Genomic DNA, 57671 nt, shown 5'->3' with positions numbered 1-57671 from the left:
ACTCAGGTTTCATTTCCTTATTCCTTCCTGGTGTCTCACTGTCACTTCCTGAGCTGTCAGTATCGCCATTGGGCTTTGTGGGCAAAGGATCAAGTTCTGATTAGGCTTCATAAATTTTCTTGATTACCTTCTATGTCTGACAGCGAGATAAGAGTCACAGGCAGCTCCTTGCTGTTGTGATCGCCTTTCTTGCACCACCGGCCACGGCTGAATCAATTTAGTGTTATATGAGAACAGTTCCTTTTCTGAAAAAAACTCTATCTGCCTGGTTTAGTTCATTGGTGTTCTTCTGCTGTCTTGCCAGGGAGCGCAAAAAAGTCCTAGAAGCCGACAATAAACTCCTAACTCTTTCTGTTAGCCCCTGACTAGGATTCAGTCAGGCGGCACAAATACTGATCGCCTTGAAGCAACTTTACTTATATGAGGTGAACAAGATGAACCTGCAAACAATCAAAACCTCGGTACTGGCCTTCATCGCAGACGAAGATGGTTTGACCATCGTGGAATATGCCGTGGCCGGTGGCTTGATCACTCTGGGGGCCGTTGCCGCGTTCGTGACTCTGGGCGGCAACGTGGCCACCGCCATTACCAGCCTGGGTTGTGCTGTTCAGGGCCAGGTGTGCTAACGACAGTCGTTGTGCCGAGTCCTCGGTCCTGGGATGGAGCTGTTTGTTGCTCCTGCACAGCCAGACTTCTCGGGTCTGGCTGTGCAGAGCGGTTCCCCCCGGGCTGAGGCCGTACCTGTGGTGCATGTGTGTTCCCGCCGTTTTTCTGTCTGATCTCGCCTGGACAGGATGGGGCCTTCTCAATCGGTATGTGCAGTCAGCGCACAGTACATGACGGATGGCTCCAGTCTTCTTCTGGAACGAGAAAAATCGTCAAATGACCTTTGGCCGGGCATGGCTCCCATCGCTCTGCAGCGGCCTGCAAATTCTCTTTCCAGCTTCAGGAGTATCGTCGCTGTATTGCTCGCGTGAAGATCAAATCCTGATATGGAAGCCCCGGGTTACTTCGTTTCGCACTATGGTTTGCTGCAACGAACACGACTGGGGTTTTTGTCTTTACCGACCCGGGCTCAGATCGTTCTCGCACCTAGGGCGAAGCTGATTCAAGGCGGCTCTTCAATTACTCCTTCCTTAGATAAGCCAGCTGTTTCTTGAGGTGTGTTGTTCCTGGTGCTTTTTTGCATCTTTCAACAACAGCAATAAAGTCCTAACGATCAGCAAAAAACTCCTAACCCTCCCAATGTTCCCCTGACTAATGTTCAACCAGGCAGTGCGCAAGTGCTGCTCTTAAACAAAAAACAATTGAGTGAGGTGGGAAAATGAATCTGCAATCGATCAAGACTTCGATCATCAAGTTCGCCAAAGACGAAGACGGCCTGACCATTGTGGAATATGCCGTGGCCGGTGGCCTGATCACTTTGGGCGCTGTTGCTGCGTTTATCACCTTGGGCGGGAACGTGGCCACTGCCATCACCAGCCTGGGATGCGCTGTCCAGGGTCAAGTCTGCTAACGCGCCAACTTCCACCGAGGGCTGCAGTCATGGGCAAAGAGCAATTGTTCGTTGTTGCATTGATGCTGGGACTGCTGGGGATTGCGGTGGTGAACGACCTTCGTCACCACCGTATTCCCAACCTCTTGGTGCTGTTGGGGCTGGGACTGGGGATTGCCGGTCAGGTCTATTCCTCAGGCGTCATCGGGTTTGGTTATGGACTGCTGGGCATGTCGATCGGTTTTGCCGTTTTCCTTCCCCTGTACGCCTTTGGCGGGATGGCGGCCGGCGACGTCAAGCTCATGGCCATGGTTGGCACCTTTCTCACTCCGCAGCACGCCCTCTGGGCTGCGTTTTTCAGCCTGATCGCCGGCGGCGCGTGCGGGGTACTGATTGTGTTGGTACGTGGTCAGGTTCAACAGACCATGGGGCGCTACTGGCAGATGGTGAGAGCCAGGGCCTATTTTCCGCCGGCGGATGATGAAGTGGCTGGCAAACCCTTTCCCTATTCGGTTGCGATCCTGCTCGGCACATTGGCCAGCTTTCTCTGGTTGCCCCTTGGCCAGTAGCTCAGGAGAACATTATGTATGCCATCAGTAACAGCCGTCCGACCGGCAATGACCGGGAAGCAGTGCAGCGACTGGCTCCACAGCCACGCACGATCCTTGAGACCGGGCTGGCGGACAATTTCCTCGGAGATCTGGTCTGCAAGCATCTGCACGATGCGGGCGTACTGGACATGCCCCGACTGGTAGAGCGCCTGGCGCTGACGGGGGCGGTGGTTGAAGAAGTCCTGACCTTCCTGCGCCAGGATCATCGGGTCGAGGTCCTTGGCCAAGCCGGTGGCCAGGGCTTGCGCTACGGGCTGACCGAGCGCGGCCGCAATGCTGCCCGGGATGCCTTGTCGCGCAGTGGGTATATCGGCGCGGCGCCCTTTCCGGTGAACGCCTACCGCTCGCTGCTCAAGGTACAGACCATTCACCATGGCCGTATCAGCGCCCGGGACATGCAGGCGTCCTTCGGCTCCATGGTGCTGGCGCAGAACATGCTCGATCAACTGGGCGTGGCCCTGAATTCAGGGCGCGCCATCATGATTTACGGGCCGGCGGGGACGGGCAAGACCTACGTCAGCAGCCGGTTGATCCGGCTGTTTTCCGAGTCCATCTGGGTGCCCTATGCCATTGCGATCAACGATGCGGTGATCGAGATCTACGATCCCCAGGTACACCGGCGTCTGGATGTCGGCGATCCGCAGAACAGTCTGATGCTCAATGAGGGGATCGACCGCCGGCTGCTGTGCTGTGAACGGCCGATCGTCATCACCGGCGGCGAGCTGACCATGGAGCAGCTGGATATCCGCTACGACCCCTTCACCCGTCAGTACCAGGCGCCGTTGCAGCTCAAGGCCAGCAATGGCCTGTTCGTCATCGACGACATGGGGCGCCAGCGCATGGCGCCTGCAGAGTTGCTCAACCGCTGGATCGTACCGATGGAGGAGAAGCGTGACTTCCTCAACCTCGGCGGCGGGCGGCACTGCGAGTTGCCGTTCGACCTGATCCTGGTGTTCTCCACCAACCTGAACCCGTTGGAACTGGCCGATGAGGCGTTCCTGCGGCGGATTGGCTACAAGCTGCAGTTCGGCTACCTCAAGCCCGAGGAGTACGAACGCATCTGGGTTCAAGAGACGGAGCGCCTGAACATCCAATACGACCCGCAGCTGTTGCGCTACGTCCTGGATGAACTCTATGGCGCTGAAAACATGCCGCTGGTGCCTTGCCACCCACGGGATCTCTTGAGCATGGCGCTCGATCGCCAGCGTTATGTGGGCGCCAGCGGACCACTGTCAACCCTGGAACTGGAGTGGGCCTGGCACAGCTACTTCGTCCAGCTCGATTTTCTTTGAGTAAGGAGATTTCGACATGAGTTCTCGTACTTTCACTCTGGTGACCTTGTCCGTGGTTCTGGGCCTGGGCGCGGCATGGATGGCCAACAGCTGGCTCAATGCAAGGCTCAATGCCACCCCCGACGATAACCAGCAGAACGTGGTGGTGGCGACCGTGGAAATCGCTTTCGGGCAAATGGTCGAGCCACAGCAGGTCGCGCTGGTCCGTATGCCCAAGGAGACAGTACCCGAGGATGCTTTCGACGCGACCGAGAAGGTCGTGGGCAAGATCGCCACCTTCTCCATGTTGCGCGGCGACATCCTGCGCGGTGCGCGTCTGGCCGAACACTTGGGCGGCAGCACCCTGGCGTCGCTGATCGAACCTACCAAGCGTGCGATCTCGGTCCGGGTGGACGACGTGGTCGGCGTGGGTGGGTTCCTGCTGCCAGGTAACCGGGTCGACGTTCTGGCTACCCGGCAGACCGGCAATACCGGCGACGCCGAATCCAAGACCATCCTGGAAGACCTACGGGTGCTGGCAGTGGACCAGACGGCCAGTACCGACAAGACCCAACCGGTGGTCGTGCGTGCCGTGACCCTGGAAATGACTCCCCTCCAGGCCGAGGAGTTGGTCAAGGGGATGGCGGCCGGCAAGCTGCAACTGGCCCTGCGCAACCCGCTGGACAACCAGAAGCAACCGGCGATGGTCGAGCCGGTCGCGATGATCCAGGACGTGCCTGCCCCTCCAGTGGTCCGGCCGATTGTCCGTCGTCGCGCCAGCGGCGATAGCGGGATCACGGTGATTCGTGGGATCGAGGTCAACGTTGTGAAGTCCCAGCTGTAAATGATCGGGTACCACATAGACGAACGATGAGGGCTTGATGATGAGTACGCGTATCCAACAGCCATTGAGTGCATTTCCACGGCAGCAGCGCGGAGCAATGCTTGTACTGGTGGTGATTGCCCTGGCCTCGATGCTGCTGATGGGGGCCCTGGCGCTGGATGGCGGCCATATGCTGGTGAACAAGTCCCGCCTGCAGAATGCGGTGGACGCAGCGGCGCTGAGCGGTGCCAAGACCCTCAGCACGGTAATGGGCACGACAGGGGCCGCGACCCTGGCGCAGACCGCCGCGCTCAATACCCTGACCCTGAATGCCAGTGCCAGCGGCAATCAGGAGCTGGCCACCGCCATCGGCAACAATGTCGGCGGTTTTGCCACGGTGGAGTTGGCGTCCACTGTCTATGGGCCTTTCTCTTTCCCGGGGCCGGCCAATGCGAGCTATGTGCGGGTGACGGTCACCAACTATTCCCTGGCCGGATTCTTCTGGGGCGTCTTTCAGACCCTGGGCAATGGTGTCGGTAACAAGTTTGTGAGCGCGGTCGCTACCGCCGGGCCAAGCCCTGCCAGCCCTTGTGACCTCACGCCGCTGATGGTGTGCGGCGATCCAACGAAAAACAACCCGGCCACCGGGATGTTCTGGGGGTTCCAGTTCGGCGATGCGCAGGTGTTGAAAACCGCCGCGGGCAACAGCTCGCCGATTGGCCCCGGCAACTTCCAGCTGCTCGATTTCGGCTCGGGCGGCAGCACGGTCAGGCAGGGGCTGGCAGGCGGTATCACCCAGTGCAACAGCGTCGGTTCGAATGTCCAGACCAAGCCGGGGAACACTGTCGGGCCTGCCTCGCAGGGGCTCAATACGCGCTTCAACCAGTATTCCGGCGGCCTCAGCGCGGCGAACTATCCTCCGGACCTGGTGATCACGACCAACTCCAAGTCGTTCACTTACGACGATACGCTCGCGCAGATTCAGTACAACAATCAGGCGGTTACCTCGAGCAGCGGCAATTTGTCCGCGGGCGGCAGCGCCTTGTACGACTACAACAACTGGGTGCAGGAGTCCGCCAACTGTGTTGCCGGTGGCGGCGGCGGTTGCCAGAGCGGCGGGGCGTTCGAGCGGCGGATCATCAAGATCGTGATCGGTGATTGCTCGGGCAAGAACGACGGGGCGTCTTCGATACCGGTGCTGGGTTTCGCCTGCTACTTCGTCCTGCAACCGGCATCGCAAAAGGGCAATGAGGCGCAGATATTCGGCCAGTTCGAGAAGGTGTGCGAAGGCGACAACGTGCCAGGTCCCAACCCGGCCAATACCACCGGGCCGCAGATCATCCAGTTGTACAAGACCTATATCGACAACAGCCAGACGCCAAGTACCGACTCTTAGGAGGTCTTATGGGACGCACAGGATTCAGGTCGCCGCGCAGCCAAGGCGGATTGGCGATGGTGGAGCTGGTGTTGACGCTGCCACTGCTGCTGTTGCTGATGCTGACCTTCGCCGAGTTCGGTCGCATGTTGTTCCAGTACAACAGCCTGATGCAGGCCAGTCGCGACGCCGGGCGTTATGTCGCTGACAAGGCGTGGAACTCCACCCTCGGCAAGCTCGAACTGAGCGGCACGCTGCAGACCCAGGCCAAGAACATCGCTGTCTATGGCGTGCCCGCCAATCCCAATGGCTACCCGGCGGCGGTGTCGGGGCTGACGCCGGCGAATGTCACGGTCACCGCGGTGGGTGCCGAGCATATCCAGGTCAGTATTACCTACACCTATGTGCCGGTGATCGGCAGTGCCTTGCCCGTCTTGTATGGCAGCAACGTGCCGCTGGGCCTGGCCTTGACTTCCACTGTCGTCATGAGGGCTTTGTGATGAACGTCAAAGGTATGCGTGGGCTGTACACCGTCGAGTTCGCGATCACCAGCCTGGTGCTGTTCACCGTGCTGTTCGGTGTGCTGGAAATGGGCCGGCTGTACTTCACGGTCAATGCCCTGAATGAAACCGTGCGCCGCGGCGCCCGTCTGGCGGCGGTGTGCGACATCCAAGATCCGGTGATCCTGCGTCGGGCGATGTTCAACGCGTCGACCAACAGCGGTCCGAGCAGCCTGCTCAATAACCTGACGTCCGCCAACCTGAACCTGGTTTATCTGGACGCCAACGGCGCGGTAGTCGCCAGCCCCAACGATCTGACCGGCACCAACGGCTTTGTCGCCATTCGTTATGTCCAGCTACAGGTATCCAATTTCAGTTTCAATCTGCTGATTCCTGGGTTCAACGGGGTGTTTGTCCTACCGGTATTCAGGTCGACCGTGCCACGTGAAAGCCTCGGTCGGCAGCCCCAGGCAGCAGTCACACCGGAGATCACACCATGTTGAGTACCCGAGAAGCGCCCGTCGTCGCTGCTGCTACTGAAAAGCAAGGCAAACGCCTGCTGATCAGTGGGCGCGACGCGACGACCTTGAATCATCTGAAAGCGTTGAGCCAGGGACTGCCGAACATTCAGGTCAGCACTCGCCTGGTGAGCAACGGTCATACCGATCCGCTGTATGGACTGGAGCAGATGCCCGACTTCCTGCTGTTGCGCGTCAGCCATTTGTGGCGTGAAGAGCTGGCGGCCCTGTTGCAGCATCCGCTCAAGGAGCGCCCGCCACTATTGGTCTGCGGCCCTTTGGATGAGCGCGAGGGCATGCGCCTGGCGATGCAGGCCGGCGCCCGGGACTTTCTCCCCGAGCCGGTAGCGGCAGAAGAGTTGCAGGCGGCCATCGGCCGTATGCTCATGGAGGCCAATGCGGAGCAGGGGATCGGTGGCAAGCTGGTTGCGGTGATGAATGCCAAAGGCGGTTCGGGGGCCTCGATGCTCGCTTGCAACCTGGCGCATCAGCTCGCCGCCCGCGGTGGCAGGACCCTGCTGCTGGACCTGGACCTGCAGTTCGGCAGCGTGGCGCATTGCCTGGATGTGGTGCCTACCCACAGCCATGTGGATGTGCTGAAGCAGGTCGACTCCCTGGACAGCATCGCCTTGCGTGGCTATTGCAACCACTTCAGCCCGACCCTGCATGTGCTGGGCGGGCGTACCGGGGAGCTGTGCCTGACGCAGGATGTGCACCTGGATCAGCTGGAAAAACTGTTGCGCCTGGCCCGTGGGACCTACGACTGGGTGGTGGTGGATCTGCCGCGACAGATCGATCACCTCACCGGCGTCACGCTCGAACAGGCCGATCGCATCTACGTCGTGCTGCAGCAGAGCCTGAGCCACCTGAAGGACGGTACCCGCCTGACCCGCATCCTGCGCGACGACCTGAATGTGCAGAGCAACCGGATACAGGTGGTGGTCAACCGCTACAACAAGGCCTCGCCAGTGAGCCTCAAGGATGTTGCCGATGCCTTGCGCTGCACGAGCCTGCAAGCCGTGCCCAATGACTATGCGGTGGTCAGCGAGAGTCAAAACACCGGTGTGCCGCTTGAGCTGCATGCTCCACGTTCGGGGGTGACCCTGGCCCTGCGTGAGCTGACCCAGAGCCTGATCGGAATCGAGGTCGCCGAGAAGAGTTTGTTCAAACGTACCTTCAATCGTCTGTTCGGAGGCTAGGCCATGCTCAGCGACTTTCGTAATCGCCTGCGTCAGCAACCCGGCAAACAGGCACCGGCAGAAACACAGGACGCGTCCCTCGACGGCAAAGAGTGCGCCAGCGTGCTCATGGCCTGGGAGGCCAGTGTGCCGGACCTGCTCTATGAAACCAGGACCAAGCTCGGCCCGATGGAGGCCGAGTGGCGGGAAAAGATCTACCAGCAGTTGCTCAAGGTCATGGACCTGTCGCTCCTCGATTCCCTGGAGCCGGCCGAGGCCGGGCGGCAGATCCGCGACATCTGTCAGCGCCTGCTCGATGAACATTCGGCGCCGATCAATGCCAGCAGCCGCCAGTTGATCCTCAAGCAGATCACCGACGAGGTGCTCGGCCTCGGACCTCTGGAGCCGCTGCTGAATGACGCGAGTGTGTCCGACATCCTGGTCAACGGTCATGCCTCGGTGTACGTCGAGCGCTTCGGCAAGCTGCAAAGAACCGATGTGCGTTTTCGCGACGACCAGCACCTGCTGAATATCATCGATCGCATCGTTTCCAGCCTGGGGCGGCGTATCGATGAGTCCTCGCCGCTGGTGGACGCTCGCCTGAAGGACGGTTCTCGGGTCAACGCCATCATTCCACCGCTGGCCATCGACGGGCCGAGCATGTCGATCCGCCGCTTCGCCGTGGATTTGCTCAACACCGAGAGCCTGGTGCAGATGGGCACCCTGACCCCGGCCATCGCCCTGATGCTCAAGGCCATCGTCCGTGGCCGGCTGAATGTCCTGATCTCCGGAGGGACCGGCAGTGGCAAGACCACCATGCTCAACGTGTTGTCCAGTTTCATTCCGCACAACGAGCGGATCGTGACCATAGAAGACTCGGCCGAGCTGCAACTGCAGCAGCCCCATGTGGTGCGCCTGGAAACCCGTCCGTCGAACATCGAGGGCCGTGGCGAGGTGGGCCAGCGGGAGCTGGTGCGCAACAGCCTGCGTATGCGGCCGGACCGCATCGTGATCGGCGAGGTGCGTGGCGCCGAGGCGCTGGACATGTTGACGGCGATGAATACCGGCCACGACGGCTCGCTGACCACCATCCACGCCAACACCGCCCGCGATGCCCTGGGACGGATCGAGAACATGGTGTCGATGACGGGGGCGACCTTTCCGATCAAGGCCTTGCGTCAGCAGATCGCTTCGGCCATCGGTGTGGTCATCCAGCTGGAGCGGCAGGAGGACGGTACGCGACGGCTGGTCAGCGTGCAGGAAATCAACGGCATGGAAGGGGAAATCATCACCATGACCGAGATCTTCTCTTTCGCGCGCAGTGGTCTGGGCGAGAAAGGCGAGGTCCTGGGCGAATTCCGCCCCACGGGCATGGTTCCGGCGTTTCGCGATGTGCTGGCCAAACGGGGCATCGAGCTGCCGCTCAGCCTGTTCCGGCCAGACTGGATGGAGGGCTAGTCATGCATCAGATCCCCAGTGAATTTATCCTGGCGTTTCTCGGGATGGTGTTCACCGCCATATTCCTGCTCAGCCAGAGCGTGGCGGTGCCGGTGTTCGGCGAAGCCGGCAAGGTGCGCAAGCGTATTCGCAGTCGCCTCGACCTGCTGGAGCGGGCCAGTAACCTGGAGAACATGCAATCGGTCCTGCGCCAGAAATACCTGCGTCGTTTGTCCCCGCTGGAGGCGCGTCTGGAGCAGTTGCCGGCGATGGAGGCCCTGGCGCAGATGATCGAGCAGGCTGGACATGAGTACCGCGCCTATCGGGTGCTGATGCTCAGCCTGGTCCTGATGATGGTGGCTGGCATCGGGCTGTGGCTGCTCACGCAACTCTGGTGGGCGGCGCTCCCGGCGGCGGCTGCGGCCTTCTGGCTGCCGGTGCTGAAAATCTCCCGGGACCGCAACAAACGCTTTGCCCTGTTCGAGGAGCAGTTGCCGGATGCACTGGATGCCATGTGCCGGGCGCTGCGTGCCGGACATCCGTTCAACGAAACCCTGCAATTGGTGGCCGACGAGCACAAGGGGCCGGTTGCCCATGAGTTCGGCCTGGCCTTTGCCGACATCAACTATGGCAACGATGTGCGTCGGGCCATGCTTGGCCTGCTGGAGCGCATGCCGAGCATGACCGTGATGATGCTGGTGACCACTGTGCTGATCCATCGCGAGACGGGCGGCAACCTGACAGAGGTGCTGGATCGTTTGAGCAGTCTGATTCGCGGCCGTTTCCGCTTTCAGCGCAAGGTCAAGACGCTCTCGGCCGAAGGGCGCATGTCGGGCTGGATCCTGGTGGCGATGCCTTTTGTACTGGCGGCGGGGATTGTGCTTTCGAGCCCGACCTATCTGCCTCTGCTCATCAATGAGTCATTGGGGCGCAAGATGGTGCTTGGCGCGTTTGTGGCGATGCTGGTGGGAATCTTCTGGATACGCAAGATCATCCGGATTCAGGTGTGAGCACAATCACTCGTAGGGGGTGAGGTTATGGAGTATCTACTGAGTCTGATCAACAGTGTGGTCGGTAACGAACAACTGGCGCGCCTGCTGTTCGCCGGGGCCATCGGCCTGAGCGTGGTACTGGCCGTGGCGACCCTGGTGTTGCTGGCGCAAGGTCTGCAGGACCCCGTGCACCGTCGTCTGTTGCTGATCAAGCGCGGCCATGGCGGCGACGGTCATCGGCAGGGGGCGCCGAGCAATCTGCAATTGATGCTGGAGCAGGTCGGCCAGCGCTTTGTCTCCGGTGAGCAGGAGCAGGCCTCGGCGACCCGGACCTTGCTGATCCATGCGGGCTTTCGCTCCCAGGCCGCTGTGCAGATGTACTGGGCAGTGCGCCTGCTGACGCCTTTGGTATTGATGGCGCTGGCGGTCCTGGCGCTGCCGCTGATACCGAAGGTCTCGCTGCTTCTGGGGATGGGGCTGGTGCTCCTGGCGCTGGGGGTAGGCTGGCTGGCACCGGCCATCTATGTCGACAGCCGCAGGAACGCGCGGATGACCCGTTTGCTCGTCGCCTTTCCGGATGCGCTGGACTTGATGGTGGTCTGCGTGGAGTCAGGCCTTGCCTTGCCCCAGGCGATCGAGCGGGTGTCGGAAGAGATAGCGGTCAGTCAGCCTGAGCTGGCCATGGAGCTGGCCCTGGTCAACTCCGAGATCCGGGCCGGGATTCCCAGTACCGAAGCGCTCAAGCATCTGGCCGAGCGTACTGGGCTGGAGGACATTCGCGGGTTGGTGAGCCTGTTGGCGCAGAGCATTCGCTTCGGTACCAGTGTGGGGACGACCTTGCGTGTCTATGCCGAGGAGTTTCGTGACCGGCGCACCCAACAGGCCGAAGAGAAGGCCGCGAAAATCGGCACCAAGCTGGTGTTTCCGCTGATCTTCTGCCTGTGGCCAAGCTTCTTTCTGGTGGCCATAGGGCCGGCAATCATCGGTGTGTTCAAAGTATTCGGGAAGCTATGAAAGAGGGGAGGGGCAAGGGCCATCTGCATGGATGGCATTGCCCCCTCTGAACTGAACACCATCGCGATTCATTGTCACTTTGAACTACCCGAACTACCCGAACCTACGTACTCCTTGTAGTACTCGGGGATCGGGTGTTTGTAGTTGTCCAGCCAGCGCTGCAGGGTCAGTTCCCGTTCGCTGGGCGAGGCGTTCTGCGGAATGGGCGACTTGACCTGGTTACGACTCTGCAGCAGCAGCCAGGTTTCGGTCGACTGTTGTGACAGGGAGGCCGGGCCGGGTTCGATAGCCTGGGTCACCAGCGGAAGAAGCAAGAGTCCCAGGCAGCTAAGCGTTTGGTATTTCATCACTACCTCTGCGTTATTGGTTGATTGACACTCGATGGCGACGAGTCCGTAGCAGTGACTGCCTGATCCTTAGCTGACTTCTTCGTCGCGTTCCTGAGTTTTTCGGCCCGCTCCTTGGCACTGGTGACTTGTTCGGGTTTCAGGCCGGCACGATTGACCAGGTCCGAGGCCTGTTTCCAGTTGCCTTGATAAATCAGCAAGGTCACCAGGTTGAGGGTTGCCAGCTGGTTGTCCTGTTTCAGCTCCATGGCCGTGAGGAACTCAAAGCGGGCCCGGTTGGTATCCCCCTGGTTGAGGTAGACCACCCCCAGATCGTTGCGGATTTTCTCGTCGGTGGGGGACAGGCGTGCCGCCCGCGTCAGATGTTCCAGGGCCAGAGCGTTATCGTTGCGTGACGCTGCCAGTTGGCCCAGGCCATGCTCGCCTTCGGCGGCCAGGCAGGTGCTGAGCAGGCTGCGGTACAGGGGTTCGGCCTCGCTTTGGCCGAGCTGGCGATAGATCTTGGCCTTGCGCATGCGAACCTGTGCCAGGTCATCCGGCAGGCGTTGCAGATTGGCCAGGCCGGCATGCAGCTTGCCTTCGCCGATCATGTCGTCGGCCAGGCTCAGCGACAGTTCCTGGTCCGAATCTAGCTTGCTGCATGCCTGCTTCGACCAGGCACCGCCGCCGTTCGTGGCACAGCCGCCGAGCATGAGCAGCCCTAAGGCAGCAATGACTACTTTCATTTTTCCCTCCTGGAACAATCCGATTGTCGAGGAATGGCCGGCACCGGACTTGCCGAGTCCGGTGCCATTGAGCTTGAGCGCGGTAAGCGACGAGTCAGAACCTTGGGTCATTGCGAAAGCCCGCTGGAGGCCTGGTCATAGTTGCCGTTTTCCAGGAAGTACAGACGGAACCAGTTCGGGTCGTAGTTGCGCAGTGGCTCGCCAGGCAATACTGGCAGCTTGGCGTTGACCGCCAGCGGTTGCACCAGATGCGGGGTGACGATCATCAGCAGTTCCTTCTCTTCGCGTCTGATCGAAGAATCACGGAAGAATGCGCCCAGGATCGGAATATCTCCCAGGCCGGGGAACTTGTTCACGGCCGTAGTATTGGTGGTGCTGATCAGGCCGCTGATCACGAAGCTCTCACCGTCGGCCAGGGAAATGCTGGTGTCGGTGCGACGCACAACCAGGGCTGGCACCGAGATGTCGTTGACGGTAATCCCGTTGGTGAAGTCCAGTTCGCTGACTTCCGGGGCGACCTTCAAGGCGATGCGGTCATTTCCGACGATTGTGGGGGTCAGGGTCAGGCGAATACCGAATTCCTTGTACTGGATGGTAATACTGTCGCTGCCGCTGCTGGGGACCGGGATCGGCACTTCACCACCGGCCAGGAAGCTGGCGCTCTGCCCGCTCAGCGCCACCAGGCTCGGACGCGCCAGGGTGTAGGCAAACCCACTGCCTTCCAGGGCGTTGATCAGCCCCAGGACGTTACCGCCGCCAATGCCGATATTAAACATGCCGTTGTTGAGCGGTATGTTCGGCCTGACGCCACCGATATTGCCGGGCGTCACCGTCGTCCCCAACGGGGCGGTGCCCGGGGAGCTGAACAGAAAGTTACCGCTCTTGCCGAAGATCGAGGTGCCGGCCTCTTTCAGCTTGGTGCGGCTGACTTCGACAAAGCGGATATCGGTCTGCACCTGGCTGGGCAGAGACGGATCTTCGGAGGGGGGCAATAGCGAACTGACCATCGAATGCGGACCTTTGCCCTGAACGAATACCATGCTCTGGCGAGGTTCCTTGTCGCAGGCTGTCCAGACCATCAGGCTGGTTGCGCCGGGCGCAATGCCCGTCAGCAGGTATGAATCCCGCCCATTGAGATACACATCGGCAATTTTCGGGTCGCCCACGGCCAACCGGGTAATGGCGACGGGGGAGTGCATTATCGTCTGCTGACCCTCTCCCACTTCCACCGTCGACGGCAGTGGTTGCAATCCAGCGCAGTTATTTGATGCCGCCATGGCCATTCCGGTGGGAAGACCAGCGACAATCAATGTCCACGCCACTCTCCTGAGCACCTGTACACAATCACTGTTCATGCACTGCTTCCTTGTTTGGGCTGGGGTAAACCGCAAGGGCCGGTCAGCAGGGATCATTTCTCCGTCATCTGAACCAGAGCCCGCCAAGTGTTGCTGCAACCAACCAGCAGTTAGCTGTTTCTGTAACTGACGTTAGCGCAGAAAGATAAAATTGCTATGAAGTGTAAAAAAACGCTTGGTCGATCGAGGGGATTCGCCGCCGGGCCGAGGCTCGCCTGCCTGTAATGCTCAAAAATGGTGCAAGTGCGCATTGCGCGTCACTGAGCCGTTTGCGCTGAGGCGCTTGTGCAGAGGCTGCAATTTGTGGGCTTGCGTGCTGGGGCGAGCCCTGTGACACAGGTCAGAATCATCTTTTACATCAAGGGGATATTCTGTAGCCTTGCGCAGTTTCAACGCTGCACCTACCTGATGAATACTCACTCTCCCGGCGGTACCCTCAACGGGTCCGGAGCCGGGTGTATACTCGACTTTCGCGCATAAGCGCCCGCAGGTCTTGCGATCATGACGCACATTTCCGAACGCCTTCTGGTTCAGGCCCACCTTGACGCCAAACAGCCCAAGCTGCTGACGGCCGCAGAGGAATCCCATTACCGTGCTGCGATAGCTGCCGAACTCAAGGCTCAGGACGCGGTGCTGGTGGCTCACTTCTACTGTGACCCAGTGATTCAGGCCCTGGCCGAAGAGACCGGCGGCTGCGTGTCCGATTCCCTGGAAATGGCCCGCTTCGGTAACGCTCACCCGGCCAAGACCGTGGTGGTGGCCGGTGTCAGGTTCATGGGCGAGACGGCGAAGATCCTCAACCCCGAGAAACGGGTGCTGATGCCCACCCTGGAAGCCACCTGCTCCCTCGACCTGGGGTGCCCGGTGGAAGAGTTCTCGGCGTTCTGCGACCAGCATCCGGAACGCACCGTGGTGGTCTACGCCAACACCTCGGCAGCGGTCAAAGCCCGTGCCGACTGGGTGGTGACTTCCAGTTGCGCCCTGGAAATCGTCGAAAGCCTGATGGATAACGGCGAAACCATCATCTGGGGGCCGGACAAGCATCTGGGCACCTACATCCAGCGCCAGACCGGTGCCGATATGCTGCTGTGGGACGGTGCCTGCATCGTCCACGAAGAATTCAAGTCCAAGCAGCTGGAGGATATGAAGGCGCTTTATCCCGATGCGGCCATTCTGGTTCACCCGGAATCGCCGACGTCGGTGATCGAGCTGGCCGATGCGGTGGGCTCCACCAGCCAGCTGATTGCCGCTGCGCAACGTTTGCCGAACAAGACGCTGATCGTGGCGACCGACCGCGGCATCTTCTACAAGATGCAGCAGCTGTGCCCGGACAAGGTGTTTATCGAGGCGCCAACGGCCGGTAACGGCGCGGCTTGCCGCAGCTGCGCCCATTGTCCGTGGATGGCCATGAACACCCTGGAGCGCACTTTGCAGAGCCTGCGTGAGGGCAGCAACGAGATATTCGTCGACCCGGCGCTGATTCCCCAGGCCATTCGTCCGCTCAAGCGCATGCTGGATTTCACCCAGGCCGCGCGGATGAAGCTGGCGGGCAATGCCTGATCGCCTTCGACAAGCGCACAGAAAAACGCCCCGACATTCGGGGCGTTTTTGTCTGTGGCGGATTATTTTTTCTGCTTGGGAATGCGCACGATCTGGCTGGAAGAGTAGATGTCGTGCCAGCTGCGCTTCTGTTTGTCTATCAGGACCCAGATGAAACCCAGCCCGGCGCACAGCCAGGAAGCGATCGAGACCATGAAGCGCAGGAGGGCCTGCCACAGGCTGATGCTGCTGCCGTCGGCGTTCTGCACGCGAATGCCCCAGACCTGCATGCCCAGAGTCTGGCCGGAATGGGTCCAGAACTTGGCGAAGAAGGCGAACAGCACGAACAACAGGACGGTCGAGTAGAGCGGATCGCCGTCCAGGGCGCCGGATTCGGTCAGGGTGCGCATCCGGGCTTCACCGAGGATCTGCAACTGGATGAACTTGTAGATGCCGCCCGTGACGATCAGCAGTGCGGTGCACAGCAGGAAATCGTAGAACATCGCTGCCAGACGACGGCCCAGGCCAGCGGCGGGAAAATCGCCCTGGGGGGTTAGCAGGTGCTTTGGCATCACAGGCCTCTCGATCGAAAAAAGAAGCCATTTTACGGAATTGCGCGCACAAAAAAGCCCCTGATGTCAGCATCAGGGGCTTTTTCGTTACAGACGATCAGCCTTCGGCTTGAACTTCGTCAGCCTGCATGCCTTTTTGGCCCTGCACAGCGATGAAGGTCACTTTCTGGCCTTCTTTCAGGCTCTTGAAGCCGTTGCCCTGAATAGCGCGGAAATGCACGAACAGATCCGGACCGCTTTCTGGAGTGATAAAACCAAAACCTTTCTCGTCGTTAAACCACTTGACGGTACCGCTCTGACGTTGGGACATTTCTTATTTCCTTTGACGCTAAAAAATTAATGACAGTCTCTTCCTCATGAAAGAGTACTGGGCTGGGTTGCAGGAAAGTAAGAGACGTCGAACGGGTTGTAGCAAACTTGTTGGCTACTGCCCAGGTCACGATTCCAAGCGACCCATGCAAACACAGTGGGGAAACTCTACGCCAACTATGGGAGAAAAAACAAGCCCTGCGAAGCCCCGGTTTTCCTCAGCTTGGCAGCTGTTGCCGGAACTAGGCGTCTGGGCTTATTCGATAGAGTTGTTCAATTGTTTTCAACTGTTATAAGGCAAGTTCAATATCGAAAATATGCACTATTTTATGGCGGTTGCGTTACAGATTAGTGCACTTTTAACGCAACCGCGTTACTTATAGAAACAGTCGATCAACCGCGATAGTAGCGTTGTGCAACGAATGGCATTTTGCTTACAAGCATTGACACCTTTTTCCCACGAACAATTGCCCAAACTGGCGTATCGAGTGCGACATAGGCGCTGTCGATGTAACCCATGGCCAACGGACCGCCCAGGGTCGGACCAAAACCGCCGCTGCAGACACTGCCGATCACCTCGCCCGCGTCGTTGACGATTTCCGCACCTTCACGCACCGGTGTGCGTTCCTGGGGCAGCAGGCCCACGCGCTTGCGCTGCACGCCATTGAGCTGCTGGGCGAACACCTGTTCCGCGCCCGGGAAGCCGCCGGCCCGCGCGCCATCGGCACGACGTGGCTTGGAGATGGCCCACAGCAGGCTGGCTTCGATCGGTGTGGTCTGGCTGTTCATGTCGTGGCCATACAGGCACAGGCCTGCTTCCAGGCGCAGCGAGTCCCGGGCGCCGAGGCCGATGGCGGCCACTTCCGGCTCGGCCAGCAGGGCGCGGGCGAGGGTTTCGGCGTCGGCCGCCGGCACCGAGATTTCGAAACCGTCTTCGCCGGTGTAGCCCGAACGGCTGACAAAGCAGTCCACGCCCAGCAGCTTCACGCGGGTGAATTGCATGAAGGTCATCTTCGCCACTTCCGGCGCCAGGCGCGCCAGCACGGTAACGGCCGCCGGGCCTTGCAGGGCGAGCAGGGCACGCTCCTCGAACAGCGGCTCGATGCCGCACGCCTGGCCAATGTGCTGGCGCAGATGGGCCAGGTCCTGGTCCTTGCAGGCGGCGTTGACCACCAGGAACAGCTCGTCGTTGCCCAGGTTGGCGACCATCAGGTCGTCGAGGATGCCGCCGTTTTCGTTGGTGAACATGGCATAGCGCTGCATGCCCACGGGCAGGTCGATGATGTCCACCGGCACCAGGGTTTCCAGGGCCTGGGCGGCATTGGCGCCGGTCAGGCGGATCTGGCCCATGTGCGAGACGTCGAACAGGCCGGCCTGCTCGCGGGTGTGCTGGTGTTCTTTCATCACGCCCAGCGGGTATTGCACGGGCATGTCGTAACCGGCGAACGGCACCATGCGCGCGCCGAGTTCGAGGTGCAGCGAATGCAGCGGGGTCTTCAACAGTGTTTCGGTGGACATGTTCAGCTCCTGGATAAACGTGAGATGCCTGTGTGCCTGCATCAGCACTCGATAATGTTGACTGCCAAACCGCCGCGGGCGGTTTCCTTGTATTTGCTTTTCATGTCGGCGCCGGTCTGGCGCATGGTGCGGATCACCTTGTCGAGGGAGACGAAATGCTGCCCGTCGCCACGCAAGGCCATGCGCACGGCGTTGATCGCCTTGACCGAACCCATGGCGTTGCGCTCGATGCAGGGCACCTGCACCAGGCCGCCGATCGGGTCGCAGGTCAGGCCGAGGTTGTGTTCCATGCCGATTTCGGCGGCGTTTTCCACTTGTTGCACCGTACCGCCGAGCACTTCGCACAGGCCTCCGGCTGCCATCGAGCAGGCCACGCCGACCTCGCCCTGGCAGCCGACTTCTGCACCGGAAATGGAGGCGTTTTCCTTGTAGAGAATGCCGATGGCGGCAGCGGTCAGCAGGAAACGCACCACCCCGTCTTCATTGGCGCCGGGGATGAAGCGCATGTAGTAGTGCAGCACCGCCGGGATGATGCCGGCGGCGCCATTGGTGGGCGCGGTGACGACACGCCCGCCGTTGGCGTTTTCTTCGTTGACCGCCAGGGCGTACAGGTTGACCCAGTCCAGCACCGACAAGGAGTCGCGCAAGGCCGCCTCTGGGTGCTTGCACAGCTGGCGGTGGAGGGCGGCCGCACGGCGCTTGACCTTCAGGCCGCCAGGCAGGATCCCTTCGTTGCGACAGCCGGCATCCACACAGTCCTGCATCACTTGCCAGATCTTCAGCAGGCCGGCGCGGGTTTCCGCTTCCGGTCGCCAGGCACTTTCGTTGGTCAGCATCACCTGGCTGATGGACAGGCCATAGGTGGTGCAGTGACCGAGCAAGTCCTTGGCGCTCTTGAAGGGGAAGGTCAGCTTGGTGGTGTCTTCGACAATGCGGTCGGCCCCCGCGGCGTCCTCGTCAACCACGAAACCGCCGCCCACCGAGTAGTACTCGCGGCTGCGGATCTGCAACCCGGCGGCATCGAAGGCACGGAAGATCATGCCGTTGGGGTGGTAGGCCAGGGGTTTGCGGATCATGGCCAGGTGTTCTTTCTCGTTGAACGCGATGACGTGTTCGCCGAGCAGGGTCAAGCGTGCGCTGCTGCGTATTTCCTGCAGGCGCGCGGCAATGTTTTCGGTATTCACGGTATCCGGGTGTTCACCTTCCAGGCCCAGGAGCACGGCCTTGTCGCTGCCGTGGCCCTTGCCGGTGGCGCCGAGCGAGCCGTACAGCTCAACCTTGACGCAGGTGGTGGCGCCCAGCAGTCCGTCACGCCGCAGGCCTTCGACGAAGCGCGCGGCCGCGCGCATCGGGCCAACGGTGTGGGAGCTGGAGGGGCCGATGCCAATCTTGAACAGGTCGAACACGCTCAAGGACATGTTGGTTCTCCGGTTTCTTATTGTGTTGATCGGCACGCACGGGGGAAGCGGGTGTTGCAGTCCGGTCTATCCGGTATTCGTCGCCAGCCGTCTCGCTCCTACAGGTATACGCAGAAACCCTGGGAGCGAGGCAGGCCCGCGATGGACGGCGATGCCGTCTTAGGCGTCCTGATAACTTTCGATCGACGGGCAGGCGCACACCAGGTTGCGGTCGCCGAACACGTTGTCGACGCGACCGACCGGAGGCCAGTACTTGCCGTCGATCAGCGAGGCCACCGGGTACACCGCCTGTTCACGGCTGTAGGGGTGCGACCACTCGCCGACGATTTCCGCCGCGGTATGCGGGGCGTTCTTCAGCGGGTTGTCGTCCTTGTCCAGGCTGCCGTTTTCCACCGCGCGGATTTCTTCGCGGATGCGGATCATGGCGTCGCAGAAGCGGTCCAGCTCTTCCTTGGATTCGCTTTCGGTCGGCTCGATCATCAGGGTGCCGGCCACCGGGAACGACATGGTCGGGGCGTGGAAGCCGAAGTCGATCAGGCGCTTGGCGACGTCGTCGACGCTGATGCCGCTGCTGTCCTTGAGCGGGCGCAGGTCGAGGATGCACTCGTGGGCCACCAGGCCGTTGCTGCCGGTGTAGAGCACTGGGTAGTGCTCTTCCAGGCGACGGGAGATGTAGTTGGCATTGAGGATCGCCAGCTGCGAGGCACGCTTGAGGCCTTCACCGCCCATCATGCGGATGTACATCCAGGTGATCGGCAGGATGCTCGCGCTGCCGAACGGCGCGGCGCAGACCGCGCCTTCCTTGCGTTCCATGGCCGCATGGCCCGGCAGGAACGGCGCCAGGTGCGACTTGACGCCGATCGGGCCGACGCCCGGGCCGCCACCGCCGTGGGGGATGCAGAAGGTCTTGTGCAGGTTCAGGTGCGACACGTCACCGCCGAACTTGCCCGGGGCGCAGAGGCCGACCATGGCGTTCATGTTGGCGCCGTCGATGTACACCTGGCCGCCGTTGTCATGAATGATGCCGCAGATTTCGCGGATGCCTTCCTCGAACACGCCGTGGGTCGACGGGTAGGTGATCATCAGCGCGGCGAGGTGCTCGCGGTGCTCGATGGCCTTGGCCCGCAGGTCTTCGATATCGACGTTGCCGCGGGCGTCGCAGGCGGTGACCACCACGCGCATGCCGGCCATGTTGGCGGTGGCCGGGTTGGTGCCGTGGGCGGACGAAGGGATCAGGCAGATGTCGCGACGGTCGTCGCCACGGCTCTGGTGATAGGCACGAATGGCCAAGAGGCCTGCGTATTCACCCTGGGAGCCGGCGTTCGGCTGCAGGGACACCGCGTCGTAGCCGGTAGCGGCGCAGAGCATGGCTTCCAGTTCGGACGTCAGTTGCTGGTAGCCGGCGCTTTGCTCGGCCGGGGCGAACGGGTGCAGGGCGCCGAATTCGGCCCAGGTGATCGGGATCATTTCGCTGGCGGCGTTGAGCTTCATGGTGCACGAGCCCAGCGGAATCATGGTGCGGTCCAGGGCCAGGTCCTTGTCGGCCAGCTTGCGCAGGTAGCGCATCAGCTCGGTTTCCGAGTGATAGCGGTTGAACACAGGGTGGCTGAGGATCGCCGACTGACGCACCAGCGGCGCCGGGATACGGCTCTGTACCGTGGTGGCCAGCGCGGCGAAGTCCGGCAGGGCCTGACCGTCGGCCAGCAGGCTCCACAGCGCTTGTACGTCGGCCTGGCCGGTGGTTTCGTCGAGGGACAGACCCAGGCGCTCGGTGTCGATTACCCGCAGGTTGATGCGCTGGGCGCGGGCCTTGTCGTGCAGCGCTGAGGTGCGGGCGCCGGTGTGCAGGGTCAGGGTGTCGAAGAAGCTTTCCTGCTCGACCTTGATCCCCAGTTTGCTCAGGCCCTGGGCCAGGATCGCGGTCAACTGGTGGATGCGCCGGGCAATCCGGGCCAGGCCTTTGGGGCCGTGGTACACGGCGTACATGCTGGCGATGTTGGCCAGCAGTACCTGGGCGGTGCAGATGTTGCTGGTGGCTTTCTCGCGGCGGATATGTTGCTCGCGGGTCTGCATGGCCAGGCGCAGCGCCGGCTTGCCGAAACGGTCCACGGACACCCCGACCAGACGGCCCGGCATGTCGCGCTTAAACGCGTCCTTGGTGGAGAAGTAGGCCGCATGCGGGCCACCGAAGCCCAGCGGCACGCCGAAGCGTTGGGCGCTGCCGATGGCCACGTCAGCGCCGAACTCACCCGGCGGGGTCAGCACGGTCAGCGCCAGCAGGTCGGCGGCGACCGCCACCAGGGCGTTGGCGGCATGGAAGCGCTCGGTCAGCTCGCGGTAGTCGAACAGGTCGCCATTGCTCGCCGGGTATTGCAGCAGGGCGCCGAAGAACGGGCTGACGTCGGTCAGTTTGCGCTCGTCGCCGACCACCACGTCGATGCCCAGCGGCTCGGCACGGGTGCGCAGCACGTCGAGGGTTTGCGGGTGGCAATGGCTGGAGGCGAAGAAGGCGTGGCTGCCCTTGTTCTTGCTCAGGCGCTTGCAGAAGGTCATGGCTTCGGCGGCGGCGGTGGCTTCGTCGAGCAGGGAGGCGTTGGCGATCGGCAGGCCGGTGAGGTCGCTGATCAGGGTCTGGAAGTTCAGCAGCGCTTCCAGGCGGCCCTGGGAGATTTCTGGCTGGTACGGGGTGTAGGCGGTGTACCAGGCCGGGTTTTCCAGGAGGTTGCGCAGGATCGGCGACGGCGTGTGGCAGTTGTAGTAGCCCTGGCCGATGTAGGTCTTGAACAGCTGGTTCTTGGCGGCGATGGCCTTGATCGAGGCCAGTGCGTCGGCTTCGCTCTGCCCGGCGGGCAGGTCGAGGACGCTGGTGCTCTTGATGCTGTCGGGGATCACGCTGGCGCTCAAGGCTTCCAGGGAGTCGAAGCCCAGGCTGTTGAGCATGGCTTGCTCGTCGTCCTGGCGCGGGCCGATGTGGCGCGCGATGAATTCGTTGGCGGTGCTCAGGTTAACTTGAGTCATGGCGGCTCCTCAGGCGTCGGCGTTGGCTTTGATCAGGCGGTCGTAGGCGTCCTGATCCAGCAGTTGGCCGACAGCGGCGGCGTCCGCGGGAATGAAACGGAAGAACCAGCCTTCGCCCAGCGGGTCTTCGTTGACCAGCTCCGGGCTTGCCTCCAGGGCCGGGTTGGTTTCCACCACTTCACCGTCCAGGGGCATGTACACGCCGCTGGCGGCTTTTACCGATTCCACGGTGGCGGCTTCAGCGCCCTTGTCGTAGGCCTGCAGTTCCGGCAATTGCACGAACACCACATCGCCCAGGGCGTTTTGCGCGAAAGCTGTGATGCCAACGGTAACGCTGCCATCGGCTTCGGTACGCAGCCATTCGTGATCTTCAGTAAAACGCAACTCGCTCATGGAAACTCCTCAAGGGGCCAGATTCGTCTGGTGGACGCGATTGAATGCTCGTGCAGGGCCGAGCTGAATGGATAAGCCCTTAGCAAAAATGCGGCCAATGTTTTTTAGTTGTTATAAATCAATGAGTTAAATTTTTTTCTTGGCGAGTGGAAGCTGACAGCTGTAGCGAAATCGCTACAGTTGGAGGGCCAGGGAAAAGCCTATGGGGATCAAAGCCTTGCGTAGCGCTGATTACAACCGGCTGTAGCGATATCGTTCCGCTGTAGCGCTTTCAGTACAGGTGGAGGTCGCTTTTCGCACTGTTTCTTTGTAGGAGCGAAGCTTGCTCGCGAAAAATCTCAACGGCAGCGCGATACTTGAACCCGCATAGCGCTCAGGTTCATCGCGAGCAAGAACTGGGCGTCCCCCTTGCTCCTACAGAAGCAGAGCGGAAGCGACAGCCGTCAGGCTTTCAGGGCTTGTTGGGGATGCCGTATTTGCGCAGGCGATGGGCGATGGCGGTGTGGGAGGTCTGCAGGCGGCTGGCCAGTTGGCGGGTCGAGGGGTAGTTGACGTAGAGACTTTCCAGCAGCGTCTTCTCGAACTCCTCGACGGCCTGTTCCAGGCTCTCGACTTCGGTGTCGTTCTGGCGCGCCACCGAGGTGCCGGCGATATCCAGGTCGCCGATGTCCACCAGGCTGCTTTCGCAGATCGCCGCCGCGCGGAAGATCACGTTCTGCAGCTGGCGCACGTTGCCGGGCCAGCGGTTGCCCAGCAGCGCCGGATAGGTGCCGGGCGCCAGGCGACAGACCGGGCGCTGGATCTGTGCGCAGGCCTGCTGCATGAAGTAGCGTGCCAGCAACAGGATGTCCTGGCCGCGCTCGCGCAGGGGCGGCACTTCCACATTCAGCACGTTGAGGCGATAGAACAGGTCTTCGCGAAAGCTGCCCTCGGCGACCATCTTTTCCAGGTCGCGGTGGGTGGCGCTGAGGATCCGCACATTGACCTTGATCTCACGGTCGCCGCCGACCCGGCGAAAGCTGCCGTCGTTGAGAAAACGCAGCAGCTTGGCCTGCAAATAGGGCGACATTTCGCCGATTTCGTCGAGAAACACCGTGCCCTGGTTGGCCAGCTCCATCAGCCCCGGCTTGCCGCCGCGCTGGGCGCCGGTGAAAGCGCCGGGGGCGTAGCCAAACAGCTCGCTTTCGGCGAGGTTTTCCGGCAAGGCGGCGCAGTTCAGCGCGAGAAACGGCGCGCCGTGCCGCGCACTGATGGCGTGGCAGGCCCGCGCCACCAGCTCCTTGCCGGTACCGGTTTCGCCCTGGATCAGCAGCGGCGCATCCAGCGCGGCGACACGCTGGGCGCGGGCCTTGAGGGTGCGGATGGCCGGGGAGTCGCCGAGCAGGGCATCGAAGCCTTCGGCATGGTCGTGGTGCAGGGCCGACAGGCGCTCGCCGATGCGATTGGGCTGATACAGGGTCAGCAGCGCGCCGGCGTCGGTGATCGGTGTGGCGTCCAGCAGCAGGGTCTGGCCGTTGAGGGTGATTTCCCGCAGGGGAAGGCGAAAGCCCTGTTCCAGCAGGGTTTCCAGCAGCGCCGGGTCGTCGAACAGCTCGGCCACGCTTTCCCCGGCCGGTTCGCGGCCATAGAGGGCGATCAGCGCCGGGTTGGCCAGCAGCACCTTGCCGGCGCTGTCCAGGGCCAGCACTGGGTCGGTCATCGCCGCCAGCAGGGCATCGAGCTGCAGGTGGCGGCGCTGGCCGGGCAGGATGTCGACCACCGTCACCGCCTGCACGCCACGCACGCTGAACAGCGCATCGCGCAGCTCTTCCAACACTTGTGGGCTGAGGGTCGGGGCGTCGATGTAGACGTTGGGCGGCACCATTTCCACCGCATCCAGGTTGAGGTTGCGCCCACCGAGCAGGGCCAGGACTTCCTGGGTGATACCGACGCGGTCGATAAAGCTGACGTGGATGCGCATGGGGCGATCAAGGGTTCTGGAAAACGGAGGGGGGCAAGTATGCCTTGGCGGACGCCATTGGTGAAATTCGCCGTAGGGTCCGCAGGGACTTCTTGTAGGAGCAAGGGGGACGCCCAGTTCTTGCTCGCGATGAACTCGAAGACGCCGCGGCATGTCAGGCTGCCCGCGTCATCCTTGACGACCATCGCGGGCAAGCCTCGCTCCTACAAGTCAGCGGTAGAGGAAGCCCGCGACCCACGGGCTGGGGTTACTCGAGATGTTCGGGTTTTACCGGATCCCCGGACTTCATGTTCAACTGCACCCGCACATCCTCGAACATCGCGTCGTAGTGCTTGTGCACCGAACCTATGCTGCTCATTGCCTTGGGAATCCCATACTTCTCGGCGATTTTCGTCACGTTGCTGGCGAAGTTGTACGCCTGATCCTTGGGCAGGAAGAAGGGTTCATCGACCGCTTTGCCCTGGATCGTTCCATGCATCTTGAACTGCATCCCTTTGCCTTCCTTGGGATCCTGCGCGACCTCGTAGTCGATGCAGATGTTGTAGCTGACATCGTCCTTGTTCAGCGCGTGTCGTTCGATGTGCAAATGACCGGGTTCGAACTGGGCCATGGTTCTCTCCTTTCAAGGCATGGGAGAGGGGCAGGCCTGGAGCCTGCACCCTGAGTTTCTCTTATCGGTAGGTGATGCCCGGCTGGGCCGTGCTGATGCGTGTGCCGGCCTGGCCCTGGACGATCGCTTCGATGTCCGAGAGTGAACCGATCACCGCGACTTTTCCAGTATGGCGGGCGAACTCGCAGGCCGCCTGGACCTTTGGTCCCATGGAGCCGGCGGCGAAGCCGAGTTTTTCCATTTCGTCCGGGTGCGCCTGGGCGATGGCTTTCTGCGACGGCTTGCCCCAGTCGATAAAGGCTGCGTTGACGTCGGTGGCGATCACCAGCAGATCGGCTTCCAGCTGTTCGGCCAACAGCGCCGAGCACAGGTCCTTGTCGATCACCGCCTCGATGCCCCTGAGCTTGCCGTCCTCGCCGTACATGGTGGGGATGCCGCCACCGCCGGCGCAGATCACGATGCTGCTCTTTTCCAGTAGCCATTTGATCGGGCGGATTTCAAAGATGCGCTTGGGTTTCGGGCTGGCCACCACGCGGCGGTACTTGTCGCCATCGGGGGCGATGGCCCAGCCTTTTTCCTTGGCCAGCTTTTGCGCTTCGTCCTTGCTGTAGACCGGGCCGATGGGCTTGGTCGGGTTCTGGAACGCCGGGTCCTTGGCGTCGACTTCGACCTGGGTCAGCAGGGTGGCGAAGGGCACTTCGAAGTCCAGCAGGTTGCCCAGTTCCTGTTCGATGATGTAGCCGATCATGCCTTCGGTTTCGGCGCCGAGCACGTCCAGCGGGTAAGGCGACACCGAGGTGTAGGCCGCCGCCTGCAGCGACAGCAGGCCGACCTGCGGACCGTTGCCGTGGGCGATCACCAGCTGGTTGCCGGGATGGATCTTGGCGATCTGTTCGGTAGCGATCCGGATATTGGCGCGTTGATTGTCCGCGGTCATGGGTTCACCACGGCGGAGCAGGGCGTTGCCGCCCAATGCGACGACGATACGCATAATGCATTCCTTCCAGAATTCGGTGATCCGGTGGGCGCGCGGCTTGCCTGCGATGGTGGGGTGTCAGGTTTGACGCCATCGCGGGCAAGCCTCGCTCCTACAGGTCGAGGGGCCGGCCGCCAGGCGGTCGGCCCGGGCGTCGGGGTTACAGGTCGGCCAGGGTCGAGACCAGGATCGCCTTGATGGTGTGCATGCGGTTTTCCGCTTGCTCGAAGGCGATGCAGGCCGGCGACTCGAACACGTCGTCGGTCACTTCGATGCCGTTGGCCAGGTTCGGATACTGCTCGGCGATCTGCTTGCCGACCTTGGTATCGCTGTTGTGGAACGCCGGCAGGCAGTGCATGAACTTGGTCCGTGGGTTGCCGGTGGCCTTCATCAGCTCGGCGTTGACCTGGTACGGCAGCAGTTGCTGGATGCGTTCGGCCCAGGCTTCCACCGGCTCGCCCATCGATACCCAGACGTCGGTGTGGATGAAGTCGACGCCCTTGACCGCGGCTTTCGGGTCTTCGGTCAGGGTGATGCGGGCACCGCTTTCTTCCGCGTATTTCTTGCAGCGGCTGACCAGGTCGTCATGGGGCCACAGGGCCTTTGGCGCGCAGATGCGCACGTCCATGCCGAGCTTGGCGCCCACCAGCAGCAGGGAGTTGCCCATGTTGTTGCGGGCGTCGCCCAGGTAGGCGTAGCTGATGTCATGGATCGGCTTGTCGGCGTGCTCACGCATGGTCAGCACGTCGGCGATCATCTGGGTCGGGTGGTATTCATCGGTCAGGCCGTTGAACACCGGCACCCCGGCGAACTTCGCCAGTTCTTCGACGATTTCCTGCTTGAAGCCGCGGTACTCGATGGCGTCATACATGCGCCCGAGCACGCGGGCGGTGTCCTTCATGCTTTCCTTGTGGCCGATCTGCGACGAGTTCGGGTCGATGTAGGTGACGTTGGCGCCCTGGTCATAGGCGGCGACCTCGAAGGCGCAACGGGTGCGGGTCGAGGTTTTCTCGAAGATCAGGGCGATGTTGTTGCCCTTGAGGTGCTGCTGCTCGGTGCCGGTGTACTTGGCGCGCTTGAGGTCGCGGGACAGGTCGAGCAGGTAGCGCAGTTCGCGCGCGGTGTGGTGCTCGAGGCTCAGCAGGTTACGGTTGTGGATGTTGAAAGCCATGATGGATCTCCTTTGATTTCGGTCGTCCACTTGCCGAGGCCCGTCGTGGGGGCAACGGCAAGCTGCTATGTCGGAATAAGAGGCGCTTAGTAATCGATCGGGTCGCGCACGATCGGGCAGGTCATGCAGTGGCCGCCGCCACGGCCGCGGCCGAGCTCGCCGGCGCTGATGGTGATCACTTCCACGCCAGCCTTGCGCAGCAGGGTGTTGGTGTAGGTGTTGCGGTCATAGCCGATGACCACGCCCGGTTCCAGGGCCACCACGTTGTTGCCGTCGTCCCACTGCTCGCGTTCGGCGGCGAAGCTGTTGCCACCGGTCTCCACCACGCGCAGTTGCTTGAGGTTCAGGGACTCGGCCACCACCTCGATGAACGATTTGTTCTCCCGTCGCACGTCCATGCCATAGGGCTTGCTGGTGTCGGGGCGGATGACGAACGGCACGATTTCCTTGACCACTTCCGGGAAGACCGTGACCAGGTCGCGGTCGCAGAAGCTGAACACGGTGTCCAGGTGCATCGCCGCGCGGGATTTCGGCAGGCCGGCGACCACGACTTTTTCCACCGCACCCTTGGCGAACAAGGATTGTGCAAGCTGGCCGATGGCCTGGCGCGAGGTCCGCTCGCCCATGCCGATCAACACCACGCCATTGCCGATTGGCATGACGTCGCCGCCCTCGAGGGTGGCCTGGCCGTGATCCTTGTCCGGGTCGCCGTACCAGACCTCGAAGTCGGCATTGGCGAACTCGGGGTGGAATTTGTAGATGGCGCTGGCCAGCAGGGTTTCCTGGCGCCGGGCCGGCCAGTACATCGGGTTGAGCGTCACGCCGCCATAGATCCAGCAGGTGGTGTCGCGGGTGAACTGGGTGTTGGGCAGCGGCGGCAGCAGGAAGCTGGAGTGGCCCAGGTAGTCGCGGTACATCTTGATCACGCTGGCGCCTTCGCTTTCCGGCAGGTCCTCGCCGGCTACGCCGCCGATCAGGAACTCGGCCAGCTTGCGTGGCTCCAGGCTTTCGAGCCAGCTGCGCACTTCGTTGGTCAGGCCGACACCGACGGTGTCGGGGGTGATCTTGCGATCCAGGATCCACTTCAGGGCTTCGGGGTTCTGCACCGTATCGGTCAGCAGGTTGTGCATTTCCAGGACTTCGATCCCACGCTCGCGCATTTTAGTGACGAAGTCGAAATGGTCGCGCTTGGCCTGGTTGACCCAGATCACATCATCGAACAGCAGTTCATCGCAGTTGTTCGGGGTCAGCCGCTGATGGGCCAGGCCTGGGGAGCAAACCATGACTTTGCGCAGTTTGCCGGCTTCGGAATGAACGCCGTACTTAACTTTTTCCGTGGTCATTACAGTGATCCTCCAGAGGTAGAAACAATCGTGCCGTTACAGGGTCAGGAAGCCGTCGTAGAGCCCGTAGGCGGCCAACAGGGCGCCTATGACCACTGCGGCGAAAATCAGCTTCTCGACGTTGGTGAAAATCGGTTTGCCCAACTCCAGCTTGGCCTTGGCGAACAGGATCGCGCCGGGGGCGTAGAGCAGGGCGGAGAGCAGCAGGTACTTGATCCCGCCGGCGTACAGCAGCCAGATCGCGTAGAGCAGGGCGATGGTGCCGATCAGCAGGTCTTTCTTGCGTTCGGCCAGGGCCGCTTCGTAGGTTTCGCTGCGCACCGCCAGCAGCACGGCATAGGCCGCTGACCACAGGTAGGGCACCAGGATCATCGAGGTGGCGAGGTAGATCAGCGACAGGTAGGTACTGGCCGAGAACAGGGTGATCACCAGGAAGATCTGCACCATGGCGTTGGTCAGCCACAGGGCGTTGACCGGCACGTGGTTGGCGTTCTCCTTGCGCAGGAACTCCGGCATGGTGTGGTCCTTGGCCGCGGCGAACATGATCTCCGCGCACAGCAGTACCCACGACAGCAGCGCCCCCAGCAGCGAGATGATCAGGCCGACACTGATCAGCACCGCGCCCCAGTGGCCGACCACATGCTCCAGCACCGCCGCCATCGAGGGGTTCTGCAGCTTCGCCAGTTCCGGCTGGGTCATGATGCCCAGCGACAGCACGTTCACCAGCACCAGGAACAGCAGCACGGTGATGAAGCCGATCACGGTGGCCTTGCCCACGTCCGAGCGTTTTTCCGCGCGGGACGAGAAGATGCTCGCGCCTTCGATGCCGATGAACACCCAGACGGTGACCAGCATCATGTTGCGCACCTGGTTCATCACGCTGCCCAGGTCGGGGTTCTTCACGCCCCAGATGTCCGCGGTAAAGATGTCCAGCTTGAAGGCGAACAGGGCGATCAGCACGAACAGCAGCAGCGGCACCACCTTGGCGACCGTGGTCACCAGGTTGATGAAGGCCGCTTCCTTGATCCCGCGCAGCACCAGGAAATGCACGGCCCACAGCAGGACCGAGGCGCCGATCACCGCGGCCGGCGTGTTGCCCTCGCCGAAGATCGGGAAGAAATAGCCCAGGGTGCTGAACAGCAACACGAAGTAGCCGACGTTGCCCAGCCAGGCGCTGATCCAGTAGCCCCAGGCCGAAGAAAAGCCCATGTAGTCGCCGAAACCGGCCTTGGCATAGGCGTAGACACCACCGTCCAGATCGGGCTTGCGGTTGGCCAGGGTCTGGAACACGAAGGCCAGCGTCAACATACCGACAGCGGTAATAGCCCAACCAATAAGAACAGCGCCTACATCGGCACTTGCCGCCATGTTTTGTGGCAAGGAAAAGATCCCGCCGCCAATCATCGAGCCGACTACCAAGGCGACTAACGCACCAAGTCGTAGTTTTCCGGGAGTGTCAGACATTGCGTGACTCCATTGCAGGAGAAGAGAGACGTCAGAGTAGATCTGCGCGTAATAAAAACAGCTGACTTAGATCAGGTCATCGCTACATTCCATTGTGAATGAATGACTTAAGCAGTCTTTGCGGTAGTCGGCAGGAGGCCTGAAAGCAGTGTTTCAGAAGGCCTGGAAGGCAAGGTGGCAGGGCTTCTTGTTAACGCAAAGTTGAAACTAGTCTGCTTTTAAGAATGTGCAACTAGTAAAAAAGTTATAAGGGGGCTGGCCGGTTGATGGCATTCAGTCTTTACAAAAAATAAAACTCGCCAAGATTCAGTGAGTTCTGATCGGTGTCATGTCATTGGATCCATAAAAGATCAATAATTGACTCTTTTAGTCTGTCGCCAGCGTGTGGAAGTTATTTATTTGCATATAGTTTGGTTGTCGGACAATTGGACCGGATGCAGAGGTAGGCATGCCACAAACCACACAAAAACTGCGACTCGGCGCCCTGATTGCCCTGGTGGTGGGGTCGATGATTGGCGGCGGGATCTTTTCCTTGCCGCAGAACATGGCGGCCCGGGCCGACGCGGGGGCGATCCTCATCGGTTGGGCGATCACCGCCGTGGGCATGCTGACCCTGGCCTTCGTGTTCCAGACCCTGGCCAACCGCAAGCCTGAACTCGATTCGGGGGTGTACGCCTACGCCAAGGCCGGTTTCGGCGACTACATGGGCTTCTCGTCCGCCTGGGGTTACTGGATCAGTGCCTGGCTGGGCAACGTCGGCTACTTCGTGCTGCTGTTCAGCACCCTGGGTTATTTCTTCCCGGTGTTTGGCCAGGGTAATACCCCGGTGGCCATCGCCTGCGCCTCGGTCTTGCTGTGGGCGGTGCATTTCCTGGTGCTGCGCGGGATCAAGGAAGCAGCCTTCATCAACCTGCTGACCACCGTGGCCAAGATTGTGCCGCTGGTGATGTTCATCGTGATTGCCGCTGTGGCGTTCAAGGCGGACATTTTCACCCGCGACATCTGGGGCCGCGGCAACCCGAACTTCGGCGGGGTGATGGACCAGGTGCGCAACATGATGCTGGTCACGGTCTTCGTGTTCATTGGCATCGAAGGCGCCAGTGTCTATTCGGCCCGGGCCGAAAAACGCTCGGATGTCGGCCGGGCCACGGTGATCGGCTTTATCGGCGTGCTGGCCCTGTTGGTGCTGGTCAACGTGCTGTCCCTGGGGATCATGAGCCAGCCGGAGCTGGCGACCTTGCAGAACCCATCCCTGGCGGCGGTGCTGGAGCACATTGTCGGTCCCTGGGGGGCGTTGCTGATCAGCGTCGGCCTGGCGGTTTCCCTGCTCGGCGCCTTGTTGTCCTGGGCGCTGCTGTGTGCCGAGATCCTGTTTGCCACGGCTCGCGACCGGACCATGCCGGCCTTCCTGAAGAAGGAAAACGCCAACCACGTGCCGGTCAATGCCCTGTGGCTGACCAACAGCATGATCCAGGTGTTCCTGCTGATCACCCTGTTCTCCGCCGGGACCTACACCAGCCTGATCTACCTTGCCTCGTCGATGATCCTGGTGCCTTACCTGTGGTCGGCGGCCTACGCGGTGTTGCTCAGCGGCCGCGGCGAAACCTACGAGCAGGCCTCGGCCGAACGCATGAAAGACCTGTGCATCGGTGGCGTGGCCCTGTGCTACGCGGTCTGGCTGTTGTACGCCGGTGGGGTCAAGTACCTGCTGCTGTCGGCCCTGCTGTACGCCCCCGGGGTGATCCTGTTCGCCAAGGCCAAGCGCGAGCAGGGCGAGCCGTTGTTCACTGCCATCGAGAAAGGCATTTTCGCCTGCGTGGTCGCGGGGGCCACCCTGGCCGCCTATGGCCTGTACAGCGGTGTGCTGTCGCTGTGAGGCTCGCTTACCAGCCGCCTTATGACTGGCCGGCGATGCTGGCCTTTCTCCGGGCGCGGGCCATCGCCGGGCTGGAGACCGTCAGCGGCGACTGCTACTCGCGCAGCATCAGCCTCGATGGCATGCACGGCTGGTTCAGCGTAAGCCCGGGCGACAGCGATGCACTGGCCCTGACCCTGCACTTTCCCGACCCGCAAGCCCACACGCGGATCGTTGCGCGCATCCGCCGCCTGCTGGACCTGGACACCGACCTGGCACCGATCCACCGGCACCTGTCCGCCGACCCGCTGATGGCCCGCTTGATTGCCTCGCGGCCGGGACTGCGGGTACCCGGCGCCTGGGACGGTTTCGAGCTGGCGGTGCGCGCGGTGCTGGGGCAACAGATCACGGTGGCGGCGGCCATCCGTCTGGCGGGCAAGCTGGTGGCGCAGTATGGCCAGCCATTGAGCTGTATGGGGGCGCCAGCGGGGTTGAGCCATGTTTTCCCTGAGCCGGGGCGAATGGCCGGCGCCGATCTGGCGAGCCTGGGCATGCCGCGCAGCCGGGGGCGAACCCTGTCCGGCGTGGCACAGGCGCTGCTCGACAATCCGCAGCTGTTTGCCCCCAAGGCCAGCCTCGAACACAGCCTGTCCGCCTTGCGGGCGCTATGGGGTGTCGGCGACTGGACCGCGCATTACGTGGCCCTGCGCCAGTTCCGCGAAGCGGATGCCTTTCCCGCGGCGGACGTGGGCCTGCTCAATGCCCTGGCGGCGCTCGAAGGCGGGCCGGTCAGTGCCAGCCAGCTGCTGGCCCGCGCCGAGGCCTGGCGGCCCTGGCGCGGTTACGCGGCGCAGCATCTGTGGACTACTTTGTAATCCCCCCGCACCTGTAGCCGCTGCCGAGCCCGCGAGGCTGCGATCGGCCGCGAAGCGGACGTAAATCATGCCGCGTGCACAGGCTTGGCGAGGACTGTGTCGGAATGCCGCCTACCTCGTTCGCAGCCTCGCGTTGCTCGGCAGCGGCTACAGGGCTCACCATTTCGCCCGATGGGCGCCCAGGTCGCTGGCGGGGTAGGCCCATTGCAGGGGCGTGCCGCTGATCTGCAAGGGCACTTGCAGGCGATAGGCCGGGCCCCAGGAGGTCTGCTCCACCAGCAATCCCTGATCGTCCTGGTCTTCGGCACGCAAGGCGGGCTCGGCGCTGCCATGGGAGTGCTCGATCAACAGCTTGGCGGTGCGCGCCAGCGACAGTCGCGCGCTGCCGACGGCCCCGGTTTGCAGTTGTTGGGTCAAAAGACGGATCGCGGCGGCGGCCATCAGGTAGCCGGTGGCGTGGTCCAGGGCCTGCACCGGCAGCGGTACCGGTTTATTGGCCTGCTGCCAGCGTTGGCCGGCCTCGGCAATGCCGCTGCTCATCTGCACCAGGCTGTCGAAGCCACGGCGGTTCTGCCAGGGGCCGCTCCAGCCATAAGCATTCAGGCATACATCGATCAATCCCGGGGCGAGGCGCTGGCGCTCGGCCGCACCGTAGCCGAGGCGTTCCAGGGCATCGGCACGGTAGCCGTGCAGCAGCAGGTCGGCTTCGCTCAGCAGGCCGTCGAAGACCTGGCGATCGGCGGCGTCGTGCAGGTTCAGGCGGGCGCAGCGTTTGCCCAGGGTGACTTCCGGGACCACGCCGGGCTCGTTCCACTCCGGCGGGTCGATGCGCAGCACGTCGGCGCCCAGCCCGGCCAGAAAACGGCTGGCAATGGGGCCGGCCAGTACCCGGGTCAGGTCCAGCACCTTGATTCCGGCCAGGGGGCGTGACAGCGATCCGCGCCAGGGCTGCGCGGCGTTTGCACCTTGCTTCAAGTAATGCACCAGGGGCTCGGCATTCACGGCCTGCCCCTGGGGGTGGGCTTGCCACTCGGCCCAGCTGCGCATTTCGGCGGCGCAGCCTCCGGCGGCGACCACCGCCTGCTCCAGGTCGCTCTTGTTCCACTGCGCAACCTTGGCGGCCATGGCCGGCCGGTCCGCGGCCCGGCCGAGTACCTGTTCGGCCGCCTGGCGATGATGGGGCGCGTTGGTGTGCAGGCGAATCCAGCCGTCCTGGGTGGCGTAGTCGCCGGCGACCGGGTCCCACAGCGGCGGCACGCTCCAGCCAAGCGGGCGCAGGGAGGTGGCGAACCAGAAGGAGGCCAGGCGTCGGTCGACGCTCAGGGTGGGCTGGCGCCCGGTCTGGCTGAACAGCAGCCCGGCCGCCGCCTGGCCGGCCGCCGCGATGCTGGCGCTGGCCAGTTCGGTCACGGCGAAGGCCGAGGGCAGGGCGCCGCTCGAGGTCAAGGCAATCGGGGTAAGAGGCAAGCCAAGCGCGGCTTGAACAGACGACAGCACATCGGTCATTGCAGGCCCTCCGCAAGAGAGGGGCCAGCATAGATCAAAAAAGTGAAGCGCCGCAGCCCTGTGACGGAGCAAGAACTACCTGTAGGAGCGAAGCTTGCTCGCGATGAACCGGAGAGCGCCGCATTCAGCCCGTGAGTACGCGTCATCCTTGACGACCATCGCGAGCAAGCTTCGCTCCTACAGGGGCAAGGTCAAACGCGGAACTGATCCATCAGCTTCATCTGCTGGGTGGTCAGGGCGTTGAGCTGGCTGCTGACCTGGGCCGATTCGGTGGCCTGTTCGGTGAGGGACTCGGTCACGCTGCGGATCGCCGAGACATTGCGGTTGACCTCTTCGGCCACCGCGCTCTGCTGTTCGGCGGCGCTGGCGATCTGCAGGTTCATGTCGCTGATCACCGTGACCGCGTCGCTGATCTTGCCCAGGGCCTGCACCGCCTGCTGGATCTGCCCGGCGTTGCTCTGGGCCTGGGCCTGGCTCGAATGCATGGTCGCCACCACGCCCCGGGTGCCGCTCTGGATGCGCTCGATCACCACGCGGATCTCTTCCACCGAATCCTGGGTGCGCTTGGCCAGGTTGCGCACCTCGTCGGCGACCACCGCGAAGCCGCGGCCGCTTTCCCCGGCGCGCGCTGCCTCGATGGCGGCGTTGAGGGCCAGCAGGTTGGTCTGTTCGGCAATGCTGCGGATCACTTCCAGCACCGAGCCGATCTGTTCGCTGTTGACCGCCAGGGCCTCGACCTCGACCACCGCCTTGCTGACTTCCTCGGCCAGGGTGCTGATGTCGCGGGTGCTGCGTTCGATGATGGTCATGCCGTCCTTGGCCGACTGGTCGGCGCCACGGGCGGCGTTGGCGGCGTTCGAGGCACTGTTGGCGACGTCGTGGGCGGTGGCGCTCATTTCGTTGGACGCGGTGGCCACCTGGTCGATTTCGCGGAACTGCACCTGCATGCCTTCGCTGGTCTGGCGGGCGATCTCCGAGGACTGGTCGGCGGTGCCGCGGGCGTCGGTGATGCTCTGCTTGATCTGCGCGATGGTCGGTTGCAGCTTGTCGAGGAAGCGGTTGAACCAGCTCACCAGCTCGCCCAGCTCGTCTTGCTTGCTGTACTTCAGGCGTTGGGTCAGGTCGCCGTCGCCGCTGGCGATTTCCTTGAGCATCTGCGCGACGCTGTTGATCGGCCGGGTCACGCCGGAGGCGGTCAGCCAGATCAGCAGCAGGCCGATCACGCCGGCGACCGCCGCCACCAGTACAGACACCAGGGTGCCCTGGGCCTGGGCGTCGTCGAGCACGCTCTGGAGTTTCACGGTGTCGGCCAGCAGCACCTGCTCCGGCAGGTCGATCACCACGCCCCAGGGGCGGGCGTCGGCGATCGGGCTGACCGGATACACGGCGCGGATCAGGTCGCCCTGCTTGAGGATTTTCGGGGTATTGCCGGCCAGCAATTGCAGGACATCCTTGCCTTCGGCGCCCAGGGTGTCGGCGATGCCTTTGCCGACCTTGGCCGCATCGTTGCTGTAGGCGGCGAGGATGCCGCTGCCGGCGACGATCAGCATGTGCCCGGCACCGTCGAACAGCCCGCGCTGGGACTCGGCGGCCGCGGCCTGCAGGGCGTCCAGGGCGATGTCCACGCCGACCACGCCTATGACTTTGCCGTCGACGATCAGCGGCAGGGAGATGGTGGTCATCAGCATCAGCTTGCCGCCCACGGTGTCGGCGTACGGATCGAGCAGGCAGGTGCGCTTGCTGTCGCGCGGGCAGGTGTACCAGCTGTTGTAGGGGGTGCCGCTGACGCTCAGGGTGGTCTTGTTCATGTCCTCTTCGACCATCACCGTGTTCAGCCCGGTGCCGCCGGCACGGCTCCAGTAACTGGCGAAGCGCCCGGCTTCGTTGGAGGCATGGCCGGCGTCGTTGGCGAACTCGCTGTCCTTGCCGTCGAGGGCGTTGGGCTCATAGGCGAGCCAAATGCCCAGCACCTTGGTGTTGCGTTCGAAGGCGGTTTTCAGGCTGTGGTTGAGCTCTTCACGCAGCGTCGCGGCGTCCAGCGAACGCTTGCCGGCCATGGCCCGCAGGTCGTTGATCTGGTCGGCCAGGGCGGTGATCACCAGCAGGCTTTCGCCAAAGGTTTTCTGCACCCGTACCGCCTGCTCGGCGGCCCGGGCCTGCAGCAGGTTCTGCACGCTGTCGGTGAGCATTCGCGAACTGGAGCTGCTGACCAGCTGATCGTTCTGGTTGGTCTGGTAGATGTTCATCCCGACGATCAGGCCCACCACGCCGAGCAGGCAGAGTCCGGACAACAGCACGATTTTCAGGCGAATGGACAGAGAGTCGAACATGGGGCGATCTCGCGAATGGACTGGTGGTGAGCGGTGAGTCGGATGACTCCGGTCGCCAAGTCCATTCAGCGCCATGCCCGGAACATCGGCTTGAGCGGCATTTGCCTGAGAAAAAGCCGACGAGCGGTCATGTGTTTGACATAAACGGGGAGGAGGGAGGTTTCGCTGGAGGGCATGTCGCGAGCAACCGAGCGTCGACCGGCTGCTCTTGCAGAGGAGTCAGGAGGCCTGGGCCAGAGCCTCCGGGCGCGACCAGATCCACAGGTTGCCCAGGCCCATGCCGGCCAGCGCCAGGTACAGGGTCCAGTGATGAGTGAGCAGGCTCAGCATCAGGCCGGCGCACAGCAGCATGCTGAGGGTGGCACTGACCTTGGCCCGGCGGCTGATGATCCGGCCGTTGCGCCAGTTGCTCAGGATAGGGCCGAACAGGCGGTGGTTTTCCATCCAGGCGCTCAGGCGTGGCGAGCTTTTGGTCGCGGCCCAGGCGGCGAGGAGCACGAACTCGGTGGTCGGCAGGCCGGGGACGACGATGGCGATCAGGCCGATGGCCAGGCTGACGTAAGCCAGGCAACCGAAGAACAGGCGGGAGGCTTTGGACGGGGATCGGGTTGTGCCGGTCATGGGTTCGATGATGAGGTGACGAGCATGGGGCTCAATCCACAAGGGGTGGGGAAAACGGCTGATGTCAGCAGGTTCGTTCCTGCAACGGGCGTGAGTCTACGCCTTCAATACAGGAACGAGCGCGCCGGCGAAAAAATCAGGCCAGTTCAGGCGCCGTGTCGTAGGCCTTTTCCAGCAGCACAGTAAAGCGGTTGAAGGCATCCAGCGCGCCTTTTTCCGCCGCGGCTTCTTCTTCGGCGCTGAACGCCAGGCCGTCGAGGGTGCGGGTGAAGGATTTCCAGCCTTCGGCGCGACCGCCCGCCGGTTCGCCCAGGTGCCGGGCACCGAAGGTTTCGCTTAGGCCCAGGCCCACCGCGCGCTTGATCAGGAACGCCGCGCCCAGCTTGGAGCCTTCGGAGACGAACAGCCAGCCCAGGGCTTCGGCCTTGCTCGGGTTCTGCACCGCGCCCGCCACCGGGGCCGGGATTTCGGTTTCCAGGTCCGCCAGGTCGGCCTTGGCCGCTTCGGCGCGGCAACGTTCTGCCAGGTCCGGGACGATGGCGATCAGCGCCGGGTCGTTGTAGAGGGCGACCAGTTCGGACTGGAACAGGTACTGGGCGACGACAAAACGGGCAAAGCTGCTGGCGCTTTCAAACGGCGCGTGGGCCTTGACCAGGGCGTCGAGCTTGGCATGGGGTTCGTGGGTGATCTGGTTCAGGCGCTGGGAGCGCAGGCTCGGGCGCTGTGGGGAATCCTGGGTGGTCATGACAATGTCCTTGGGAAGTGAAAATGAGAGCTTGAAATGAGAAGCACTTGCTAACTAGACGAACAAGTAGACGCGGCACAGTAAAAAATCCTCACTGCGCCCCATCGAAAAGCGCAGTGAGGTAGGCCGGGTCAGATGTCCCAGATCAGGTTGACCGCGAAGTTGCGACCCGGCTGGGTCAGGCGGTCGAGGTTGGCCGGGCTGAGCACGGCGGCTTCGCCGACGCTGTCGTAGCCGCGCACGTCATCCCACAGCCAGTACTTCTTGTCGGCCAGGTTGTAGACGCCGGCGCTGAGGGTGACGTCGTCGCTGACCTTGTAGAAACCGGTCAGGTCGAGCACGCCGTAGCCCGGGGTCTTGAACTGGCTACTGGTGCCATCCGGGGTCTTGAAGCTGCTGCTGTCGACGCGGTCCTTTTTCTTGACCAGGGTCCAGCTGAGCAGGGCGCCGTAGTTATCCTGGTCGTAGCCCAGGCCGAACACGCCGGTCAACGGGTTGACCGCGTTCAGGGGTTCGCCGGTGTCGTTGTTGCGACCGTAGGCATAAGCCACCGAACCCTGGGTGTACAGGCCCTGCGGCGCGCCCAGGGCGTCGAGGTTGAGCCGGCCTTTGACTTCCACGCCCTTGATGGTGGCGTGCTTGATGTTGTTGCTCTGGAACGTCAGCTCGTCGTAGCCCGGGGTCACCGCGTCTTCGTTGATGAAGTCGCGGTACTTGTTATAGAACACCGCCACGTCGAAGTTGCCGGACTCGAATTTGCCGCGCAGGCCGGTTTCATAGCTCTGGCTTTTCTCCGGCTTGAGGTTCGAGTTCGGCGCCACGCGGTAACCGGTGGTGGTGTTCTCGAAGCGGCCGTACAGCGCCTTGGCGGTCGGGGTGCGGAAACCCTCGGCGTACTGGCCGTACCAGGTGTACTGGTCGGTCAGGGCGTAGGTCAGGCCGAACTTGGGCGAGACCCGGTGCCAGGTCTTGTTCTCGTCGCTCACCTCACCCTGGCCATCGGCGGCCACGGTGTTGAGGAACTCCTGGGTGATGTGCGGCTTGAGCTGGGTGTAGTCGTAGCGCAGGCCCGGCAGGAAGGTCCACTTGTTCCAGCTGATCTGGTCCTGGGCGAACAGGCTGTAGGTGTTGATGGTCGGGTCCGGGAAGTCGCTGGACTTCTTCAGTACGTCGGACGGGCTGATGGCGCCGACCGCCGTGCAACCGCGGCCGACCGCCAGGCAGGTGCCGCTGCCGCTGCGCGAGCCGGTGACCTTTTCCTGCTTGATAGTGGTGCCGTAGGTCAGCAGGTGCTCGGTTTCACCGATGGCGAAGGCCTTGTCGGCCTGGGCGTCGAAGACCCACTGCTTCTCTTCGTAGAGGGTCTCGCGGCTGCGCATGACGTTGCGGGTGAACGGGAAGTAGTTTTCCAGGGTGCTCTGGTCGGTCTTGGCGATCTGGTAGTTCAGGCTCCACTTGACGTGGTCGGCCAGCAGGCTGTCGAGGGCGAAGCGGTTGTCCAGGCCGAAGCGTTCACGGGTGATGGTGTCGTTACCGGTGCGCGAGCGGTACATGCCCAGCGGCTGGCCGGCGTTGAACGGGCCGCCCACGGCGCTCTTCTGGTTGGTGTCGCGGTCGTCCTTGTACTTCTCGTAGGTCAGGCCCAAGCGTGCGTCGTCGGCGTAGTTCCAGCCGGCCTTGGCCAGCACGTTGGTGGTGCGCACGTCTTCCGGGTTGGCGGCGGTGCGCGCCAGGCCGGTGCCGTTGTTGCTGCCGTAGGAGTCGGTTTCGTGGCCGTCGCGCTGGCTGAAGTGCAGCAGGCCGTCGAACTGACCACTGCGTCCAGCCACAGTGGCGGATTTCAGCCAGCTGTCGTCGGCCGAGCTGTAGCCGGTCTTCAGGCGGGCGCCGATGTCTTTACCGGGCTTGATGATGTCGTCCGGGTCGAGGGTGAAGTAACTGACCGCGCCGCCGATGGCGTTGCTGCCGTACAGCACCGACGCCGGGCCGCGGAGGATTTCCACGCGCTTGATGATTTCCGGATCGACGTAATTGCGTTGGGTCTTGGCATAGGGGCCGTTGAAGAAGCCGTTGGGAATCTCCACGCCGTCTACCTGGGTCAGGATGCGGTCGCCGTCAATGCCGCGGATGTTGTAGCCGCTGATGCCGCCGCCACGCTGGCCGGCGCCGCCGACCGAAACACCCGGCTCGTAGCGCACCAGCTCTTTGATGGTGTTGACGTTGTTGCGGTCCAGGTCCTGGCGGTCATGCACGGTGACGGTGCTGGGCACGCTGTCGACGTCCTGCTCTTGGCGCGTGGCGCTGATGGTCACCTGTTGCAGGGTCAGGGCGCCACCGCTGGCGCGCTTTTCCAGGACGATATTGTTGGCGCCCAGTTTGCGGTAGCTCAGGTTGGTGCCCATCAGCAGGCGGTCCAGGGCTTTTTCCGGTGGCAGCGAACCGCGCACGCCCGGAGAAGCGATGCCTTCGCCCAGTTCCGCCGGCAGGCCGACCTGCCAACCGGTGACGGCGGTGAAGGCGTTCAGTGCCGACACCAGCGGTTGCTGGTCGATGGCGAAGCTGTAGTCGCCCATGTTGCGCGCCGGCTGGCTGGTGGCAGTGGCGGCCATGACCGGCGCGGCCTGGGCCCCGGCCAGCAGGATGGCGGCGGTCAGCAGGGACAGCGTGCAGTTCTGCAGGCGGGCCTGGCGGGAGGATGAAGAGGACCGGCTGTTGAGGCGAGAGGACATCGATAGCGCTCCGTGTCGCACGAATCTTTATAGGTGCTGATTCGGCATGTTTAATGCGAATCAATTGCATTGGCTATAACGAGACGAACGACCGACAGCGATCGCGTAAAAATAAATCCGTGCTAGTTGAGAATCACCAGGGCGGGGAACTCCTGCAGGCGCGCCGAGGTGATGTGAGCCAGGGAGCGCACCACGTCCAGCGGCTGGTCGAGGCGGTAGTTGCCGGTGACCGCGACATCGGCCAGGCGCTCGTTGTTGTTGACGATCCAGCCCGGGTAATACCGACGCAACTCGGCCAGCACCTGGTTCAGCGGACAGTTCTCGAACACCAGCCGGCCCTGGACCCAGGCCAGGTCCTTGTCGAGGTCGAGCTTGGCCGGGCGGTCGAAACCGTTGGGGCCGATGCGGATACTTTCGCCGGCCGACAGGCGCACCCGGGCATCGTCGTGGGTGGCGCGCAGGTCGACATCGCCACGCTGCACCCGCACCTGGGCCACGCCGTCCAGGTAACGCACGGCGAAGGCGGTGTCGCGCACGCTGGCGCGTACCGGGCCGGCGTCGAGCTCCAGCGGCTGGCCGCGGCTGGCGGGGATCTCGAAGAAGGCTTCGCCCTGGTACAGGCGGGCCACGCGCTGGCGCTCGTCGATGGTGCTGGAGAAGGCCGAATTGGTGTTGAGCAGGACTTTCGAGCCGTCCTCCAACTGCAGGCGCTGGCGCTCGCCGACCACCGTCAGGTGATCGGCCTGCAGGCGCAGCGGCAGGTTGCTGAAGCTGAACAGGCCGAGGATCAGCACCGCCGCGACCGCCAGGGGCCGCCAGTGCGGACGCAGGCGCGACAGTACCCTGACTTTGGGCTTTTGCCTGTCCAGGCTTTGCGCGCAGCGCACTATTTGCGGACCGTTCCAGATCGCCTGGGCCTTGTCGAAGGCTGCGCTGTGCAGGGGCGAGGCATTCAGCCAGTCGTGGAATTGCCGGGTCTGCTCGGGGCTCGGGTTCTCCAGCAGGATCAGCCAGTCCAGGGCCTGGTCCATGGCCTGATCTGCGGTGCAGGTGGTGGATGTTTCCCTGTCCTGGGCGGTCGGCTGGGTGCGGTGGATGTCCGTCACGGGTGTTCCTCGGCTGTGTCTGTGCACGGCTGTTTTTTAGATGGAGAGCGCAGGGCGGTCAAGGGTAGCAAAGGGCTGCGGCCGACGCCCGCCCGGCTGGGCCTCAATGACCGTTCAAGCGCTCGGCGACGCCGATGCAGATGGCCATGATCAGCTTCAGTTCCTTTTGCACGGTGCTCTGGGAGACCTCGAGCTTCTCGGCGATCTCCAGGTAGCTGTGGCCGTGCAGGCGGCTGAGGATAAAGATCTGCTGTTGGCGCGGGCTGAGTTGGGCAAGGCTCATGTTCAGGCGTTCCAGCAACTGTTCGGCATGGGCGGCATCCTCGGCGCTGCTCAGTGGCGCGGCCACGCTTTCGACCACGTCCACCGGCACGTCTTCGAGCAGGGTACGGGCCTGGATGCGTCGCGCGCGCAGGTGGTCGAGCGCCAGGTTGCGGGCGGTCTGGAAGACGAAGGGTTCGAGGTGGTCGATGGCCCGTTCGCTCAGGGCCCGGGTCACGCGCAGGTAGGTTTCCTGCAACAGGTCCTCGGCGGTGCTGTGGTTGTTGACCATCCGCTCCAGCGTGCGCAGCAGCGAAACGCGCTGGGTGAGAAAGACATGATTGAAGCGAGATTGGCTCACAACAGGACCTGGCTGATTTTTCAGCGGATGATAATGCTTATCATCTACGTCGAAGGTCAAGCCCTGAGTGAATCATCGACGCCCTGAGAGGTAGGCCGGATAGTCCGGAATCCGGTAGCTGTGCGCCTGCTCCATCAGCGGGCTGCTGAGCAGGTAGTCGGCGCTGCATTCGTTGCAGGCCACGGGAATGTTCCAGACCGCCGCGACCCGTAGCAGGGCCTTGATGTCCGGGTCGTGGGGCTGGGGTTCGAAGGGGTCCCAGAAGAACACCAGCATGTCCACCCGCTGCTCGGCGATCCGCGCGCCGAGTTGCTGGTCGCCGCCCAGGGGGCCGCTGATCATGCTTTCCACCGGCAGGCCGAGGCGTTTGTGCAGCAACTGGCCGGTGGTGCCGGTGGCCAGCAGATCGTGCTCGGCGAGCTTGTCTTTCTGCCGCTCGGCCCAGTCCAGGAGGAAAGTCTTGCAATGGTCGTGGGCCACCAGGGCGATGCGCTTGCGCGCTGCCATGCTGGCCTGGGTAAAACTGATACCGATCATCGGTGGCGGCTCCGGGAGGGGGCAGCAGGAGCTGCCGAGGCTGCGATCTTTGCGCGCTTGAACCTCGAATGTGAAGATCAAAAGATCGCAGCCTGCGGCAGCTCCCGCGTCGCAGGCCGTGGGCTTACTCGGCGCTGCACAGGGCCAGGCAGTTATCCAGCATGCGGTTGGAGAAGCCCCACTCGTTGTCGTACCAGGCCAGTACCTTGAGCAGCTTGCCGCCGCTGACCTTGGTGTGATTGGCGTCGAAGATCGACGACAGCGGGTTGTGGTTGAAGTCGCTGGAGACCAGCGGCAGGCTGTTGTAGCCCAGGATCTTCGAGTGCTGGCTGGCGCTCTTGAGCAGGGCGTTGACCTCCTCGGCGGTGGTGTTGCGCTTGAGCTGCACGGTCAGGTCTACCAGCGATACGTTGATCACCGGTACCCGCACCGCCATGCCGGTCAGCTTGCCCGCCAGTTCCGGCAGCACCAGGCCCACGGCTTCGGCCGCGCCGGTCTTGCTCGGGATCATGTTCTGGGTGGCCGAACGGGCGCGGTACGGATCGCTGTGGTAGACGTCGGTCAGGTTCTGGTCGTTGGTGTAGGCGTGGATGGTGGTCATCAGCCCGCTTTCGATGCCCAGCTCGCGGTTCAGCACCTGGGCCACCGGCGCCAGGCAGTTGGTGGTGCACGAAGCGTTGGAAATGATCTGGTGCGACTGGCGCAGAATGTCGTGGTTCACGCCATACACCACGGTGGCGTCGGCACCTTTGGCCGGGGCGGAAATAATCACTTTGCGGGCGCCGGCGCTGATATGGGCGGCGGCCTTGGCACGGTCGGTGAACAGACCGGTGCATTCGAACACCACGTCGATCTTCTCGGCGGCCCAGGGCAGTTCGGCCGGATTGCGGATGGCGCTGACGGCGATCCGGTCGCCGTTGACGGTCAGGCTTTCCTGATCGTGCTGCACCTCGGCATCGAAGGTGCCGTGGACGGTGTCGTATTTGAGCAGATGGGCATTGATCGAACTATCACCCAGATCGTTGATGGCGACGATCTGCAGATCCTGGCGATAGCCTTGGGTATAAAGTGCGCGCAGGACGTTGCGGCCGATGCGGCCAAAACCATTGATTGCGATTCGTAGAGTCATTAGAAAAGCGCCTGCCGTAGTTTTGTTGTTGGAATTACAAGATTATTCGCAAAAAAATAGAAAACAAGCCTTTTTGGTGGCAGTATTTTGTTTTATCTACAACGAGTGACCTGAATCAACTGGTCCGAATGGTCAAGAAACCCTCTGCCATCCCTTGTGCCGCGGGTGTTTTGATCAGCCTAGACAAACAGGTCGCCACATCCGTTAGCCTGGAGTTCTACCCATGCATCCCCGCGTTCTTGAGGTCACCGAACGGCTTGTCGCCCGCAGTCGCGCCACTCGCGAGGCTTACCTCGCCCTGATCCGCGGCGCCGCCAGCGATGGCCCGCAACGGGGCAAGCTGCAGTGTGCGAACTTCGCCCACGGCGTTGCCGGCTGCGGTTCCGAAGACAAGCACAGCCTGCGCATGATGAATGCCGCCAACGTGGCAATTGTTTCGTCATATAACGACATGCTCTCGGCGCACCAGCCGTACGAGCACTTTCCCGAACAGATCAAGAAGGCCCTGCGCGAGATGGGCTCGGTCGGCCAGTTCGCCGGCGGCACCCCCGCCATGTGCGATGGCGTGACCCAGGGCGAGGCCGGCATGGAACTGAGTTTGCCGAGCCGTGAGGTGATCGCGCTGTCCACCGCGGTGGCCTTGTCCCACAACATGTTCGACGCCGCGCTGATGCTCGGCATCTGCGACAAGATCGTCCCGGGCCTGATGATGGGCGCGTTGCGCTTCGGCCACCTGCCGACCATTTTCGTCCCGGGCGGGCCGATGCCGTCGGGCATTTCCAACAAGGAAAAGGCCGACGTGCGCCAGCGTTACGCCGAAGGCAAGGCGACCCGCGAAGAACTGTTGGAATCGGAGATGAAGTCCTACCACAGCCCGGGTACCTGCACCTTCTACGGCACCGCCAACACCAACCAGCTGCTGATGGAAGTCATGGGCCTGCACTTGCCGGGCGCGTCCTTCGTCAACCCTTACACGCCACTGCGCGACGCCCTGACCCATGAGGCGGCGCAGCAGGTCACCCGCCTGACCAAGCAGAGCGGCAACTTCACGCCGATCGGCGAGATCGTCGACGAGCGTTCGCTGGTCAACTCCATCGTCGCCCTGCACGCCACCGGCGGTTCGACCAACCACACCCTGCACATGCCGGCGATCGCCCAGGCCGCGGGCATCCAGCTGACCTGGCAGGACATGGCCGACCTGTCCGAGGTGGTGCCGACCCTGTCCCACGTCTATCCGAACGGCAAGGCCGACATCAACCACTTCCAGGCGGCAGGCGGCATGGCGTTCCTGATCCGCGAACTGCTGGAAGCCGGCCTGCTCCACGAAGACGTCAACACTGTGGCTGGCCGTGGCCTGAGCCGCTACACCCAGGAACCCTTCCTGGACAACGGCAAGCTGGTGTGGCGCGACGGCCCGATCGAAAGCCTCGACGAAAACATCCTGCGTCCGGTGGCCCGTGCGTTCTCGCCGGAAGGCGGCCTGCGGGTGATGGAAGGCAACCTCGGTCGCGGGGTGATGAAAGTCTCCGCCGTGGCACTGCAGCACCAGATCGTCGAAGCGCCGGCGGTGGTGTTCCAGGACCAGCAGGACCTGGCCGATGCGTTCAAGGCCGGGGAGCTGGAAAAGGACTTCGTGGCGGTGATGCGCTTCCAGGGCCCGCGCTCCAACGGCATGCCGGAGCTGCACAAGATGACGCCGTTCCTCGGCGTGTTGCAGGACCGTGGCTTCAAGGTCGCGCTGGTCACCGACGGGCGCATGTCCGGGGCCTCGGGCAAGATCCCGGCGGCGATCCATGTCAGCCCGGAAGCCCAGGTCGGCGGTGCGCTGGCGCGGGTGCGCGATGGCGACATCATTCGCGTGGATGGCGTAAAGGGCACGCTGGAGCTTAAGGTAGACGCCGATGAATTCGCTGCCCGCGAGCCGGCCAAGGGCCTGCTGGGTAACAACGTTGGCAGCGGCCGCGAATTGTTCGGTTTCATGCGCATGGCCTTCAGCTCGGCGGAGCAGGGCGCCAGCGCCTTTACCTCTGCCCTGGAGAACCTTAAGTGAAGTTAGCGCTGGTCGGTGACATTGGTGGAACCAATGCGCGTTTTGCGTTGTGGAAAGACCAGCGCCTGGAGTCGATCCAGGTGCTGGCGACGGCGGACCATGCCTGCCCGGAAGAAGCCATCGGCATTTACCTGAGCGGCCTCGGCCTGGCGCCGGGTTCGATCGGCGCGGTGTGCCTGTCGGTGGCGGGCCCGGTGGGCGGCGACGAATTTCGTTTTACCAACAACCACTGGCGCCTGAGCCGCAAGGCTTTCTGCCAGACCCTGCAGGTGGATGAGCTGCTGCTGGTCAATGACTTCTCGGCCATGGCCCTGGGCATGACCCGCCTGCAGCCCGGCGAGTTCCGGGTGGTCTGCGAAGGCACTGCCGAGCCGCTGCGCCCGGCGGTGGTGATCGGGCCGGGCACCGGCCTGGGCGTCGGCACGCTGCTGGACTTGGGCGAAGGCCGCTGGGCCGCCTTGCCGGGCGAGGGCGGGCATGTCGACCTGCCGCTGAGCAGCCCGCGGGAAACCCAGTTGTGGCAGCACATCTACAGCGAAATCGGCCACGTCAGCGCCGAGACCGCGCTCAGCGGCGGCGGTTTGCCCCGGGTGTACCGGGCGATCTGCGCGGTGGACGGGCATGAGCCGGTGCTCGATACCCCGGAAGCCATCACCGCCGCGGGCCTGGCCGGCGACCCCATCGCCCTGGAAGTGCTCGAGCAGTTCTGCTGCTGGCTGGGCCGGGTGGCGGGCAACAACGTGCTGACCACCGGCGGGCGCGGTGGCGTGTACATCGTCGGCGGGGTGATCCCGCGGTTCGCCGACTTTTTCGTCGAGAGCGGTTTCGCCCGTTGTTTTGCCGACAAGGGCTGCATGAGCGATTACTTCAAGGGCATTCCGGTGTGGCTTGTGACGGCGCCGTACTCGGGCCTGACCGGTGCCGGGGTGGCGCTGGAACAGGCGTTTGCCTGATAGCGACAGGGCCACGGAAGGCTGAAAGGTTGTTGATCTCTAAGGCATAATCCCGTTCCATCCATAACAACAAAGGACGGCCCGCGTGAGTTCAGTCAGTAAGTCGATCTTGTTGGTTGATGACGATCAGGAAATCCGCGAGCTGCTGGAGACTTACCTCAGTCGCGCCGGCTTCCAGGTCCGCAGCACGCCCAACGGCGCCGGCTTTCGCCAGGCGCTGAACGAGGCGCCGAGCGACCTGGTGATTCTCGACGTGATGCTGCCGGACGAAGACGGCTTCAGTCTGTGCCGCTGGATCCGCCAGCACCCGCGGGTCGGCCAGGTGCCGATCATCATGCTCACCGCCAGCTCCGACGAAGCCGACCGGGTCATCGGCCTGGAGCTGGGTGCCGACGACTATTTGGGCAAGCCCTTCAGCCCCCGGGAATTGCAGGCGCGGATCAAGGCCCTGTTGCGTCGCGCGCAGTTCGGCCAGGAACGGGCCGGCGGCGAGGTGCTGTGCTTCGACGAGTGGCGCCTGGACATGGTCAGCCACCGGCTGTTCCACAACGACGGCGAGGAAGTGATCCTCTCCGGCGCCGACTTCGCCCTGCTCAAGCTGTTCCTCGATCACCCTCAGGAAATTCTTGATCGCGACACCATCGGCAATGCCACCCGCGGGCGCGAACTGATGCCCCTGGACCGCATCGTCGACATGGCGGTCAGCCGCCTGCGCCAACGCCTGCGCGACACCGAGAAGCCGCCGCGGCTGATCCGCACCGTGCGCGGCAGCGGTTACCAATTGGCAGCCAATGTGGTTGCCGGCAATGCTCACTGAGTTTGCGCGCAAGCTGCTGGCGCGGGTGCCGGTGCCGCGTTCGCTGCTGGGCCGGATGCTGCTGCTGACGCTGCTGGTGGTGCTGTTCGCCCAGGCCTTGTCCAGCGTGATCTGGGTTTCCCAGCTGCGCGCCACCCAGCTCGAAGGCCTGGTCACCAGCGCCCGCAGCCTGGCCCATTCGATGACCGCCAGCGTCAGCTACTTTCGTTCGTTGCCGGTGGCGTACCGGCCGCTGGTGCTCGATCAGTTGCGCAGCATGGGCGGCACCCGTTTTGTCGTGACCCTCAACGACAAGCCGCTGGGCATGGAAGTGCTGCCGATCACGCCGCGCAAGCAGGCGGTGCTCAAGGCGGTGGAGGAAGTGCTGCGCCAGTCCCTGGGCAACGACGCCTATATCTCGGTGACCTTCGTCAGCCCCGAGGACCTGCGGATTTTCAATGGCGGCCTGAAGCTCGATGAGTTGCCGCGCTCCTGGGCCCACTACGCCCTGACCCTGGAACCGGTGAACCCGCCGGTGCTGGTCACCCAGATCCAGATGGCGCCAGGCGAGTGGCTGTACATCGCCTCGCTGTTGCCCGAGCCCTACACCAGCCTCGAAGAGCAGGGGCTGCCGGCGCAACAGGTGTGGTTCATCGTGCTCACCAGCGGTTTCCTGCTGCTGTTCATCGGCCTGCTGGTGCATTGGCAGAGCCGGCCGCTCAAGCGCCTGGCGCGGGCCGCGCGGGACATGTCCCTGGGCGCCGATGTGCAGCCGGTGGCCGAAGGCGGCGGCAGCGAAGTAGTGGAGGTCGGCCGGGCTTTCAATGCCATGCGCGAGCGCATCAGCCGTTACCTGACCGAGCGCAGCCAGCTGTTCAGTGCGATTTCCCACGACCTGCGCACGCCCATCACCCGCCTGCGGCTGCGGGTCGAACTGCTGGAAGACGAGCAGCTGCAAGCCAAGTTCGGCCGCGACCTGGATGAGCTGGAGCTGCTGGTCAAGGGCGCGCTGCAATGCGTCAAGGACACCGATATCCACGAGAACATCGAGCCGGTGGACCTCAACCAGGTGCTCGACTGCCTGGTGGAACCTTACCTGGCGCCCAACGGCAACGGCCGCGTGACCCAGCAGGGGCGGGCGCTGGCGCCTTATCCGGGCAAGCCCCTGGCGCTCAAGCGCTGCATGGGCAACCTGATCGACAACGCGCTGAAGTACGGGCAGAACGCCCATCTGCACATCGATGACGATGCCAATGCGTTCATCCTGCATGTCGACGACGAAGGCCCGGGCGTGCCGGAGCAGCGCCTGGAGCAGGTGTTCGAGCCGCACTTCCGCCTGTCTGGCCAGCAGCAGGGCTACGGCCTTGGCCTGGGCATCGCGCGCAACATCGCCCACAGCCATGGCGGCGAGGTCAGCCTGCAGAACCTGCGCGAAGGCGGTTTGCGCGTGACCCTGTACCTGCCGCGTTCCATGGACTGATGCCTCTGTAGGAGCGAGCGGGCGGCGATCCGACTTGCCCGCGAAGCGTCGTACCTGACACGACGCGTTGTCCTTCATCGCGAGCAAGCTTCGCTCCTACGGAATCAAGTTGTTTGTCACGGCTTTGTGACATTTCCTGTGACCTTCGTTACCTGCCCGCGCGAACCCGTTGTTTAGACTCAAGGCCCTGATAAAAACAACAACAGGTCCGCCATGAACAGTATTCCTCTGACGTTCAGCAGCTGGCTGAACGCTCCTGCCCATCATCAATGGCTGGCCGCCGAAGGCCAGCGCCTGTTGACGTTCGCCAGCGCGGCCCGGCTGCCCGAAGGCTTCGGCGACCTGGACGAGTGCGGGCGCCTGCCGAGCGGTGCCCGGGCTGGCACCATGAACACCGCGCGCATGACCCACAGTTTCGCCATGGCCCATATCCAGGGCATTCCCGGCTACGCCGCGCTGGTGGACCACGGCATTGCCGCGCTCAACGGCGCGCTGCGCGACGGCCAGTATGGCGGCTGGTTCGCCACTCCCGGGCAGGCCGATGGCAATAGCGGCAAGGCCGCCTACCTGCATGCCTTCGTCGCCCTGGCGGCGAGTTCCGCGGTGGTGGCTGCGCGCCCCGGCGCCGAAGCCTTGCTGGCGGAGGCGATCCGGGTCATCGAAACGCATTTCTGGAGCGAGGAGGAGGGCGCGATGCGCGAGTCCTTCAACCGCGACTGGAGCTGCGAGGAGGCCTATCGCGGCGCCAACAGCAACATGCACGCCACCGAGGCGTTCCTCGCCCTGGCCGATGTCACCCAGGACCCGCGCTGGCTCAACCGCGCCCTGCACATTGTCGAGCGGGTCATCCACCAACAGGCCGCTGCCGGCGATTACCGGGTGGTCGAGCATTTCGACCGGCAGTGGCAGCCATTGCCGGATTACAACCAGGCGCATCCGGCCGACGGTTTCCGTCCCTATGGCACTACCCCCGGGCACGCTTTCGAGTGGGCCCGCCTGCTGCTGCACCTCGAAGCCGCGCGCTGCCAGGCCGGCATGCTCAGCCCCGGCTGGCTGCTACTGGATGCCCAGCAGCTGTTCGAAAACGCCTGCGGTGATGCCTGGGACGTCGATGGCGCGCCGGGCATCGTCTATACCCTGGACTGGCAGCAGCGCCCCGTGGTGCGCCAGCGCCTGCACTGGACCCACGCCGAGGCCGCGGCAGCGGCCAGCGCCTTGCTGCAGCGCACCGGCGACCTGCAGTACGAAACCTGGTATCGGCGCTTCTGGGAGTTCACCGCCGAGCACTTCATCGATCCGCTGCACGGCAGTTGGCATCACGAATTGGACAGCAACAACAGGCCTAGCGCCGAGATCTGGGCCGGCAAGCCGGACCTGTATCACGCCTGGCAGGCGGTGCTGATTCCGCGCCTGCCCCTGGCACCGAGCATGGCCTCGGCGCTCGCCGAAGTGTCTAGACTGCAGGTTGTGTAACCATGTGGTGACATTCGCGCATCCCTTCGTTACCTGCGCGGGTAGGCCCCCTGTTTAGAATCCTATGCAGCGCAAGCACCAGACTTGCATGCATAACAACAAGAAAGGTACACCTCAGATGAATGCGATTTCTCGTCTAGCTGCTGTCATTTCCGTTGCCTCGTTGTTTCCCCTCAGTGCGTTCCCTCTCGTTTCCGTAGCCGCCGATGCCAAAGGTTCCGTGGAAGTCGTCCACTGGTGGACTTCCGGCGGTGAAAAAGCGGCGGTCGATGTGCTCAAGGCCCAGGTCGAAAAAGACGGGTTCACCTGGAAAGACGGCGCAGTCGCCGGCGGTGGCGGTGCCACGGCCATGACCGTGCTGAAAAGCCGCGCCGTTTCCGGCAACCCGCCAGGCGTTGCCCAAATCAAGGGCCCGGACATCCAGGAGTGGGGTAGCACCGGCTTGCTCAGCACCGACGCCCTGAAAGACGTGGCCAAGTCGGAAAACTGGGACGGCCTGCTCTCCAAGAAAGTCTCCGACACCGTGAAGTACGAAGGTGACTATGTCGCCGTGCCGGTGAACATCCACCGCGTCAACTGGCTGTGGATCAACCCGGAAGTCTTCAAGAAGGCCGGGATCGACAAGGCCCCGACCACCCTCGAAGAATTCTATGCCGCCGGCGACAAGCTCAAGGCTGCCGGTTTCATTGCCCTGGCCCACGGCGGCCAGCCATGGCAGGACAGCACCGTGTTCGAAGACGTGGTGCTCTCGGTCATGGGCGCCGATGGCTACAAGAAAGCGCTGGTCGACCTGGACCAGAAAACCCTCGCCGGCCCGGAGATGACCAAGGCCTTCACCGAGCTGAAGAAAGTCACCAGCTACATGGATCAGAACCGCGCCGGGCGTGACTGGAACATCGCCGCCGCCGACGTCATCAACGGCAAGGCCGGCATGCAGATGATGGGCGACTGGGCCAAGAGCGAGTGGACCGCGGCGAAGAAAGTCGCCGGCAAGGACTATCAGTGCGTGGCCTTCCCGGGCACCGACAAAGCCTTCACCTACAACATCGACTCCCTGGCGGTGTTCAAGCTCAAGGCCGATCGCAAGGGCGATATCGCCGCCCAGCAGGACCTGGCCAAGGTTGCCCTGGGCAAGGACTTCCAGAAGGTCTTCAGCATCAACAAGGGTTCGATCCCGGTGCGCACCGACATGCTCAACGACATGGCCGCGCAAGGCTTCGACTCCTGCGCCCAGGCGGCGGCCAAGGACTTCCTGGCTGACGACAAGACCGGCGGCCTGCAACCGAGCATGGCGCACAACATGGCCACCTCCCTGGCCGTGCAGGGCGCGATCTTCGATGTGGTGACCAACTTCATGAACGACAAGGACGCGGACCCGGCCAAGGCCAGTGCGCAGCTGGCATCGGCCGTCAAGGCCGCCCAGTAAGGTCCGGTGCCGCAGGCTCGCCTGCGGCTGTTCCTGAGAGCGCTCTTCCCCTGTAGGAGCGAGGCTTGCCCGCGAAAGCGTCGTACCTGACACGACGCGTTATCGTTCATCGCGAGCAAGCTTCGCTCCTACAGATACTCACTCCTTCAACTGGATTATCCCGATGAGCTCTGTGGCGGTTTTCAGCAAAGCCTCACCGTTCGACGCGCTGCAGCGCTGGCTCCCCAAGTTGGTCCTGGCGCCAAGCATGCTGATCGTCCTGGTCGGTTTTTACGGTTACATCATCTGGACGTTCATTCTGTCCTTCACCAACTCCAGCTTCATGCCGAGCTACAAGTGGGTCGGCCTGCAGCAATACATGCGCCTGATGGACAACGACCGCTGGTGGGTGGCGAGCAAGAACCTGGCGCTGTTCGGCGGCATGTTCATCGGCATCAGCCTGGTGCTGGGCGTGTTCCTGGCGGTGCTGCTGGACCAGCGCATCCGCAAGGAAGGCTTTATCCGCACCGTCTACCTGTACCCGATGGCGCTGTCGATGATCGTCACCGGTACCGCCTGGAAATGGCTGCTCAACCCTGGCCTGGGCCTGGACAAGATGCTGCGTGACTGGGGCTGGGAAGGCTTTCGCCTGGACTGGCTGGTGGATCAGGATCGCGTGGTGTACTGCCTGGTGATCGCTGCCGTGTGGCAGGCCTCGGGCTTTGTCATGGCGATGTTCCTCGCCGGCTTGCGCGGCGTCGACCAGTCGATCATCCGTGCCGCCCAGGTCGATGGCGCGAGCCTGCCGACCATCTACCTGAAGATCGTCCTGCCGAGCCTGCGCCCGGTGTTCTTCAGCGCCTTCATGATCCTCGCGCACATCGCGATCAAGAGCTTCGACCTGGTGGCGGCGATGACCGCCGGTGGCCCTGGCTACTCGTCCGACCTGCCGGCGATGTTCATGTATTCCTTCACCTTCAGCCGTGGCCAGATGGGCATAGGTTCGGCCAGCGCCATGCTGATGCTGGGCGCCGTGCTGACCATCCTGGTGCCGTACCTGTACTCCGAACTGCGAGGCAAACGCCATGACTAACCAGCTCGGAAAACCTGCGCTGAACTTCAGCCGCATCGCCATCTACGCCACCCTGCTGCTGGCAGCGGCGGTGTACCTGGTGCCGCTGGTGGTGATGCTGCTGACCAGCTTCAAGACCCCGGAAGACATCCGCACCGGCAACCTGCTGAGCTGGCCGGCCGTGATCGACGGCATCGGCTGGATCAAGGCCTGGGACGCGGTGGGTGGCTACTTCTGGAACTCGGTGAAGATCACCGTGCCGGCGGTGGTCGTCTCGACCTTCATCGGTGCCATCAACGGCTACGTGCTGTCGATGTGGCGCTTTCGCGGTTCGCAGTTGTTCTTCGGCCTGCTGCTGTTCGGCTGCTTCCTGCCGTTCCAGACCGTGCTGCTGCCGGCGTCCTTCACCCTCGGCAAGTTCGGCCTGGCCAACACCACCAGCGGCCTGGTGCTGGTGCACGTGGTCTATGGTCTGGCGTTCACCACGCTGTTCTTCCGCAACTACTACGTGAGCATCCCGGATGCCCTGGTCAAGGCCGCGCGCCTGGACGGCGCGGGCTTCTTCACCATCTTCGGCAAGATCCTGCTGCCGATGTCGGTGCCGATCATCATGGTCTGCCTGATCTGGCAGTTCACCCAGATCTGGAACGATTTCCTGTTCGGCGTGGTATTCGCCAGCGGCGATGCGCAACCGATCACCGTGGCCTTGAACAACCTGGTCAACACCAGCACCGGGACCAAGGAATACAACGTTGATATGGCGGCGGCGATGATCGCCGGGCTGCCGACACTGCTGGTCTACATATTCGCTGGCAAGTATTTCCTGCGTGGGCTGACGTCCGGCGCGGTCAAGGGGTAAAAGATGGCAACTCTCGAATTACGCAACGTCAACAAGACCTACGGTACTGGCCTGCCGGATACCCTGAAGAACATCGAACTGAAGATCGATGACGGTGAGTTCCTGATTCTCGTGGGGCCCTCGGGCTGCGGTAAATCCACCCTGATGAACTGCATCGCCGGCCTGGAAAACATCAGCGGCGGGGCGATCCTGGTGGACGACGCCGACATCAGCGGCATGAGCCCGAAGGACCGCGACATCGCCATGGTGTTCCAGTCTTACGCGCTGTACCCGACCATGAGCGTGCGCGACAACATCGCCTTCGGCCTGAAGATCCGCAAGATGCCGGCCGCCGAGATCGACGAGGAAGTGGCGCGGGTGGCCAAGCTGCTGCAGATCGAACACCTGCTCAACCGCAAGCCCGGCCAGCTGTCCGGCGGCCAGCAACAGCGCGTGGCCATGGGCCGGGCCCTGGCGCGGCGGCCGAAGATCTACCTGTTCGACGAACCGCTGTCCAACCTCGACGCCAAGCTGCGGGTTGAGATGCGCACCGAAATGAAACTGATGCACCAGCGCCTGAAAACCACCACGGTTTACGTCACCCACGACCAGATCGAAGCCATGACCCTGGGCGACAAGGTGGCGGTGATGAAGGACGGCATCATCCAGCAGTTCGGTACCCCGAAACAGATCTACAACGACCCGGCCAACCTGTTCGTGGCCAGCTTCATCGGCTCGCCGCCGATGAACTTCATCCCCCTGCGCCTGCAGCGCAAGGACGGCCGCCTGCTGGCCCTGCTGGACAGCGGCCAGGCCCGTTGCGAGCTGCCCCTGGGCATGCAGGACGCCGGCCTGGAAGACCGGGAGGTGATACTCGGCATCCGTCCGGAGCAGATCGGCCTGGCGAACGGCGAGGGCAACGGCCTGCCGACCCTGCGCGCCGAGGTCCAGGTCACCGAGCCGACCGGTCCCGACACCCTGGTGTTCGTCAACCTCAACGGCACCAAGGTCTGCTGCCGCCTGGCGCCGGATGTGGCGCCGCAGGTCGGCGAAACCCTGACCCTGCAATTCGATCCGGCCAAGGTCCTGCTGTTCGATGCCAAGAGTGGCGAGCGCCTGGGTGTTGCGGCCCCTGCGCAGTCCGAAGCCCATGCCAGCAACGTGGCGCAGTTCAAGGGGCGTTGAAGCCCGCGTTATTGGAGCAAGGACGTACCGAATGCGCGGCGGATGGCCTGTCATCCGTCGCATCAGGTGTAAACCGCGTTAGAGAAAAACAGTTAATAACAATAAAGACGAGGATGTAGGGATGAAAAAGAAGAGCACCAATGCACGCTTGATCTGCCAGTTGTCAGCGATTGCGGCAATGACCCTGGCCGGTAGCGCGCACGCTGACGAAGCGTTCAGCGCCGATTCGAAATGGATGACCGGTGACTGGGGTGGCGAGCGGACCAAGCTGCTCGAGAAGGGGATCGACATCAAGGCTGATTACGTTGGCGAAATGGGCGCCAACCTGCACGGCGGCTACAACGACGACAAGACCGGGCGCTACAGCGACCAGTTCGGCCTGGGCGTGGCGCTGGACCTGGAAAAGCTCTGGGGCTGGGATAACACCCAGGCGAAGATCCAGCTGACCAACCGTAACGGCCAGAACATCTCCAACGACCGTATCGGCGACCCGCGTGCCGGCACCCTGAGTTCCTCCCAGGAAGTCTACGGCCGTGGCCATATGGTGCGTCTGACCCAATTGTGGATCCAGCACCAGTTCCTCGACGGCAAGCTCGACGTCAAGGCCGGTTACTTCGGCGAAGGCGAAGACTTCAACACCTTCCCCTGCGAGTTCCAGAACCTGGCGTTCTGCGGCTCCCAGGTGGGCAACTGGGCGACCAACATCTGGTACAACTGGCCGGTCAGCCAGGCGGCACTGCGGGTGAAGTACCACATCACCCCTGAGCTGTACGCACAGATCGGCGCGTACAACCAGAACCCGTCGCAACTGGAGCACGGCAACGGCTTCAAGCTCAGCGGCAGCGGTACCAAGGGCACCGTGCTACCGGTCGAGCTGGTCTGGTCGCCGAAGGTCAACAACCTGCCGGGCGAGTACCGCGTCGGTTACTACAAGAGCACGGCCGATGCCAGCGACGTGCGCGAGGACGTCAATGGCCAGGACGCCGCCGTCACCGGTGACAGCTATCGCGTGCACAGCAGCAAGCACGGCTACTGGTTCGTCGGGCAGCAGCAACTCACCACCCACAACGGCGATGCGACCCGCGGTCTGAACATCGCGGCCAACGCCACCTTCCACGACAAGGACACCAACTTCATCGACAACTACCAGTCGCTGATGCTGGTGTACAAGGGCCCGTTCGACGCACGTCCGAAGGATGACGTCGGCATCGGTTTCGCCCGTATCCATGTCAACGACGACGTGAAGAAAAACGCCCAGTTGCTCAATGACACCAACGGCGTCAGCAACTACGACGATCCGCTGTTCTCGCCGCTGCGCGAGACTGAGTACAACTACGAAATCAACTACGGCTTCCATGTCACCAACTGGCTGACCGTGCGTCCCAACCTGCAGTACATCACCCATCCAGGCGGTGTGGATGAGGTCGACAACGCCCTGGTGGCCGGCCTGAAAATTCAGTCGGTGTTCTAACGCTGTTGCGATAAGCTCCTCCTCTATGTGCGCATTTTTGCGGATGGCCTTGGCTATCCGCTTTTTTTTGGGGACGAACCCGTTCCCTACAGGGCTTTGCGCATCAATGATGAATATCGGTACAGCAATGATCTTCAGGACCGTGGCCCATGCATGAGCATCCGCTACAACGCTTTTTCAAATCCTTGCGCGAGCGCCCGACTTTCGCCTGGGAGCGCTATCAGATGCGCGACGTGCTGGTGATCGACCATCCGCTGTGCCAGGCGGTGTTCAGTCGCCAGGGCGCGCAGCTCCTGCATTTCCAGCCGACAGGGCAGAAGCCCTGGCTGTGGTGTGCGGCGAAGTGGCCGCAGGTCGGGGCGATCCGTGGCGGGGTGCCGGTGTGCTGGCCCTGGTACGGCCGTCACCCGAGCGAAAACGCCTGGCCGTCCCATGGCTGGGCGCGCCTGATCGACTGGAAGCTGCTCGACAGCCGCAGCGATGACGAGGGCGTGTCCCTGCACTGGCAGCTGCAGCTGTGCGACTGGCAGGTCGACCTGCACGCGCACCTGGGCGAAAGCATGGACCTGCGCCTGAGCACCGAGCACCAGGACAGCCTGCCGTGCCAGCTGAGCCAGGCTTTGCACGCCTACTGGCGTATTGGCGACGTCGGTGAGGTAGCGCTGTCTGGGCTCGACGGCGCCGAGGGTTACGACCAGTTGAGCCGCCAGGCGTGCCGGCAAACAGGCGAGCTGCGGGTCGATGGCGGTTGCCAGCGGGTGTTCCAGCACGAGGGCGAATTGCAGCTCAAGGACCACGCCTGGCAACGCGAATTGCGCATCGATACTGGCGATACCGCCGACACCGTGGTCTGGCATCCGGGCAGCCGGCCGCTGCTGGGGGTGAGCTGGAGCGAGGTGTCCGGGTTCGTCTGCGTCGAGGCGGCGGCGGGGGGCACCGACAGCCTGTGCCTGGCGCCGGG

The 57671-nt window shown here is 62.9% G+C and carries 51 protein-coding genes (1 of these 51 running past the window's edge); 26 read left to right on the top strand and 25 right to left on the bottom strand.

Going from position 1 to position 57671, the window contains the following annotated elements; translation table 11 throughout:
* On the bottom strand, nt 1-13 hold the start of the coding sequence (locus tag J4D52_RS09145; RefSeq protein ID WP_102676959.1) for an AraC family transcriptional regulator. 872 nt of this gene lie to the left of the window's left edge; the window shows 13 of its 885 coding nt (coding positions 1-13); its start codon is at nt 11-13; the stop codon falls past the left edge of the window.
* A gap of 421 nt (nt 14-434) precedes the next feature.
* Here J4D52_RS09145 and J4D52_RS09140 point away from each other — a divergent pair, with 421 nt between their 5' ends.
* The 12 genes from J4D52_RS09140 (at nt 435) to J4D52_RS09085 (ending at nt 11214) form a co-directional block, all read left to right on the top strand.
* Entirely contained in the window at nt 435-626 is a 192-nt protein-coding gene (locus J4D52_RS09140) for a Flp family type IVb pilin (protein WP_025805894.1), read from the top strand.
* A 698-nt stretch (nt 627-1324) separates the two neighbouring features.
* Nucleotides 1325-1516 carry a Flp family type IVb pilin gene (locus J4D52_RS09135; protein WP_025805893.1) on the top strand — a complete coding sequence of 64 codons (192 nt, stop codon included), beginning with the start codon at nt 1325-1327 and terminating at the stop codon, nt 1514-1516.
* Between the two features lie 29 nt (nt 1517-1545).
* Entirely contained in the window at nt 1546-2064 is a 519-nt protein-coding gene (locus J4D52_RS09130; protein WP_025805892.1) for a prepilin peptidase, read from the top strand.
* A gap of 14 nt (nt 2065-2078) precedes the next feature.
* Entirely contained in the window at nt 2079-3398 is a 1320-nt protein-coding gene (locus tag J4D52_RS09125; RefSeq protein WP_097304806.1) for an AAA family ATPase, read from the top strand.
* 16 nt (nt 3399-3414) lie between these two features.
* Complete coding sequence (gene cpaB, locus J4D52_RS09120) at nt 3415-4221, top strand: Flp pilus assembly protein CpaB (protein ID WP_025805890.1); 807 nt, start codon at nt 3415-3417, stop codon at nt 4219-4221.
* Nucleotides 4222-4258: 37 nt separating this feature from the next.
* A complete protein-coding gene (locus J4D52_RS09115) occupies nt 4259-5596 on the top strand; it encodes a TadE/TadG family type IV pilus assembly protein (RefSeq protein ID WP_102676960.1) in 1338 nt (445 codons plus the stop codon).
* A gap of 8 nt (nt 5597-5604) precedes the next feature.
* Entirely contained in the window at nt 5605-6075 is a 471-nt protein-coding gene (locus J4D52_RS09110) for a TadE/TadG family type IV pilus assembly protein (protein WP_102676961.1), read from the top strand.
* A complete protein-coding gene (locus J4D52_RS09105) occupies nt 6075-6578 on the top strand; it encodes a TadE/TadG family type IV pilus assembly protein (RefSeq protein WP_025805886.1) in 504 nt (167 codons plus the stop codon). The genes J4D52_RS09110 and J4D52_RS09105 overlap by 1 nt, the downstream gene beginning before the upstream one ends.
* Complete coding sequence (locus tag J4D52_RS09100) at nt 6572-7792, top strand: AAA family ATPase (protein ID WP_025805885.1); 1221 nt, start codon at nt 6572-6574, stop codon at nt 7790-7792. The genes J4D52_RS09105 and J4D52_RS09100 overlap by 7 nt, the downstream gene beginning before the upstream one ends.
* Nucleotides 7793-7795: 3 nt before the next feature.
* Nucleotides 7796-9229 (top strand): CpaF family protein, encoded by a 1434-nt coding sequence (locus J4D52_RS09095; protein ID WP_025805884.1) that lies wholly within the window; start codon nt 7796-7798, stop codon nt 9227-9229.
* 2 nt (nt 9230-9231) lie between these two features.
* On the top strand, nt 9232-10218 hold the full coding sequence (locus tag J4D52_RS09090; RefSeq protein ID WP_102676962.1) for a type II secretion system F family protein: 987 nt from the start codon (nt 9232-9234) through the stop codon (nt 10216-10218).
* A 27-nt stretch (nt 10219-10245) separates the two neighbouring features.
* Nucleotides 10246-11214: a type II secretion system F family protein gene (locus J4D52_RS09085; protein WP_025805882.1), complete on the top strand. Its 969-nt coding sequence runs from the start codon at nt 10246-10248 to the stop codon at nt 11212-11214.
* A 74-nt stretch (nt 11215-11288) separates the two neighbouring features.
* Here J4D52_RS09085 and J4D52_RS09080 read toward each other — a convergent pair whose 3' ends face one another.
* The 3 genes from J4D52_RS09080 to J4D52_RS09070 form a co-directional block, all read right to left on the bottom strand.
* Nucleotides 11289-11561 carry a DUF3613 domain-containing protein gene (locus J4D52_RS09080; protein WP_025805881.1) on the bottom strand — a complete coding sequence of 91 codons (273 nt, stop codon included), beginning with the start codon at nt 11559-11561 and terminating at the stop codon, nt 11289-11291.
* A 2-nt stretch (nt 11562-11563) separates the two neighbouring features.
* Nucleotides 11564-12286 carry a lipopolysaccharide assembly protein LapB gene (locus J4D52_RS09075; RefSeq protein ID WP_025805880.1) on the bottom strand — a complete coding sequence of 241 codons (723 nt, stop codon included), beginning with the start codon at nt 12284-12286 and terminating at the stop codon, nt 11564-11566.
* 107 nt (nt 12287-12393) lie between these two features.
* Nucleotides 12394-13641 (bottom strand): type II and III secretion system protein family protein, encoded by a 1248-nt coding sequence (locus J4D52_RS09070; RefSeq protein WP_063432772.1) that lies wholly within the window; start codon nt 13639-13641, stop codon nt 12394-12396.
* A gap of 501 nt (nt 13642-14142) precedes the next feature.
* Between J4D52_RS09070 and nadA the strand changes: the two genes are divergently transcribed.
* On the top strand, nt 14143-15201 hold the full coding sequence (gene nadA, locus J4D52_RS09065) for a quinolinate synthase NadA (protein ID WP_102676963.1): 1059 nt from the start codon (nt 14143-14145) through the stop codon (nt 15199-15201).
* Nucleotides 15202-15263: 62 nt separating this feature from the next.
* Here nadA and J4D52_RS09060 read toward each other — a convergent pair whose 3' ends face one another.
* The 12 genes from J4D52_RS09060 to arcD (J4D52_RS09005) all read right to left on the bottom strand — a co-directional run bounded on the left by J4D52_RS09060 (nt 15264) and on the right by arcD (J4D52_RS09005) (nt 29932).
* Entirely contained in the window at nt 15264-15752 is a 489-nt protein-coding gene (locus tag J4D52_RS09060; RefSeq protein ID WP_063432770.1) for an RDD family protein, read from the bottom strand.
* Between the two features lie 97 nt (nt 15753-15849).
* Nucleotides 15850-16062, bottom strand: coding sequence for a cold-shock protein (locus J4D52_RS09055; RefSeq protein ID WP_007931076.1), 213 nt, complete (start codon nt 16060-16062; stop codon nt 15850-15852).
* Between the two features lie 392 nt (nt 16063-16454).
* A complete protein-coding gene (gcvT, locus tag J4D52_RS09050; RefSeq protein WP_025805875.1) occupies nt 16455-17579 on the bottom strand; it encodes a glycine cleavage system aminomethyltransferase GcvT in 1125 nt (374 codons plus the stop codon).
* 41 nt (nt 17580-17620) lie between these two features.
* Complete coding sequence (locus J4D52_RS09045; RefSeq protein WP_025805874.1) at nt 17621-18997, bottom strand: L-serine ammonia-lyase; 1377 nt, start codon at nt 18995-18997, stop codon at nt 17621-17623.
* A 159-nt stretch (nt 18998-19156) separates the two neighbouring features.
* Nucleotides 19157-22015 carry an aminomethyl-transferring glycine dehydrogenase gene (gene gcvP, locus J4D52_RS09040; RefSeq protein ID WP_102676964.1) on the bottom strand — a complete coding sequence of 953 codons (2859 nt, stop codon included), beginning with the start codon at nt 22013-22015 and terminating at the stop codon, nt 19157-19159.
* Nucleotides 22016-22024: 9 nt separating this feature from the next.
* On the bottom strand, nt 22025-22408 hold the full coding sequence (gene gcvH, locus J4D52_RS09035) for a glycine cleavage system protein GcvH (RefSeq protein WP_102676965.1): 384 nt from the start codon (nt 22406-22408) through the stop codon (nt 22025-22027).
* A gap of 451 nt (nt 22409-22859) precedes the next feature.
* Complete coding sequence (locus tag J4D52_RS09030) at nt 22860-24368, bottom strand: sigma-54-dependent transcriptional regulator (protein WP_063432767.1); 1509 nt, start codon at nt 24366-24368, stop codon at nt 22860-22862.
* A gap of 247 nt (nt 24369-24615) precedes the next feature.
* Nucleotides 24616-24978, bottom strand: coding sequence for a DUF5064 family protein (locus J4D52_RS09025; RefSeq protein ID WP_025805870.1), 363 nt, complete (start codon nt 24976-24978; stop codon nt 24616-24618).
* A 61-nt stretch (nt 24979-25039) separates the two neighbouring features.
* A complete protein-coding gene (gene arcC, locus J4D52_RS09020) occupies nt 25040-25969 on the bottom strand; it encodes a carbamate kinase (protein WP_025805869.1) in 930 nt (309 codons plus the stop codon).
* 145 nt (nt 25970-26114) lie between these two features.
* The gene (locus J4D52_RS09015; protein WP_023966828.1) at nt 26115-27125 is read right to left on the bottom strand and encodes an ornithine carbamoyltransferase; all 1011 of its coding nucleotides are present in this window, start codon (nt 27123-27125) and stop codon (nt 26115-26117) included.
* A gap of 86 nt (nt 27126-27211) precedes the next feature.
* Nucleotides 27212-28468, bottom strand: coding sequence for an arginine deiminase (gene arcA, locus J4D52_RS09010; RefSeq protein WP_053280586.1), 1257 nt, complete (start codon nt 28466-28468; stop codon nt 27212-27214).
* Between the two features lie 36 nt (nt 28469-28504).
* Nucleotides 28505-29932 (bottom strand): arginine-ornithine antiporter, encoded by a 1428-nt coding sequence (gene arcD, locus J4D52_RS09005; protein ID WP_025805866.1) that lies wholly within the window; start codon nt 29930-29932, stop codon nt 28505-28507.
* 448 nt (nt 29933-30380) lie between these two features.
* Between arcD (J4D52_RS09005) and arcD (J4D52_RS09000) the strand changes: the two genes are divergently transcribed.
* Both arcD (J4D52_RS09000) and J4D52_RS08995 read left to right on the top strand, forming a co-directional pair.
* Nucleotides 30381-31808: an arginine-ornithine antiporter gene (gene arcD / locus J4D52_RS09000; protein ID WP_025805865.1), complete on the top strand. Its 1428-nt coding sequence runs from the start codon at nt 30381-30383 to the stop codon at nt 31806-31808.
* Nucleotides 31805-32662: a DNA-3-methyladenine glycosylase gene (locus tag J4D52_RS08995; protein WP_102676966.1), complete on the top strand. Its 858-nt coding sequence runs from the start codon at nt 31805-31807 to the stop codon at nt 32660-32662. Before arcD (J4D52_RS09000) ends, J4D52_RS08995 begins: the two co-directional genes overlap by 4 nt.
* Before the next feature lie 156 nt (nt 32663-32818).
* Here the strand turns inward: J4D52_RS08995 and J4D52_RS08990 are convergent, their stop codons facing one another.
* The 9 genes from J4D52_RS08990 to gap form a co-directional block, all read right to left on the bottom strand.
* Nucleotides 32819-34168, bottom strand: a complete 1350-nt coding sequence (locus J4D52_RS08990) for a CoA transferase (RefSeq protein ID WP_102676967.1) — start codon at nt 34166-34168, stop codon at nt 32819-32821.
* Between the two features lie 191 nt (nt 34169-34359).
* Entirely contained in the window at nt 34360-36498 is a 2139-nt protein-coding gene (locus J4D52_RS08985; RefSeq protein WP_102676968.1) for a methyl-accepting chemotaxis protein, read from the bottom strand.
* A 219-nt stretch (nt 36499-36717) separates the two neighbouring features.
* Nucleotides 36718-37119 carry a YbaN family protein gene (locus tag J4D52_RS08980; RefSeq protein ID WP_025805859.1) on the bottom strand — a complete coding sequence of 134 codons (402 nt, stop codon included), beginning with the start codon at nt 37117-37119 and terminating at the stop codon, nt 36718-36720.
* Between the two features lie 136 nt (nt 37120-37255).
* Complete coding sequence (locus tag J4D52_RS08975; protein ID WP_102676969.1) at nt 37256-37864, bottom strand: biliverdin-producing heme oxygenase; 609 nt, start codon at nt 37862-37864, stop codon at nt 37256-37258.
* A 131-nt stretch (nt 37865-37995) separates the two neighbouring features.
* On the bottom strand, nt 37996-40593 hold the full coding sequence (locus J4D52_RS08970; protein ID WP_102676970.1) for a TonB-dependent receptor: 2598 nt from the start codon (nt 40591-40593) through the stop codon (nt 37996-37998).
* A gap of 122 nt (nt 40594-40715) precedes the next feature.
* Nucleotides 40716-41699: a FecR domain-containing protein gene (locus J4D52_RS08965; RefSeq protein WP_102676971.1), complete on the bottom strand. Its 984-nt coding sequence runs from the start codon at nt 41697-41699 to the stop codon at nt 40716-40718.
* A gap of 103 nt (nt 41700-41802) precedes the next feature.
* The gene (locus J4D52_RS08960) at nt 41803-42321 is read right to left on the bottom strand and encodes an RNA polymerase sigma factor (protein ID WP_007926306.1); all 519 of its coding nucleotides are present in this window, start codon (nt 42319-42321) and stop codon (nt 41803-41805) included.
* A 72-nt stretch (nt 42322-42393) separates the two neighbouring features.
* The gene (locus J4D52_RS08955; RefSeq protein WP_025805854.1) at nt 42394-42858 is read right to left on the bottom strand and encodes a methylglyoxal synthase; all 465 of its coding nucleotides are present in this window, start codon (nt 42856-42858) and stop codon (nt 42394-42396) included.
* A gap of 124 nt (nt 42859-42982) precedes the next feature.
* The gene (gene gap / locus J4D52_RS08950; protein WP_025805853.1) at nt 42983-43987 is read right to left on the bottom strand and encodes a type I glyceraldehyde-3-phosphate dehydrogenase; all 1005 of its coding nucleotides are present in this window, start codon (nt 43985-43987) and stop codon (nt 42983-42985) included.
* 223 nt (nt 43988-44210) lie between these two features.
* On the opposite strand from gap, the gene edd reads away from it, so the two are divergent.
* The 11 genes from edd to J4D52_RS08895 form a co-directional block, all read left to right on the top strand.
* Nucleotides 44211-46037, top strand: coding sequence for a phosphogluconate dehydratase (edd, locus tag J4D52_RS08945; RefSeq protein ID WP_009045235.1), 1827 nt, complete (start codon nt 44211-44213; stop codon nt 46035-46037).
* On the top strand, nt 46034-46990 hold the full coding sequence (locus J4D52_RS08940; protein WP_102676972.1) for a glucokinase: 957 nt from the start codon (nt 46034-46036) through the stop codon (nt 46988-46990). The genes edd and J4D52_RS08940 overlap by 4 nt, the downstream gene beginning before the upstream one ends.
* Before the next feature lie 85 nt (nt 46991-47075).
* Complete coding sequence (locus J4D52_RS08935; protein WP_007926317.1) at nt 47076-47807, top strand: response regulator; 732 nt, start codon at nt 47076-47078, stop codon at nt 47805-47807.
* A gap of 31 nt (nt 47808-47838) precedes the next feature.
* Complete coding sequence (locus J4D52_RS08930) at nt 47839-49266, top strand: ATP-binding protein (protein ID WP_371860292.1); 1428 nt, start codon at nt 47839-47841, stop codon at nt 49264-49266.
* Nucleotides 49267-49479: 213 nt separating this feature from the next.
* Entirely contained in the window at nt 49480-50739 is a 1260-nt protein-coding gene (locus J4D52_RS08925) for an AGE family epimerase/isomerase (RefSeq protein WP_102676973.1), read from the top strand.
* Between the two features lie 118 nt (nt 50740-50857).
* A complete protein-coding gene (locus J4D52_RS08920; RefSeq protein WP_025805847.1) occupies nt 50858-52165 on the top strand; it encodes an ABC transporter substrate-binding protein in 1308 nt (435 codons plus the stop codon).
* A 163-nt stretch (nt 52166-52328) separates the two neighbouring features.
* A complete protein-coding gene (locus tag J4D52_RS08915) occupies nt 52329-53237 on the top strand; it encodes a carbohydrate ABC transporter permease (protein WP_008032969.1) in 909 nt (302 codons plus the stop codon).
* Nucleotides 53230-54075 (top strand): carbohydrate ABC transporter permease, encoded by an 846-nt coding sequence (locus J4D52_RS08910; protein ID WP_025805845.1) that lies wholly within the window; start codon nt 53230-53232, stop codon nt 54073-54075. Before J4D52_RS08915 ends, J4D52_RS08910 begins: the two co-directional genes overlap by 8 nt.
* A gap of 3 nt (nt 54076-54078) precedes the next feature.
* On the top strand, nt 54079-55239 hold the full coding sequence (locus J4D52_RS08905) for an ABC transporter ATP-binding protein (protein WP_025805843.1): 1161 nt from the start codon (nt 54079-54081) through the stop codon (nt 55237-55239).
* Nucleotides 55240-55360: 121 nt separating this feature from the next.
* Nucleotides 55361-56710, top strand: a complete 1350-nt coding sequence (locus J4D52_RS08900) for a carbohydrate porin (RefSeq protein ID WP_025805842.1) — start codon at nt 55361-55363, stop codon at nt 56708-56710.
* A gap of 149 nt (nt 56711-56859) precedes the next feature.
* A partial coding sequence (locus J4D52_RS08895) for a D-hexose-6-phosphate mutarotase (RefSeq protein WP_207272121.1) occupies nt 56860-57671 on the top strand: 812 nt, incomplete at its 3' end.

Origin of the sequence: Pseudomonas sp. GW460-12-10-14-TSB1 (assembly GCF_017349775.1) — a bacterium.
Lineage (GTDB): Bacteria > Pseudomonadota > Gammaproteobacteria > Pseudomonadales > Pseudomonadaceae > Aquipseudomonas > Aquipseudomonas piscium.
The sequence above is the reverse complement of the archived record's forward strand: the minus strand, read 5'-3'. Positions and strand labels throughout refer to the sequence as shown.

What these genes read in the sequence shown, in the direction of transcription:
- J4D52_RS08970 (WP_102676970.1), bottom strand. Translation starts at nt 40,593, where the DNA reads ATGTCCTCTCGCCTCAACAGCCGGTCCTCTTCATCCTCCCGCCAGGCC.
- J4D52_RS09105 (WP_025805886.1), top strand. Translation starts at nt 6,075, where the DNA reads ATGAACGTCAAAGGTATGCGTGGGCTGTACACCGTCGAGTTCGCGATC.
- J4D52_RS09070 (WP_063432772.1), bottom strand. Translation starts at nt 13,641, where the DNA reads ATGAACAGTGATTGTGTACAGGTGCTCAGGAGAGTGGCGTGGACATTG.
- J4D52_RS09075 (WP_025805880.1), bottom strand. Translation starts at nt 12,286, where the DNA reads ATGAAAGTAGTCATTGCTGCCTTAGGGCTGCTCATGCTCGGCGGCTGT.
- J4D52_RS08900 (WP_025805842.1), top strand. Translation starts at nt 55,361, where the DNA reads ATGAAAAAGAAGAGCACCAATGCACGCTTGATCTGCCAGTTGTCAGCG.
- arcC (WP_025805869.1), bottom strand. Translation starts at nt 25,969, where the DNA reads ATGCGTATCGTCGTCGCATTGGGCGGCAACGCCCTGCTCCGCCGTGGT.
- J4D52_RS08980 (WP_025805859.1), bottom strand. Translation starts at nt 37,119, where the DNA reads ATGACCGGCACAACCCGATCCCCGTCCAAAGCCTCCCGCCTGTTCTTC.
- J4D52_RS09115 (WP_102676960.1), top strand. Translation starts at nt 4,259, where the DNA reads ATGATGAGTACGCGTATCCAACAGCCATTGAGTGCATTTCCACGGCAG.
- J4D52_RS09095 (WP_025805884.1), top strand. Translation starts at nt 7,796, where the DNA reads ATGCTCAGCGACTTTCGTAATCGCCTGCGTCAGCAACCCGGCAAACAG.
- J4D52_RS08920 (WP_025805847.1), top strand. Translation starts at nt 50,858, where the DNA reads ATGAATGCGATTTCTCGTCTAGCTGCTGTCATTTCCGTTGCCTCGTTG.
- J4D52_RS08905 (WP_025805843.1), top strand. Translation starts at nt 54,079, where the DNA reads ATGGCAACTCTCGAATTACGCAACGTCAACAAGACCTACGGTACTGGC.
- J4D52_RS09140 (WP_025805894.1), top strand. Translation starts at nt 435, where the DNA reads ATGAACCTGCAAACAATCAAAACCTCGGTACTGGCCTTCATCGCAGAC.
- cpaB (WP_025805890.1), top strand. Translation starts at nt 3,415, where the DNA reads ATGAGTTCTCGTACTTTCACTCTGGTGACCTTGTCCGTGGTTCTGGGC.
- J4D52_RS09045 (WP_025805874.1), bottom strand. Translation starts at nt 18,997, where the DNA reads ATGTCCTTGAGCGTGTTCGACCTGTTCAAGATTGGCATCGGCCCCTCC.
- J4D52_RS08925 (WP_102676973.1), top strand. Translation starts at nt 49,480, where the DNA reads ATGAACAGTATTCCTCTGACGTTCAGCAGCTGGCTGAACGCTCCTGCC.
- arcD (WP_025805865.1), top strand. Translation starts at nt 30,381, where the DNA reads ATGCCACAAACCACACAAAAACTGCGACTCGGCGCCCTGATTGCCCTG.
- arcD (WP_025805866.1), bottom strand. Translation starts at nt 29,932, where the DNA reads ATGTCTGACACTCCCGGAAAACTACGACTTGGTGCGTTAGTCGCCTTG.
- J4D52_RS08915 (WP_008032969.1), top strand. Translation starts at nt 52,329, where the DNA reads ATGAGCTCTGTGGCGGTTTTCAGCAAAGCCTCACCGTTCGACGCGCTG.
- J4D52_RS09090 (WP_102676962.1), top strand. Translation starts at nt 9,232, where the DNA reads ATGCATCAGATCCCCAGTGAATTTATCCTGGCGTTTCTCGGGATGGTG.
- J4D52_RS08955 (WP_025805854.1), bottom strand. Translation starts at nt 42,858, where the DNA reads ATGATCGGTATCAGTTTTACCCAGGCCAGCATGGCAGCGCGCAAGCGC.
- J4D52_RS09080 (WP_025805881.1), bottom strand. Translation starts at nt 11,561, where the DNA reads ATGAAATACCAAACGCTTAGCTGCCTGGGACTCTTGCTTCTTCCGCTG.
- J4D52_RS09110 (WP_102676961.1), top strand. Translation starts at nt 5,605, where the DNA reads ATGGGACGCACAGGATTCAGGTCGCCGCGCAGCCAAGGCGGATTGGCG.
- J4D52_RS09030 (WP_063432767.1), bottom strand. Translation starts at nt 24,368, where the DNA reads ATGCGCATCCACGTCAGCTTTATCGACCGCGTCGGTATCACCCAGGAA.
- edd (WP_009045235.1), top strand. Translation starts at nt 44,211, where the DNA reads ATGCATCCCCGCGTTCTTGAGGTCACCGAACGGCTTGTCGCCCGCAGT.
- J4D52_RS09135 (WP_025805893.1), top strand. Translation starts at nt 1,325, where the DNA reads ATGAATCTGCAATCGATCAAGACTTCGATCATCAAGTTCGCCAAAGAC.
- J4D52_RS09060 (WP_063432770.1), bottom strand. Translation starts at nt 15,752, where the DNA reads ATGCCAAAGCACCTGCTAACCCCCCAGGGCGATTTTCCCGCCGCTGGC.
- J4D52_RS09085 (WP_025805882.1), top strand. Translation starts at nt 10,246, where the DNA reads ATGGAGTATCTACTGAGTCTGATCAACAGTGTGGTCGGTAACGAACAA.
- J4D52_RS08990 (WP_102676967.1), bottom strand. Translation starts at nt 34,168, where the DNA reads ATGACCGATGTGCTGTCGTCTGTTCAAGCCGCGCTTGGCTTGCCTCTT.
- J4D52_RS09015 (WP_023966828.1), bottom strand. Translation starts at nt 27,125, where the DNA reads ATGGCTTTCAACATCCACAACCGTAACCTGCTGAGCCTCGAGCACCAC.
- gcvT (WP_025805875.1), bottom strand. Translation starts at nt 17,579, where the DNA reads ATGTCCACCGAAACACTGTTGAAGACCCCGCTGCATTCGCTGCACCTC.
- nadA (WP_102676963.1), top strand. Translation starts at nt 14,143, where the DNA reads ATGACGCACATTTCCGAACGCCTTCTGGTTCAGGCCCACCTTGACGCC.
- J4D52_RS09025 (WP_025805870.1), bottom strand. Translation starts at nt 24,978, where the DNA reads ATGGCCCAGTTCGAACCCGGTCATTTGCACATCGAACGACACGCGCTG.
- J4D52_RS09100 (WP_025805885.1), top strand. Translation starts at nt 6,572, where the DNA reads ATGTTGAGTACCCGAGAAGCGCCCGTCGTCGCTGCTGCTACTGAAAAG.
- J4D52_RS08985 (WP_102676968.1), bottom strand. Translation starts at nt 36,498, where the DNA reads ATGTTCGACTCTCTGTCCATTCGCCTGAAAATCGTGCTGTTGTCCGGA.
- J4D52_RS09125 (WP_097304806.1), top strand. Translation starts at nt 2,079, where the DNA reads ATGTATGCCATCAGTAACAGCCGTCCGACCGGCAATGACCGGGAAGCA.
- J4D52_RS08910 (WP_025805845.1), top strand. Translation starts at nt 53,230, where the DNA reads ATGACTAACCAGCTCGGAAAACCTGCGCTGAACTTCAGCCGCATCGCC.
- arcA (WP_053280586.1), bottom strand. Translation starts at nt 28,468, where the DNA reads ATGACCACGGAAAAAGTTAAGTACGGCGTTCATTCCGAAGCCGGCAAA.
- J4D52_RS09130 (WP_025805892.1), top strand. Translation starts at nt 1,546, where the DNA reads ATGGGCAAAGAGCAATTGTTCGTTGTTGCATTGATGCTGGGACTGCTG.
- gap (WP_025805853.1), bottom strand. Translation starts at nt 43,987, where the DNA reads ATGACTCTACGAATCGCAATCAATGGTTTTGGCCGCATCGGCCGCAAC.
- J4D52_RS09055 (WP_007931076.1), bottom strand. Translation starts at nt 16,062, where the DNA reads ATGTCCCAACGTCAGAGCGGTACCGTCAAGTGGTTTAACGACGAGAAA.
- gcvH (WP_102676965.1), bottom strand. Translation starts at nt 22,408, where the DNA reads ATGAGCGAGTTGCGTTTTACTGAAGATCACGAATGGCTGCGTACCGAA.
- gcvP (WP_102676964.1), bottom strand. Translation starts at nt 22,015, where the DNA reads ATGACTCAAGTTAACCTGAGCACCGCCAACGAATTCATCGCGCGCCAC.
- J4D52_RS08975 (WP_102676969.1), bottom strand. Translation starts at nt 37,864, where the DNA reads ATGACCACCCAGGATTCCCCACAGCGCCCGAGCCTGCGCTCCCAGCGC.